The 45953-nt window shown below is 74.2% G+C and carries 47 protein-coding genes and 1 tRNA gene; 24 read left to right on the top strand and 24 right to left on the bottom strand.

What is annotated here, in order from left to right; all coding sequences use genetic code 11:
- The 5 genes from AB0K34_RS28685 to AB0K34_RS28705 all read left to right on the top strand — a co-directional run.
- The coding region (locus AB0K34_RS28685; RefSeq protein WP_364552024.1) for a glycerate kinase at nucleotides 1–554 on the top strand (554 nt) is incomplete at its 5' end.
- Between the two features lie 135 nt (nucleotides 555–689).
- Nucleotides 690–1499 (top strand): SAM-dependent methyltransferase, encoded by an 810-nt coding sequence (locus AB0K34_RS28690; RefSeq protein WP_138636016.1) that lies wholly within the window; start codon nucleotides 690–692, stop codon nucleotides 1497–1499.
- A gap of 143 nt (nucleotides 1500–1642) precedes the next feature.
- Nucleotides 1643–2758: an alanine dehydrogenase gene (ald, locus tag AB0K34_RS28695; protein ID WP_138636015.1), complete on the top strand. Its 1116-nt coding sequence runs from the start codon at nucleotides 1643–1645 to the stop codon at nucleotides 2756–2758.
- Between the two features lie 80 nt (nucleotides 2759–2838).
- Entirely contained in the window at nucleotides 2839–3429 is a 591-nt protein-coding gene (locus tag AB0K34_RS28700; protein ID WP_138636014.1) for a histidine phosphatase family protein, read from the top strand.
- Between the two features lie 87 nt (nucleotides 3430–3516).
- The gene (locus AB0K34_RS28705; RefSeq protein ID WP_138636013.1) at nucleotides 3517–3816 is read left to right on the top strand and encodes a metal-sensitive transcriptional regulator; all 300 of its coding nucleotides are present in this window, start codon (nucleotides 3517–3519) and stop codon (nucleotides 3814–3816) included.
- Here AB0K34_RS28705 and AB0K34_RS28710 read toward each other — a convergent pair whose 3' ends face one another.
- Nucleotides 3817–4359 (bottom strand): MarR family winged helix-turn-helix transcriptional regulator, encoded by a 543-nt coding sequence (locus tag AB0K34_RS28710; protein WP_240807444.1) that lies wholly within the window; start codon nucleotides 4357–4359, stop codon nucleotides 3817–3819.
- A 115-nt stretch (nucleotides 4360–4474) separates the two neighbouring features.
- On the opposite strand from AB0K34_RS28710, the gene AB0K34_RS28715 reads away from it, so the two are divergent.
- The gene (locus AB0K34_RS28715) at nucleotides 4475–6019 is read left to right on the top strand and encodes a DHA2 family efflux MFS transporter permease subunit (protein ID WP_138636012.1); all 1545 of its coding nucleotides are present in this window, start codon (nucleotides 4475–4477) and stop codon (nucleotides 6017–6019) included.
- A 35-nt stretch (nucleotides 6020–6054) separates the two neighbouring features.
- Here the strand turns inward: AB0K34_RS28715 and AB0K34_RS28720 are convergent, their stop codons facing one another.
- The 3 genes from AB0K34_RS28720 to ggt form a co-directional block, all read right to left on the bottom strand.
- Nucleotides 6055–6921: an oxygenase MpaB family protein gene (locus tag AB0K34_RS28720; protein ID WP_240807442.1), complete on the bottom strand. Its 867-nt coding sequence runs from the start codon at nucleotides 6919–6921 to the stop codon at nucleotides 6055–6057.
- Between the two features lie 99 nt (nucleotides 6922–7020).
- Nucleotides 7021–7383: a divalent-cation tolerance protein CutA gene (gene cutA, locus AB0K34_RS28725; protein ID WP_138636011.1), complete on the bottom strand. Its 363-nt coding sequence runs from the start codon at nucleotides 7381–7383 to the stop codon at nucleotides 7021–7023.
- A 58-nt stretch (nucleotides 7384–7441) separates the two neighbouring features.
- Nucleotides 7442–9310, bottom strand: a complete 1869-nt coding sequence (gene ggt / locus AB0K34_RS28730) for a gamma-glutamyltransferase (RefSeq protein WP_364552031.1) — start codon at nucleotides 9308–9310, stop codon at nucleotides 7442–7444.
- Between the two features lie 479 nt (nucleotides 9311–9789).
- Here ggt and AB0K34_RS28735 point away from each other — a divergent pair, with 479 nt between their 5' ends.
- From AB0K34_RS28735 to AB0K34_RS28765, 7 genes are all read left to right on the top strand, one after another.
- Nucleotides 9790–11754 (top strand): amino acid permease, encoded by a 1965-nt coding sequence (locus AB0K34_RS28735; protein WP_301173992.1) that lies wholly within the window; start codon nucleotides 9790–9792, stop codon nucleotides 11752–11754.
- Between the two features lie 180 nt (nucleotides 11755–11934).
- Nucleotides 11935–12768, top strand: coding sequence for an NUDIX domain-containing protein (locus AB0K34_RS28740; protein ID WP_301173991.1), 834 nt, complete (start codon nucleotides 11935–11937; stop codon nucleotides 12766–12768).
- On the top strand, nucleotides 12765–13790 hold the full coding sequence (locus tag AB0K34_RS28745; protein WP_301173990.1) for a molecular chaperone DnaJ: 1026 nt from the start codon (nucleotides 12765–12767) through the stop codon (nucleotides 13788–13790). Before AB0K34_RS28740 ends, AB0K34_RS28745 begins: the two co-directional genes overlap by 4 nt.
- A 14-nt stretch (nucleotides 13791–13804) precedes the next feature.
- Complete coding sequence (locus tag AB0K34_RS28750; protein ID WP_138636008.1) at nucleotides 13805–14776, top strand: hypothetical protein; 972 nt, start codon at nucleotides 13805–13807, stop codon at nucleotides 14774–14776.
- Entirely contained in the window at nucleotides 14773–16059 is a 1287-nt protein-coding gene (locus AB0K34_RS28755; protein WP_301173996.1) for an adenylosuccinate synthetase, read from the top strand. The genes AB0K34_RS28750 and AB0K34_RS28755 overlap by 4 nt, the downstream gene beginning before the upstream one ends.
- Before the next feature lie 36 nt (nucleotides 16060–16095).
- Entirely contained in the window at nucleotides 16096–18066 is a 1971-nt protein-coding gene (locus AB0K34_RS28760; protein ID WP_364552036.1) for a hypothetical protein, read from the top strand.
- Between the two features lie 23 nt (nucleotides 18067–18089).
- On the top strand, nucleotides 18090–18794 hold the full coding sequence (locus AB0K34_RS28765; RefSeq protein WP_364552039.1) for a 3-keto-5-aminohexanoate cleavage protein: 705 nt from the start codon (nucleotides 18090–18092) through the stop codon (nucleotides 18792–18794).
- A gap of 20 nt (nucleotides 18795–18814) precedes the next feature.
- On the opposite strand, the gene AB0K34_RS28770 is transcribed toward AB0K34_RS28765, so the two are convergent.
- From AB0K34_RS28770 to AB0K34_RS28780, 3 genes are read right to left on the bottom strand one after another with little or no spacing between them, the layout of a single operon-like run.
- Nucleotides 18815–19426 carry a hypothetical protein gene (locus AB0K34_RS28770; protein WP_364552042.1) on the bottom strand — a complete coding sequence of 204 codons (612 nt, stop codon included), beginning with the start codon at nucleotides 19424–19426 and terminating at the stop codon, nucleotides 18815–18817.
- A gap of 50 nt (nucleotides 19427–19476) precedes the next feature.
- Entirely contained in the window at nucleotides 19477–21087 is a 1611-nt protein-coding gene (locus AB0K34_RS28775; protein ID WP_364552045.1) for an MFS transporter, read from the bottom strand.
- 11 nt (nucleotides 21088–21098) lie between these two features.
- Nucleotides 21099–21779: an LppX_LprAFG lipoprotein gene (locus tag AB0K34_RS28780; RefSeq protein WP_301173985.1), complete on the bottom strand. Its 681-nt coding sequence runs from the start codon at nucleotides 21777–21779 to the stop codon at nucleotides 21099–21101.
- 154 nt (nucleotides 21780–21933) lie between these two features.
- Between AB0K34_RS28780 and AB0K34_RS28785 the strand changes: the two genes are divergently transcribed.
- A tRNA-Ile gene (locus tag AB0K34_RS28785) sits at nucleotides 21934–22007 on the top strand.
- A gap of 249 nt (nucleotides 22008–22256) precedes the next feature.
- Here the strand turns inward: AB0K34_RS28785 and AB0K34_RS28790 are convergent.
- Complete coding sequence (locus AB0K34_RS28790) at nucleotides 22257–23030, bottom strand: enoyl-CoA hydratase-related protein (protein ID WP_364552049.1); 774 nt, start codon at nucleotides 23028–23030, stop codon at nucleotides 22257–22259.
- Between the two features lie 60 nt (nucleotides 23031–23090).
- On the opposite strand from AB0K34_RS28790, the gene AB0K34_RS28795 reads away from it, so the two are divergent.
- Entirely contained in the window at nucleotides 23091–23483 is a 393-nt protein-coding gene (locus tag AB0K34_RS28795; RefSeq protein ID WP_364552052.1) for a hypothetical protein, read from the top strand.
- Nucleotides 23484–23495: 12 nt separating this feature from the next.
- On the top strand, nucleotides 23496–23789 hold the full coding sequence (locus AB0K34_RS28800; RefSeq protein ID WP_138640961.1) for an MTH1187 family thiamine-binding protein: 294 nt from the start codon (nucleotides 23496–23498) through the stop codon (nucleotides 23787–23789).
- Here the strand turns inward: AB0K34_RS28800 and AB0K34_RS28805 are convergent.
- Together AB0K34_RS28805 and AB0K34_RS28810 are read right to left on the bottom strand one after the other, a co-directional pair.
- Entirely contained in the window at nucleotides 23779–24147 is a 369-nt protein-coding gene (locus AB0K34_RS28805) for an STAS domain-containing protein (protein WP_364552055.1), read from the bottom strand. The genes AB0K34_RS28800 and AB0K34_RS28805 overlap by 11 nt on opposite strands.
- 32 nt (nucleotides 24148–24179) lie before the next feature.
- A complete protein-coding gene (locus AB0K34_RS28810) occupies nucleotides 24180–24878 on the bottom strand; it encodes a neutral zinc metallopeptidase (RefSeq protein WP_364552058.1) in 699 nt (232 codons plus the stop codon).
- Nucleotides 24879–25039: 161 nt separating this feature from the next.
- On the opposite strand from AB0K34_RS28810, the gene AB0K34_RS28815 reads away from it, so the two are divergent.
- From AB0K34_RS28815 to AB0K34_RS28835, 5 genes are read left to right on the top strand one after another with little or no spacing between them, the layout of a single operon-like run.
- Nucleotides 25040–25846, top strand: a complete 807-nt coding sequence (locus tag AB0K34_RS28815) for an ABC transporter ATP-binding protein (RefSeq protein WP_138640964.1) — start codon at nucleotides 25040–25042, stop codon at nucleotides 25844–25846.
- Nucleotides 25843–26634 carry an ABC transporter ATP-binding protein gene (locus AB0K34_RS28820; RefSeq protein WP_138640965.1) on the top strand — a complete coding sequence of 264 codons (792 nt, stop codon included), beginning with the start codon at nucleotides 25843–25845 and terminating at the stop codon, nucleotides 26632–26634. The genes AB0K34_RS28815 and AB0K34_RS28820 overlap by 4 nt, the downstream gene beginning before the upstream one ends.
- The gene (locus AB0K34_RS28825) at nucleotides 26631–27521 is read left to right on the top strand and encodes a branched-chain amino acid ABC transporter permease (RefSeq protein WP_364552062.1); all 891 of its coding nucleotides are present in this window, start codon (nucleotides 26631–26633) and stop codon (nucleotides 27519–27521) included. Before AB0K34_RS28820 ends, AB0K34_RS28825 begins: the two co-directional genes overlap by 4 nt.
- Entirely contained in the window at nucleotides 27514–28614 is a 1101-nt protein-coding gene (locus tag AB0K34_RS28830) for a branched-chain amino acid ABC transporter permease (protein ID WP_364552065.1), read from the top strand. The genes AB0K34_RS28825 and AB0K34_RS28830 overlap by 8 nt, the downstream gene beginning before the upstream one ends.
- Nucleotides 28611–29879 carry an ABC transporter substrate-binding protein gene (locus AB0K34_RS28835; RefSeq protein ID WP_138640968.1) on the top strand — a complete coding sequence of 423 codons (1269 nt, stop codon included), beginning with the start codon at nucleotides 28611–28613 and terminating at the stop codon, nucleotides 29877–29879. Before AB0K34_RS28830 ends, AB0K34_RS28835 begins: the two co-directional genes overlap by 4 nt.
- An 18-nt stretch (nucleotides 29880–29897) precedes the next feature.
- On the opposite strand, the gene AB0K34_RS28840 is transcribed toward AB0K34_RS28835, so the two are convergent.
- From AB0K34_RS28840 to AB0K34_RS28860, 5 genes are all read right to left on the bottom strand, one after another.
- Nucleotides 29898–30419 carry a MarR family transcriptional regulator gene (locus AB0K34_RS28840; RefSeq protein ID WP_364552068.1) on the bottom strand — a complete coding sequence of 174 codons (522 nt, stop codon included), beginning with the start codon at nucleotides 30417–30419 and terminating at the stop codon, nucleotides 29898–29900.
- Complete coding sequence (locus AB0K34_RS28845) at nucleotides 30416–31882, bottom strand: MFS transporter (protein ID WP_364552070.1); 1467 nt, start codon at nucleotides 31880–31882, stop codon at nucleotides 30416–30418. Before AB0K34_RS28845 ends, AB0K34_RS28840 begins: the two co-directional genes overlap by 4 nt.
- Before the next feature lie 86 nt (nucleotides 31883–31968).
- Complete coding sequence (locus AB0K34_RS28850) at nucleotides 31969–32778, bottom strand: ABC transporter ATP-binding protein (RefSeq protein WP_364552072.1); 810 nt, start codon at nucleotides 32776–32778, stop codon at nucleotides 31969–31971.
- On the bottom strand, nucleotides 32779–33828 hold the full coding sequence (locus AB0K34_RS28855; protein ID WP_138639432.1) for an iron chelate uptake ABC transporter family permease subunit: 1050 nt from the start codon (nucleotides 33826–33828) through the stop codon (nucleotides 32779–32781).
- Nucleotides 33825–34892, bottom strand: coding sequence for an iron ABC transporter permease (locus AB0K34_RS28860; protein ID WP_240808277.1), 1068 nt, complete (start codon nucleotides 34890–34892; stop codon nucleotides 33825–33827). The genes AB0K34_RS28855 and AB0K34_RS28860 overlap by 4 nt, the downstream gene beginning before the upstream one ends.
- A 78-nt stretch (nucleotides 34893–34970) precedes the next feature.
- On the opposite strand from AB0K34_RS28860, the gene AB0K34_RS28865 reads away from it, so the two are divergent.
- Nucleotides 34971–35996 (top strand): ABC transporter substrate-binding protein, encoded by a 1026-nt coding sequence (locus AB0K34_RS28865; protein WP_364552074.1) that lies wholly within the window; start codon nucleotides 34971–34973, stop codon nucleotides 35994–35996.
- A gap of 11 nt (nucleotides 35997–36007) precedes the next feature.
- Nucleotides 36008–36838: a siderophore-interacting protein gene (locus AB0K34_RS28870; RefSeq protein ID WP_364552076.1), complete on the top strand. Its 831-nt coding sequence runs from the start codon at nucleotides 36008–36010 to the stop codon at nucleotides 36836–36838.
- 104 nt (nucleotides 36839–36942) lie between these two features.
- Here AB0K34_RS28870 and AB0K34_RS28875 read toward each other — a convergent pair whose 3' ends face one another.
- Both AB0K34_RS28875 and AB0K34_RS28880 read right to left on the bottom strand, forming a co-directional pair.
- On the bottom strand, nucleotides 36943–37557 hold the full coding sequence (locus AB0K34_RS28875) for a response regulator transcription factor (RefSeq protein ID WP_364552078.1): 615 nt from the start codon (nucleotides 37555–37557) through the stop codon (nucleotides 36943–36945).
- Entirely contained in the window at nucleotides 37545–38720 is a 1176-nt protein-coding gene (locus AB0K34_RS28880) for a sensor histidine kinase (RefSeq protein WP_364552080.1), read from the bottom strand. The genes AB0K34_RS28875 and AB0K34_RS28880 overlap by 13 nt, the downstream gene beginning before the upstream one ends.
- Before the next feature lie 47 nt (nucleotides 38721–38767).
- Here AB0K34_RS28880 and AB0K34_RS28885 point away from each other — a divergent pair, with 47 nt between their 5' ends.
- Entirely contained in the window at nucleotides 38768–38950 is a 183-nt protein-coding gene (locus AB0K34_RS28885; protein ID WP_138639437.1) for a hypothetical protein, read from the top strand.
- Between the two features lie 38 nt (nucleotides 38951–38988).
- Here AB0K34_RS28885 and mnhG read toward each other — a convergent pair whose 3' ends face one another.
- The 7 genes from mnhG to AB0K34_RS28920 form a co-directional block, all read right to left on the bottom strand.
- Nucleotides 38989–39312: a monovalent cation/H(+) antiporter subunit G gene (gene mnhG, locus AB0K34_RS28890; protein WP_138639438.1), complete on the bottom strand. Its 324-nt coding sequence runs from the start codon at nucleotides 39310–39312 to the stop codon at nucleotides 38989–38991.
- Nucleotides 39309–39593 (bottom strand): monovalent cation/H+ antiporter complex subunit F, encoded by a 285-nt coding sequence (locus AB0K34_RS28895; protein WP_138639439.1) that lies wholly within the window; start codon nucleotides 39591–39593, stop codon nucleotides 39309–39311. The genes mnhG and AB0K34_RS28895 overlap by 4 nt, the downstream gene beginning before the upstream one ends.
- Nucleotides 39590–40141: a Na+/H+ antiporter subunit E gene (locus AB0K34_RS28900; protein ID WP_364552083.1), complete on the bottom strand. Its 552-nt coding sequence runs from the start codon at nucleotides 40139–40141 to the stop codon at nucleotides 39590–39592. Before AB0K34_RS28900 ends, AB0K34_RS28895 begins: the two co-directional genes overlap by 4 nt.
- The gene (locus tag AB0K34_RS28905; RefSeq protein ID WP_364552085.1) at nucleotides 40138–41661 is read right to left on the bottom strand and encodes a Na+/H+ antiporter subunit D; all 1524 of its coding nucleotides are present in this window, start codon (nucleotides 41659–41661) and stop codon (nucleotides 40138–40140) included. Before AB0K34_RS28905 ends, AB0K34_RS28900 begins: the two co-directional genes overlap by 4 nt.
- Entirely contained in the window at nucleotides 41658–42086 is a 429-nt protein-coding gene (locus tag AB0K34_RS28910) for a Na(+)/H(+) antiporter subunit C (protein ID WP_138639442.1), read from the bottom strand. The genes AB0K34_RS28905 and AB0K34_RS28910 overlap by 4 nt, the downstream gene beginning before the upstream one ends.
- Nucleotides 42083–44872 carry a hydrogen gas-evolving membrane-bound hydrogenase subunit E gene (mbhE, locus tag AB0K34_RS28915; protein ID WP_364552087.1) on the bottom strand — a complete coding sequence of 930 codons (2790 nt, stop codon included), beginning with the start codon at nucleotides 44870–44872 and terminating at the stop codon, nucleotides 42083–42085. Before mbhE ends, AB0K34_RS28910 begins: the two co-directional genes overlap by 4 nt.
- A gap of 92 nt (nucleotides 44873–44964) precedes the next feature.
- Nucleotides 44965–45953, bottom strand: a 989-nt coding sequence (locus AB0K34_RS28920; RefSeq protein WP_364552089.1) for a WD40 repeat domain-containing protein, incomplete at its 5' end; no start/stop codon positions are given.

Genomic DNA, 45953 nt, shown 5'->3' on the forward strand with positions numbered 1-45953 from the left:
TCCAGGGACCCGGGGAGCGGGTCCACCTGCGGGGCGCGCCGGCGGATCGCCTCCACGCCGGCCGCGAGGAGGTGCGGGTGCTGGACGCGGGGCTGCGCCGCTGGGCCGACCTCGCGGAGGCGGCCGCCCGCCGGACGGCCCGCGACCTGCCCGGCGCCGGGACGTCCGGCGGCGTCGGGTTCGCCGCGCTCACCTTCCTCGGCGCGACAATCGAGCCGGGTCCGGCCCTGCTCCTCGACCTGCTGGGCTTCGCCGAGCGGGCCCGCGGCGCCCGGCTCGTCGTCACCGGCGAGGGCGTCCTGGACACCCGGTCGCTGCGCGGCTCCGCGCCGATCGGGGTGGCGCGGGCCGCCGCCCGCGCCGGCGCGCCGGTCATCGCGGTCGCCGGGCGGCGCGGGCTCACCGGCGAGCAGCTCCGCAAGGCGCGCATCCAGGCCGCGTACGCGCTGGCCGACATCGAGCCCGACGAGGAGCGCCGCGTCCGGAGGGCGGGGCCGCTGCTGGAGCAGCTGACGGTCGCGATCGCCGACGAGTGGCTCCCCGTCCGTCCGTGACCGCATCACTTCGGTGAACATTCACCGCTTTCGTGGCGGCGGAGGTGATCGGTCGCCTACGCTCCTGGCCAGCGGCGGACCCTCGGGTCTCACAGGCAGCGCGAGAACTCAACAGCGGCACGAGGCGGGCACGGCATGGCCGAAGATCAGTACGACTGGGCGTCCCTGGGGATCGACACCACCAAGCCGAGCATCGCTCGGACCTACGACGTGGTGCTGCGGGGCAAGGACAACTTCGAGGTCGACCGGGCCTTCGTGGCCGAGATCGTGAAGATCGTCCCGGAGATCTACGACGTCGCCGCCTACAACCGGGGCATCCTCGGCCGCGGCGTGCGGTACCTGGCCGAGGAGGCGGGCCTGCGGCAGTTCCTCGACCTCGGCTCCGGGCTGCCGACCGTGCAGAACACCCACCAGGTCGCGCAGGCGGTCGCGCCGGGCGCGCGGGTGGTCTACGTCGACAACGACCCGATCGTCCTCGCGCACGGGCGGGCGCTGCTGGCCGAGAACGCCGACACCACGGTGATCACCGCCGACGTCCGCGAGCCGGCGAAGATCCTCGCGCACGAGGACGTCCGGCGGCTGATCGACTTCGACCGGCCGGTCGGCGTCATGCTGGTCGGCATCCTGCACCACCTGCACGACGACGAGGACCCGCAGGGCGTGGTCGAGACGCTGATGGACGCGGTGCCGTCCGGCAGCCACCTGTTCGTCACGAGCTTCTGCGCGTCCAGCCAGGAGGCGGTCGACGCCGAGCAGCAGTACCAGGGGCTGCTCGGCACCGGGCGGTTCCGCACGCCCGAGGAGATCACCCGCTACTTCGACGGCCTGGAGCTGCTCGACCCGGGCGTCGTCCCGCTGCCGCTGTGGCGGCCCGACGGGGACGTCCCGGACGAGCTGACCGTCGGCCAGCGCCTGATGTACGGGGGCATCGCCCGCAAGCCGTGACCGGCCGGGCCGCCGCCAGGGCTGCTTTACAGAGTGTCACCGGAAGCGACGATGCCTTGACACACTGCTCGTAGCCGGAGGCGTCCTCCGGACCGCACGCTGGAGGCGCAGGTCCTGGTCAGCGTTGACGGAGGAGCCCCCCGGTGAAGATCGGTGTGCCGCGAGAGATCAAGAACCACGAGTACCGGGTGGCGAGCACCCCGGCGGGCGTGCACGAGCTGACCCGGCACGGCCACGAGGTGTTCGTCGAGCGGGGCGCCGGCCGCGGGTCGGCGATCCCGGACGAGGAGTACGCCGCCGCGGGCGCCAAGATCGTGGACGGCCCGGACGAGGTCTGGGCCGAGGGCGACCTGATCCTCAAGGTCAAGGAGCCGGTGGCGGCCGAGTACCCGCGGCTGCGCGCCGGCCAGGTGCTGTTCACCTACCTGCACCTGGCCGCGTCCCGCGAGTGCACCGACGCGCTGCTGGCGGCCGGCGTCACCGCGATCGCCTACGAGACCGTCCAGCTGCCCGACCGCTCGCTGCCGCTGCTCGCTCCGATGTCGGAGGTCGCCGGGCGGCTCGCGCCGCAGGTCGGCGCCTACAACCTGATGGCGTCCAACGGCGGGCGCGGCGTGCTGCCGGGCGGCGTGCCCGGCGTCGCCCCGGCCAGGGTCGTCGTCATCGGCGGCGGCGTGTCCGGCCTCAACGCCGCGCAGATCGCCGTCGGGATGGGCGCGGACGTGACGGTCCTGGACGTGAACGTCGACCGCCTCCGCCACATCGACGCCATCTACCAGGGTCGGCTGCGGACCCTCGTGTCCAGCGCCTACACGGTCGAGCGGGAGGCGCGCGCCGCCGACCTCGTGATCGGCGCCGTGCTGATCCCCGGCGCGCGGGCGCCGAAGCTGATCTCCAACGACCTCGTCGCGGGCATGAAGGCCGGGTCCGTGCTGGTGGACATCGCCATCGACCAGGGCGGCTGCTTCGAGGACTCCCGGCCCACCACGCACGCCGACCCGACCTACCGGGTGCACCAGTCGATCTTCTACTGCGTCGCGAACATGCCGGGCTCGGTTCCGAACACCTCCACCTACGCACTCACCGGCGTCACACTGCCCTACGCCGTCCAGATCGCCGACAAGGGCTGGCACCGCGCCCTGCGGGAGAACGGCGCCCTGGCCCGCGGCCTCAACGTGCACGCCGGCGAGCTGGTCTACGACCACGTCGCCGAGGCGCACGGGATGCCGTGGACGCCCCTCTCCTCCCTCCTCGACTGACCCGGCTCCCCACTCTCTCCCCCGCCCGTTCCCTCGGCCGGGGGTTCCGGGGCGCCGTCCCGCCGGGTAGACCGTTCCCCATGGGCGAACTGGTGCTGGTGCGGCACGGGGAGACGGAGTGGAGCCGGGCGCGGCGGCATACGGGGCTGACGGACGTGCCGCTGACCGCGCGGGGCGAGGAGCAGGCGCGGGCGCTGCGCGGGGCGCTGAAGGAGCGCCGGATCGCGCGGACGCTCGTCAGCCCGGCGCGGCGCGCGCGGCGGACGGCGGAGCTGGCCGGGCTCACGGCGGCCGAGACCGACCCCGACCTGTGGGAGTGGGACTACGGAGGCTACGAGGGGATTACCTCGGCCGAGATCCGCGAGGGCCGGCCCGGCTGGTTCCTGTGGGACGACGGGGTGGTCCCCGGCGACGCCGACCATCCGGGCGAGACCGTCGAGCAGGTCGGCGCACGCGCGGACGCGGTGCTGGCCGAGGCGGAGCCGTCGCTCGCGGACGGCGACGTGGTGCTCGTCGCGCACGGCCACTTCCTGCGGGTCCTGACGGCGCGGCGGCTCGGTCTGGAGTCCGCCCTCGGGCGGCTGTTCGCGCTCGGCACCGGGACGCTGTCGGCGCTCGGCACCGAGCACGGCCAGCCGGTCGTCAGCGCCTGGAACGTCCCGGCGCCGTAGTCCCCGCCAGCGCATAAGGTACCTGTTGGGGGATGTCCCCCAGGGGTACCCGGGCGTGCGCCCTCGGAAGGATTGCGGAGGACGGTAATGGCGACCAGCGAGACCCCCACCCGCGGGTACACCGCCACCAAGGACCAGCTGCAGACCCGGCTGGCCCGGATCGAGGGCCAGGTGCGCGGCATCGACCGGATGGTCGCGGACGACCGCTACTGCATCGACATCCTGACCCAGATCAGCGCCGTGCAGGCCGCGCTGGACAAGGTGGCGCTCGGGCTGCTGGACGGGCACGTCCGGCACTGCGTGGCCGAGGGCGCCGAGGAGGGCAAGGGCGACGCGATGTCCACCGAGCTGATGGCGGCCGTCGGGCGGCTCATGCGCCGCGGCTGATCACGGGCCCGGGCGGTGACCGCCCGGGCACCCGCAGGCCGTCTCGGCGGTCCCGGCCGCCGGGCCGTGCGCCTCCAGGTTCTCGACGAGGACGCGCCAGCCGTGCAGGAAGGCCGCCCGCTCGTCCGGGGCCAGCGCCTCCAGCGTCGCCCGCAGCGGGCTCAGCCGGCGCCGGGCGAACCGCTCGACCACCGCGCGGTGCGGCTCCCCCAGGCTGACGATCATGCGCCGGCGGTCGCGCTCGTCCGGGCGCCGCTCGACGAAGCCGCCGCGCTGCAGCTCCCCGACGAGCTGGCTGACCGTGGCGGGGCTGAGCGCCATGCGCCGGGCGAGGACGCCCACGGGCGCCGGGCCGTGCAGGACGAGGTGCATCAGCGCGGGCACGTGCCGGGGGCCGAGCCCGGCCTTCCGCACCCGCTCGATGAGGTCGTCGGCCCCGCCGTGCCCGCCCTTCATCCCGCGCACCATCCGGGTGACGAGCTGGACCATCGTCTCCAGGTCGGCGTCGATGGGCGCGTCGGTGGAGAAGCGATCCTCGGACATACCTTGAAGTTCAACACATTTCGTGATGCACTGCAAAATGTTGAACTTCAAGGTGTTTCACATCTTGCGTTCGGGGGACTCGGGGGTACCGGACCTTCAGGCAAGGGGGACGACCATGGCCGAAAGCCCGTCCACCAAGGTGGCCCCGCCGGGCAGCCCCGGCGGCGAACGGCTCGACCGGCAGACCATCGTGCTCGGCCTCGTGATCGTGGCCGGCACCGTGATGGCGATCCTGGACACCACGATCGTCAACGTGGCGCTGGAGACGCTCGGCCGCGACTTCGCCACCGACCTGTCCACCATCCAGTGGGTCATCACCGGCTACCTGCTGGCCATGGGCAGCGTCATCCCGCTCACCGGCTGGGCCGTCGACCGGTTCGGCGGGCGGCGCGTGTGGCTGACCTCGATCGTGCTGTTCGTGACCGGGTCGGTGCTGTCCGGCGCGGCGTGGGACATCGGGTCGCTGATCGTCTTCCGGGTGGTGCAGGGACTCGGCGGCGGCATGCTGATGCCGACCGGCATGGCCATCCTGACGATGGCGGCCGGCCCGCGCCGGCTCGGCCGGATCATGAGCATCGTCGGCGTCCCGATGCTGCTCGGCCCCGTCCTCGGCCCGGTGCTCGGCGGCTGGCTGGTCGAGGACGTCGACTGGCGCTGGATCTTCTTCGTCAACGTCCCGGTCGGCCTGCTGGCCTTCGCGCTGGCCTGGTGGAAGGTGCCGCACGGCCACGGCGGCGACGGCGAGTCGGCGCTCGACCTGCGCGGGCTGGCCCTGCTGCCGCCCGGGTTCGCGCTGCTGATCTACGGGCTGTCCACCGCGAGCAAGGAGGGCGGCTTCGGCAACGCCACCACGCTCGGCTGGCTCGCCGCCGGCGCCGTCCTGGTGGCGCTGTTCGTGCTGCACAGCCTGCGCCGCCGCGAGCGCTCGCTGATCGACGTGCGGCTGTTCGCCGACCGGACGTTCGCCACCGCGTCCGTCGCGGTCTTCCTCGTCGGCATCGCGCTGATGGGCTCGATGCTGCTGATCCCGCTCTTCTACCAGACCGCGCACGGCGAGGGCGCGTTCGCCGCCGGCCTGCTGCTGGCCCCGCAGGGCGTCGGCGCGGCGATCGCGATGCCGCTGGCCGGGGTGGTCACCGACCGGTTCGGGGCCGGGCGGATCGTCCCCGTCGGCATCGTGCTGCTGGTGCTCGGCACCATCCCGTTCGCCCTGGTGGACGCGGGCACGTCCTACTGGCTGCTCGGCGGCGCGCTCATCGTGCGCGGCCTCGGCCTCGGCTGCACGATGATGCCGACGATGTCGGCCGCGCTCACGACGCTCCGCCGCGAGGCGGTGTCGCGGGCCAGCAGCTCGCTGAACATCATCATGCAGCTCGGCGGATCGGTCGGGACCGCGCTGCTGGCCGTCATCCTGTCCCGCGAGATCAGCGACCGGATCCCGCAGGCGGGCGGCGGCGGTGGCGGCGTCGGCACGATCCCCGCGCAGGTCCGCGAGCGGCTCGCGCCGCAGCTCGCCGACGCGTTCGGCAGCACGTTCTGGGTCGCACTGATCCTCACCGCGCTGCTGATCGTCCCCGCGCTGCTGCTGCCGCGCCACGGCGCCCATGCCGAGGAGGACGCGGAGAAGGGCGGCGCGGGCGCGCCGCCGCCCATGGGCTGACGCCCCGGCGACCGGTCAGGGCGCGGCCGGAGCCGTCAGGACGCGATGGACCAGGTGGCCAGGCCCGCCTCGTGCTCGCGCGTGAGCTGCTTGGCACGCCGGGCGTCCGGCGAGTACCGGTACCGCTCCGGGACGACGTGCGAGGTGCGGTACAGGCCCTTCAGCGTCAGCGTCGCCGCCAGGTCGGACGTCGGCAGCCCGGGCAGCCCGTACATGCGGCGCGCCCAGCGCGGCAGCGTCGCGACGGTCAGCGTGCCGATCGCGGGCGCGGCGAGCTTCAGCGGCAGCAGGTTCCGCGGGACGGCCGGGCTGAACATCCGGCGCAGCCCCTCGCGGGCCTCCCGGCACGCCCAGATCCGGCGCCGCATCTCCTCGTAGTAGTCGCGCATCTCCGCGACCGTGCCGGGCACGTCCGCCGGGTCGAGCCCGACCACGGCGGCGGCGCGGCGCTGCTCGTCCACGAAGGTGTCGGCCTCCTCGGCGGTCAGCGGGACGCCGGCGCGGCGCGCCACGTCGAGGTAGGAGTCGACCTCGCCCAGGTGGACCCAGAGCAGGTTCTCCGGGTCGTCGATCGGGAACGTCTCGCCGGTGCGCATGTCGAGCCCGGTCAGCTTGGAGTGCAGCCGGCGGACGCGGCGGCCCACCCGCTCGACCTCCTCCTCCGTCCCGTAGGTGCGGACGCGGACGAACTCGACCGTCCGGGTCAGCCGCGCCCACGCGGCGGCGGGGTCCATCAGCTCGGAGTTCTGCGCGGTCCCCCACATGGAGCGCGGATGCAGGGCCTGCAGCAGCAGCGCCCGGATCCCGCCGACCAGCAGCACGGGCTCGCCCATGACACGCCAGGTCACCGAGCCCGGCCCGAACAGCCCGTGGTCGGTTCCCACCTCGCCCAGTTCGCGCACGTCGACCGCCTTTCCGTCCCGCCGCGGCCCGGGAGCACACCCGCGGCCAGGGTAAACAAGAACTTACCCTGCCATGGCGCAGGTCACACGGTCCAGCGGTCAGTCGTCGGCGGGGTCCTCGACGGCCTCGTCGCGCGCGCCGGGCTCGGTCTGCTCGGTGATCCAGGCGAGGTAGTCCATGCTGCCCGCCACCACCGGCGTCGCGATGATCTCCGGGGTGTCGTAGGAGTGGCCCTCGGTGATCAGCGACGCCAGCTCGTCGAAGCGGTCGGCGGAGGTCTTGAACAGCACCATCCACTCCTCCGCCGACTCGATCTCGCCCTCCCACCAGTAGGTGCTCGCGATCGGGCCGACCAGCTGGGCGCAGGCGGCGAGCCGCTCGGCGACCGCCGACCGGGCCAGCTCGGCGGCCTCGGCGCGGGAGTCGGTCGTGGTCGTCACCTGCACGTAAGAGTGCGCCATGGCACGACTCCTTCCCGCTCGCCGCCCGCGCACGCCCCGCGTTCCGGCCGCGCGGCGGTCACCGGGCCGGCCGGACGACCAGCGCGCTGCCGCCGCCCCGCCGCGCCGGCTCCGCCACCGCCTGCACGAGGCCGGGCCGCAGGAACTCCAGCCCGGTCGCGGCGCCGATCACGCCCGCCGGCGGGCCGGGGAACGGCTCCAGGCGGTGGCCCCGCGCGGCGAGGTCGCGGCCGTACCGGTCGATGAACGCGGGCTCGGCGTAGACGTAGGGGGTGTTGCGCTGCGTCGCGCGGGGCGCGGCCAGGGCGGTGGGCAGGTCCATGCCGAGGTCGATGCGGTTCACCAGGATCTGCAGCACGGTCGTGATGATCGTCGACCCGCCGGGCGTGCCGAGCGCGAGCCGCGGCCGGCCGTCCTCGAGCACGAGCGTCGGGGACATGCTGCTGCGCGGGCGCTTGCGCGGCCCCGGCAGGTTCGGGTCGGGCGCCCGGCCCGGCGCCGGCGGCTGGAAGGAGAAGTCGGTCAGCTCGTTGTTGAGCAGGAAGCCCCGGCCGGGGACGGTGATGCCGCTGCCGCCGAACTGCTCGATCGACACCGTGTAGGACGCGACGTTCCCCCACTTGTCGGCGGTGACGAGGTGGGTGGTCTGCGGGCCCTCGAACGCCAGCGCGCGGGTCTGGGTGCCGGGCGGGACGCACGGCGCGTAGCTCCCGTCCGGGGAGCCGGGCGCGACGGGCGCGGGCGCGGCCCGGTCCAGCGCGATCAGGCAGGCGCGCTCGCGGGCGAACCCGGTGGACAGCAGCTCGTCCAGCGGCACGTCCACCTTGTCGGCGTCGCCCACGTAGCGGCCGCGGTCGGCGTAGGCGAGCTTGGACGCCTCCAGGTAGTAGTGCAGGGCGGTGACGGGGTCGCGGGCGTCGAGGCGGAAGTTGCCCAGGATGTTGAGCGCCTCCCCCACCGTGGAGCCGCCGGACGACGACGGCGGCATGCCGTACACGTCCATCCCCCGGTAGGGGACGTGGGTGGGCCGGCGCGGCACCGCGCGGTAGGCGGCGAGGTCGGCGGGCTCCATCAGCCCGGGGCGCACGGTGCGGCTCGCCGCGGGGTCGACGGGCGGCCGCGCGACGGTCCGGGCGATCTCCTTGCCGAGCCCGCCCTCGTAGAACCAGCCGGTGCCGCGCTTCGCGAGCTGCCGGTAGGTGTCGGCGAGGTCGGGGTTGCGGAACACCGAGCCGACCTCGGGCACCTTCCCGCCGGGCAGGAACAGCTTCCGGGTGGGGACGATGTCGCGGAAGCGCGCCTCGTTGACCGCCGTCTGGTCGTGGAACTCCCGGTCGACGACGAAGCCGCGGTCGGCGAGCCTGATCGCCGGGCGCAGCAGGGCGCCGAGGTCGCGGCTGCCGAACCGGCGCAGCGCGAGGTCCCACTGGGCGAGGGTGCCGGGCACGCCGACGCCGAGCCCGCTGGTGACGGCCCGGTCGAACGGGAGCGGCTTGCCCGTCGCCGGGTCGATGAAGGAGTCCTCCTTCATCCGCGCGGGCGCGAACTCGCGGCCGTCGATGGCGTGGACGCTGCGTGTGCGCGCGTCGTAGTAGGTGATGTAGCCGCCGCCTCCGATCGCGGAGACGTACGGCTCGGTGACGCCGAGCGCGGCACCGGCGGCGACGGCCGCGTCCATCGCGTTGCCGCCGTGCTTGAGGACGTCCAGGGCCGCCTTGCTGGCGTCGAGGTCGACGGTCGACACGGCGCCGCCGTAGCCGGTGGCGACCGGCTGTTTGACCGGCTTCTGCGGCGGCCCGGCGTGCGGGCCCGGCGCGGGGACGGGCGCGGCGACGGCGGCGCCCGGCACGGTCAGCGCCGCGGCGGCGGTCAGCACGGCGGTGAGCGCGGCGGCGAGCGGCGTGCGGCGCCGGACGCGCACGCGCACCGGCCGCACGGGACCGGACGGCCGTACGGGGTCGGCGGGCTGGGCGGGATCGGACGGCTTCGAGGGCGATGGGGAGCGGAACACCGGACCTCCAGTCGAACGCGGCGTCCCTACGGTGCCACCGATCTTCGCGGGGCGCCACCGTCCGCACCGGCCGGGCCCGGACGCGGCGCGGAGAAAGATCGTAAGCGCTTTCCCCCTGAGAAATCAGGGCCTTTCGCCACGGAACGGTCCATTAGAAAGGGATTCGGGAATCGAGCGCCGAGCGTGCGGACACCGCCACGGCACGTCGCGGACCTGCGGTTTGGCAGGATGCGACAACGACGAGACGACAACCGACCCGACGAAAACGTTGCGATTATCCCCATACGTGGTGAATTCTTAGGGACTTCGACAAGCCATCACCTCGCGAACAGCGGCGCGGGTTCAGCACCCCCGGCCCGGCCCCCGGGCCGGCGGGACAACCTAGGACCTGGGACATGCGCATGCGCAACAACATGTTCCGCCGGCTGCCGGTGGAACAGGCCACCGGCCGGCTCTACGGCGGGCGGCACCGGCTCCGCGTGGTCTACCGGACCCGCGACCTCGTCGTGCTCGGCCTCGGCGTGATGATCGGCTCCGGCATCTTCAAGATCGCCGGAGAGCAGGCCAGCTCGACCGCCGGCCCCGGCGTGCTCGTCTCCTTCCTCATCGCGGGCGGCGTCTGCGTGCTGGCCGCGCTGGCGTTCGCCGAGCTGTCCTCGATCATCCCGGTGGCGGGCAGCGCCTACTCCTTCAGCTACGTCGCGTTCGGCGAGGTCTGGGCGTGGGTCGTCGGCTGGGCGCTGGTCATGGAGCTGCTGCTGGCCGCGTCGGTGCTCGCGCGGGTGTGGTCGCTCTACGCCACGCAGGCGCTGCACGACTTCGGGGTGCCGATACCCGGTGCGCTCGGCGACCTGATCGGCCAGGTGAAGGGGCCGGACGTGCTGGCCCTCGGTATCCTGCTGCTGGTCGTGCTGATGCTCGCCACCGGCAGCCGGCTGAGCCTGAAGACGCTGTGGTACATGGTGATGGCCAAGGTCATCGTCATCGGCCTCGTCATCGCCACCTGCCTGAAGTTCTTCGACGCCGGCAACCTCACCCCGTTCGTCCCGCCCGCCAAGCCCGCGCCGGAGGGCGACCAGACGGTGCTGGACGCCGTGCTCGGCGCGTTCGGCGGCGGCACCCCGCACGTGTTCGGCGTGTGGGGCCTGTTCGCGGCGGCGCCCGCCATCGCGTTCGCCTACATCGGGTTCGACCTGATCGCGACCGCCTCGGAGGAGACCGACGACGCGCCCCGCAAGGTGCCGCGCGGCATCCTCACCGCCCTGCTCACCGCGATCGTGCTGTACGCGGCGGTGGCGATCGCCCTGGTCGGCATGGTCGGGATGGACGGCTTCGCCAAGCTCGACCCCGACAAGCTGCTGCTCGCCGCCGCGTTCGACGGGGCCGGCGCGGGCGCGATGGGCAAGATCGTCGATGTCGGCGCGGTGCTCGCGCTGACCACCGTCATCCTGGTGGTGATGATCAGCCTGACCCGGGTGGTGTTCTCGATGGCCCGGGACGGGCTGCTGCCGCGCCCGCTCGCCGCGATGAGCCGCTACAAGGTGCCCTCCCGCGCCACGCTGCTCGCCGGCGGCGCGGCGGTCGTCATGTCGCAGACCATCGACGTGCTGACGCTGGAGCAGCTCGTCGTGATCGGCACGCTGTTCGCGTTCCTGTTCGTCGCCGCCGCGGTCCTCGCGCTGCGCCACTCCCAGCCCGACCTGCACCGGCCGTTCCGGATGCCGGCGGCGCCGCTGGTGGTGATCGTGACGATCCTCGCGGTCGGCTGGCTGATGCTGAACCTCAAGGTCCAGACCTGGGCGTACTTCGCCGTCTGGATGGCGGTCGGCCTCGTGCTGTACCTGCTCTACGGGCGCCGCAAGAGCCAGATGAAGCTGCTGCTGGACGCGCCGCCGCCGGACCGCTCGGTCGCCGCCGCGCTGGGCGCCGCGCCGCCGCCCGGGGCGCTGCCGCCGGGCGTGGTCCCGGCCGGGCTGGCCGAGCACGCTCCTTACGAGAGCGGCCCGTACGAGAGCGGCCCGTTCGGGGCGCCCCCGTACGAGCCCGGCGCGCGGCGGCCCGGGGCGCCGGAGAGCCCCTACCCGACGGGCCGGTACTCGACCGCGCGGCAGCCGGGCGGCCAGTTCTCCCGGGACCCGCACCCGGCCGGGGGCCGCCCGCCCGAGCGCTACGACCGGGACGACCTCGCGCGGCCGTCCGGGCCGCACCCCGCGGGGCCGTACGGTCCCGGGCAGCCGGGCGACCCGTTCGGGACCGGGCCGGACCCCTACACGTCCGGCCCCTACGGGTCCGGGCCGTATGGCCCCGCCGAGTACGGGGAGCACGACGAGGAGCCGCCCGGCGGCCGGCACCGCCGCTGACTTCGTCTTTGTGAAGTTCCGCCGAACGCAGCGGGCGCCGCCCCCCACCCGGGGGAGGCGCCCGCTCCGCGTCTCGGCACCCGCTCTGGACAACGGGCCCCGTCCGGGCTATGTTCTTCTCAATACGAGATGAACTCACTCTGAGACTTACTCACTCGGAAACCGACGGGAGGCCCGCGGATGACCCCGGAACCGAGGCGCGGCGAGGAAGCGTTCCTCGCCGACTACGACCCGCGCGACTACGACCCGGTCGCCGTGACGGTGGACGTGGTCGCGCTGACCATCCGGGACGGCGCCCTGCACGTCCTGCTGGTCCGGCGCGGGCACCCCCCGTACGCGGGCATGTGGGCGCTGCCGGGCGGGTTCGTCCAGGCGGGCGGGCCGCTGCAGGGCGCCGACGCCGAGGACCTGTCCGACGCGGCCGTCCGCGAGCTGGCCGAGGAGACCGGGCTCAGCGCCAAGGGCGGCGTCCTCGGCCGGGTGCACCTGGAGCAGCTCGGCACCTACGGCTCCCCCGGCCGCGACCCGCGGATGCGCGTCATCTCCGTCGCCCACCTGGCGTTCGCGCCGGAGCTGCCCGACCCGGAGGCCGACGGCGACGCGGCCGACGCGGCGTGGGTCCCGGTCGACGCGCTCGGCCTCACCGAGTCCGGCGACCAGCGCCCCGGCACCACCCGCAGGCTGGCGTTCGACCACGCGCGGATCCTCGCCGACGGCCTGGAGCGGGCGCGCGGGAAGCTGGAGTACACCCCGCTCGCGACGGCCTTCTGCGGCGGCGAGTTCACGATCCCGGAGCTGCGCTCGGTCTACGAGGCGGTGTGGGGCGAGGAGCTGCACGCCGGCAACTTCCACCGGAAGGTCCTGTCGGTGCCCGGCTTCGTGGAGGGCACCGGCGCCACCTCCGACCGCGGCGGCCGGCGCGGCGGGCCCCGCCCCCGGCTCTACCGGGCCGGCGACGCCCGCCTCCTGCACCCCGCCCTGCTGCGGCCCAGCCGGGAGGAGGAGATCAGATGACGCGGGCCCTGGACGACGCGCTGGCGCGGCTGGACCGGGCGCGCGTCCCGGCCGACCTGTTCGGCGCGGACGAGGCGGAGGCGGCGCGGCGCTACCGGGCGCTGGCGCGGCTCGTCCACCCGGACGCGACCGGCGGCCGCACCCGCGAGGCGTTCATCCGGCTGAACGACCTGTGGCGGGCCCGCCACAGCGCCGGCGGAACCCTGATCAGCACTCGCCGCCACGCATACCGGCTGCACGGCGACCCGATCGGCGGCGACCTCGCGGAGCTGTACCCGGCCCGCACCGGAACCGGCCGCGAGGTGCTGCTGAAGATGCCCCGCGACCCGCGCGACGGCGACCTGATCGAGCGCGAGGCGGTGGCGCTCCGCCAGCTCCCCAAGGACGGCGACGGCAAGTTCCTGCCCTACGTCCCGCGCCTGGTCGAGTCGTTCCGGCACCGGGACGCGGCCACCGGAGTCCAGCGGCAGGTCAACGTGATCGACGCGCTGGACGGGTTCCGCAGCCTGGCCGAGGTCCGGGCGGCGTTCCCGGACGGCGTTGACCCGCGCGCCGCCGCCTGGATGTGGCGGCGGCTGCTCGTCGGGCTCGGGTTCGCGCACCGCGCGGGCGTGCTGCACGGCGCGGTGCTCCCCGAGCACGTGCTGATCCACCCGGAGGAGCACGGCCTGGTCCTCGCCGGCTGGTGCCACTCGGTGCCCGGCTGCTACGCGCACGTCGACGGGTCGGGGCGCGTCCCCGCGATGGTCGGCCGGTACGCCGGCTGGTACCCGCCGGAGGTGCCGGGGCGGCGCCCGGCGAGCCCGGCCACCGACATCTTCATGGCCACCCGGTGCATGACGCACCTGATGGGCGACAAGGCGCCCCCGGCGATGCGCTCGTTCGCGCGCGGCTGCACGCTGCCCGCGCAGAACCGGCGCCCGTCCGACGCCTGGCGGCTGCTGGCCGAGCTGGACGAGCTGCTGGAGCGGCTCTACGGCCCGCGGCGCTTCCGCCCGTTCCACCTGCCCACCCCCCGCTGAAGGAGAAGACCGCCATGGGAAGCGGACACTGGTCCACCGACGTCTACGCCGCCCGAGCGAGCTACCGCGCGTCCACCGGCGCGAGCGCGTTCGCCTACTCCGACGGCGGCGCCACCGCCGTCCACCCCGACCTCGACCCGTCCGGCGTGACCGTCCGGGAGAGCCGGGACTCCGCCGACCACCCCGAGTCGCTCGCGATCGGCGTGCTGTTCGACGTGACCGGGTCGATGGGGACGGTCCCCCGGACGCTGCAGACCAAGCTCCCCGACCTGCTCGGGCTGCTGCTGCGCAAGGGCTACGTCGAGCACCCGCACATCCTGTTCGGCGCCGTCGGCGACGCCACCTGCGACCGGGCGCCGCTGCAGATCGGCCAGTTCGAGGCCGACAACCGGATGGACGACGACCTCGGCAAGATCCTGCTCGAAGGCGGGGGCGGCGGCCAGATGCGCGAGTCGTACGAGCTGGCGATGTACTTCATGGCCCGGCACACCGCGATCGACTGCTTCGACAAGCGCGGGAAGCGCGGCTACCTGTTCATGATCGGCGACGAGCTCGCCTACCCGAAGGCGAAGCGGCGCGAGATCGCCAAGGTCATCGGCGGGGAGCCGGACGAGGACGTCCCGGTCGCCGCGATCGTCCGGGAGCTGCAGCGCAGGTACGACGTGTACTTCATCATCCCCGAGGGCGCCTACCACTCCGGCAGCCGGGAGCTGACGGACTTCTGGCGGGAGCTCCTCGGCCAGAACGTCCTCTACCTGGACGACCTGGACGCGGTGTGCGAGACGATCGCACTGACCGTCGGGCTCGCCGAGGACGCCATCGACCTCGGCGAGGGCCTGGAGCACCTCGCCGAGGCCGGGTCGGACGCCGGCGCGTCGGTGTCGCGGGCCCTCGCCCCGCTGGAGGCGTCCCGCGCGCCGGTCGCCGTGTCGGCCGCACCGCCCGGACTGGACGCCTCCGGCCCGTCCGCGACGACCCGGCTCTGACCGTGGACCATGTGATCGTCGTCGACCTCGGCTTCGGGGACGCGGGCAAGGGGACGGTCGTCGACCACCTCTGCGCGACCCGCCCCGTGGACGTGGTCGTCCGGTTCAACGGCGGCGCGCAGGCGGCGCACAACGTCGTCGCCGGCGACGGGCGGCACCACACGTTCGCCCAGTTCGGCTCCGGGACGTTCACGCCGGGCGTGCGCACGCACCTGTCGCGGTTCATGCTGGTCGACCCGCTCGCCCTCGCCGCCGAGGCCGACCACCTGCGGTCCCTCGGCGTCGGCGACGCGCTCGACCGGCTCACCGTCGACCGGGACGCGCCGCTGACGACGCCGTACCACCGGGCCGCCAACCGCGCGCGGGAGACCGCGCGCGGCGCGGCCCGGCACGGGTCGTGCGGCATGGGCATCGGCGAGACGGCGTCCTACGCGCTCGCGCACGCCGACGCGCCCCGCGCGGGCGACTGCCTGGAGCCCGCGCGGCTGCGGCGCCGGCTGGCCGCCGTCCGCGACTGGTACCGCGACGCGTTCCCCGGCGGCCCCGGCGTCCCGGAGGTGGACGCCTGCGCCGCCGCCTTCGCCGCGTTCGGGGAGCGGGTCGCGATCGTCGGCGGCGATCACCTGCACGGCCCGCTGCGCGGCGGCACGGCGGTGTTCGAGGGGGCGCAGGGCGTCCTGCTGGACGAGTGGCACGGCTTCCACCCGTACACGACCTGGTCGACGACGACGTTCGCCAACGCCGAGACGCTGCTGGCGGAGGCGGGCGCGTCCGCGGCGCGGCTCGGGGTGCTGCGCGCGTACGCGACCCGGCACGGGCCGGGCCCGTTCGTCACCGAGGACCCGGCGCTGACCGCCGGCCTCCCCGACCGGCACAACGGCACGGGCCCGTGGCAGGGCGCGTTCCGGGTCGGCCATCTCGACGCCGTCGCGCTCCGGTACGCGCTGGACGCGGCGGGCGGCGCGGACGGCCTGGCGGTCACGCATCTGGACGTCGCGGGGGCGCGTCCCGATCTGCGTGTCGCGCGCGCGTACGAGATCGACGGCGCGCGGGTCGAGCGGCTGGAGACCGGGCCGCCCGACCTGGACCGCCAGGCCGCCCTCACCCGCCGCCTCCTGCGGGCCCGCCCCGTCTACGCGCCGCTCGGCGACGCCGTCGCGACGGTCGAGGACGCGCTCGGGACACCGGTCGTGCTGCGCTCGTACGGGCCGACCTCCGCCGCCAAACGGGCCGCGAAACGCGATGGCCACCTTCGGACGCCCCTTGACCTCGGCCTCCGGTGAGACCAAGATCCCGCTACACGCCGCGATCATCCGGAGGTGGACGTGCGTCTCCCCCAGCGCACCCTGGCGGCCCTCGCGGCGATCGCCGCGGCCCTCGCCCTGCTGACCGTCCCGCCGGCGCCGCCCGCCGCGGCCGGGACCGGCGACGGCTGCGACCCGATCGACCCCGCCGCCTGCCTGCTGCCGTTCCCGAGCGACTGGTACACGGTGCCGGACGGCGGCACCGCCACGGGCCGCCGCGTCCACCTGCAGACGACGATCAAGAACGCGCTGGGGCTGCCCGTGGCGCCCGCCGAGTGGAACCGCGCGGACGGCTTCTCCCCCGGTTCCCCGCTGCTCGCCCGGGTGCCCGGCGTCGACCTGGCCCGCACCGGGGCCGCACCGATCACCGACATCGGCGCGTCGCTGCGCGCGGACGCGCCGATCGTCATCGTGGACACCGCGACCGGCGAGCGCTGGCCGTACTGGGCGGAGCTGGACGCGAACGCGCCCGATGACCGGAAGGCGCTGATCGTCCGTCCGGCGAAGAACTTCCGCGAGGGCCACCACTACGCGGTCGCGCTGCGGAACCTGCGCGACGCGTCCGGGAACCCGATCGGGCCGAACGCGGCGTTCGCCAAGATCCTCGGGGCGGACCTGCCGTCCGGCGACCCGCTCGCGGCGCGGCAGCGGGCCGCGCGGAAGACCCTCGCCGCGCTCCAGGCGAACGGCGTGGGCCGCGACGGCCTCCACCTCGCCTGGGACTTCACCGTCGCGAGCCGGCAGAGCCTCGCCGGGCCCGTGCTGCACATGCGCGACGAGGCGCTCCGCAAGCTCGGCGACCGGTCCCCGTCGTTCCTCGTGACGCAGGTGACCGACGGCGTGGACGACAAGATCGCCCGCGAGGTGAAGGGGATCGTCTGGGCGCCGAGCTACCTCGACCAGTACGGCGGCCTGCCCGGCGCGTCCCTGCACCGGGGCCGGGACGGGCAGCCCTCGCAGCTGCCCGGCAACTCCCAGGCCGTCCCGTTCCAGTGCGAGATCCCGGCGTCGGCGCTCACCGCCCCGGCCCGGCCCGCCCTCTACGGGCACGGGCTCCTCGGCAGCGAGGGGGAGGTCGACGCGGGCAACGTCAAGGCGATGGTGGCCGAGCACGGGTTCGTGTTCTGCGCGACCAAGTGGATCGGCATGTCGGACGAGGACGTCCCCAACGTCGTCACCGCGCTCGCCGACCTCACCCGCTTCCGGACGGTCGCCGACCGCCTCCAGCAGAGCCTCCTGAACTTCACCTTCCTCGGCCGCGCCATGACCCGCGGGTTCGCCGGCCACAAGGCGTTCCAGAACGGCGCCGGCAAGCCGGTGATCGACACGGGGGCCGAGCTGACCTACGACGGCAACAGCCAGGGCGGGATCATGGGCGGCGCGCTCACCGCCGTGTCCCCCGACCTCCGCCGCGCCGTCCTCGGCGTCCCCGCGATGAACTACAGCACGCTGCTGAACCGCAGCGCCGACTTCCCGCAGTACGCGCAGGTCCTCGACCTGTTCTACCCGGACAGGCTCGACCAGCAGATCGGCCTCGCGCTGATCCAGATGCTGTGGGACCGCGGCGAGGCCAACGGCTACGCCCAGCACATGACCGACGACCCGCTGCCCGACACGCCGAAGCACCGGGTGCTGATGCACGTGGCGTTCGGCGACCACCAGGTGGCGCCCGTGGCCGCCGAGGTCGAGGCCCGCACGATCGGCGCCCGCGTGCACGCGCCGACCGTCCAGCCGGGCCGCAGCCCCGACAAGGTGCCGTACTGGGGCATCCCGGCGTTCGGCGCGTCCCACGACGGCTCCGCCATGGTCGTCTGGGACAGCGGCTCCCCCGTGCCGCCGCTGACGAACACCCCGCCCACCGAGGGCCGCGACCCGCACTCCGACCCGCGCAACAACGCCGACGCGCGGCGCCAGAAGGCGGAGTTCCTGAAGACCGGCACGGTCGTGGACGTGTGCGGAGGCGGACCCTGCGTCATCACCCCCTGACCCCCACCTGAGAAAATCGGAGCATGCTCCAGGTCTGCCCGAACGGACCCCGGACGGAGGGCGTTCCCGTCTCCGCGGCGGAGGTCGCCGCCGCGGTCCGCGCCGCCGTCGACGTGGGGGCCGACGACGCCCACGTGCACCCGAAGGACGACGCGGGAGCCGACACCCTGGACCCGTTCCACGTCGCCGAGACCGTCACCGCCGTCCGCGCGGCCACCCCGGCGGTGAAGGTCGGCGTCACCACCGGCGAGTGGACGGCCCCCGACCCGGCCGAGCGCGCCGCGCTGATCCGCGCGTGGACCGTCCTGCCCGACCACGCGTCGGTGAACTTCCACGAGGACGGGGCCGGCCTGGTCGCCGAGGCGCTGTTCGAGCGGGGCGTCGCCATCGAGGCGGGCGTGTTCTCCGGCACCGACGGCGCCGACCGGTTCCTGCGCTGGCCGCACGCCCACCACGTGCTGCGCGTCCTCGCCGAGGTCACCGACACCGACCCGGCGACCGCCCCCGACACGGCCAAGGCGCTCCTGCGCGCCCTCGGGACCCGGCACGCGCGGCCGATCCTGCTGCACGGCGAGGACGGCGGCGCCTGGCCGGTGCTGCGCCTCGCCGTCCGGCACAACCTTGACGTCCGGATCGGCCTGGAGGACACCCTCGCCCTCCCGGACGGCTCCCCCGCCGGTGACAACGCGGTGCTCGTGCAGACGGCCCGCACCCTCCTCGCGCCCTGACGATCAGGAGCGGGACCGGGTCACGATCGTGGGTTGTGGCCCGCGGAGTCGAGCCGGGCCCAGTCGGCCTCCCACATCGCGTCGCGGTGCCGGTCGCAGCGGCGCCGGACGAGGGCGTAGGCGCTCAGCACCGGGATCCCGCAGCCGAGGACGGCCGCGGCGCCCGCGTACACGGCGTCGGTCACCGTGCGGCTGTGCGGGCGCGGTCGCACCGTCGGCTCGGCGTTGCGGTCGACCCAGATCGTCCTCTGCGCGCCCACCTTGGCGTTCTTCCACGCCGGCAGCGTCCCGACATGGGGCTTGCCGTTCGCCCCCGGCCAGGTCGCCTGGACGGTCTCGTGGATGTAGCGGTCGCCGGACGAGCCGAGGCCGCCGGTCGAGGTGACGGTCGCGACCACCTGGTGCCGGTTCGCGCGCTCGGCGTGCTCGGCGTTCAGGCCGGAACCGTAGGACCACGACGCGGCCAGCGCCGCCACCGGCGGCGCGGTCCCGAGCAGCAGCAGGAGCAGCCCGAGCGCGACCAGCCGCTGCACGCGGTCCACCCGGCGGCGCAGCGCGTTGCGCTCCAGACCGAGCCGGCGGCGCAGCCTGACCACCGGCGTGCTCGCGCGGCGGATGCCTGACCCGCGCATCTGCGTTCACCTCCCCGGGGATCGCCCTCCCGGCAAGAGGCCCTCAGCCTTTAGCCTTCTATACCGAGGATATTCCCGAGTTCGTTGATCGGCACATCGCCGGTGGCCGAATCATTTCCCGTATCCCGCCCGATATGCCGCGTTGATGACCGATTTAGGCCACCCTCCGGACCGGTCGCCTCACGCGGCGGTCCGCCGCGCCCCGCCGACAGCGCCAGCAGCGCCCCGAGCACGCACATCCCGGCGGTGATCCAGAAGATCTCCTGGTACTCGGTGCGCAGCGCGTCCCGCAGCGCCGCGTTGTAGACCTCCATCTGCCGGGCGAACTCGTCCTTCGACATCAGGAACGGCAGCGGCGGCTTCAGATCGGCCGTCAGCGCGTGGAACCGGTAGAACCCCCAGCCCGACAGCGCCGACACCCCGAGCAGCATCCCCATCATCCGCGCGACCACCACCGCCGCCGACGCGACACCGTGCTGCGCCGCCGGGACGAACGCCAGCACCGCCGACGACACCGGCGCGATCACCAGGCCGAGGCCGAGGCCCGTCACCACCAGATCGACGTCCATCCGCGGCAGCGGCCCGTACGACGCGCTCGCCAGATCCGCAGGCCAGCCCGCGATCAGCAGGTAGCCCACCGCCGACACCGCCATGCCCGCCGCCATCGGCCAGCGCTCCCCCACCCGCCGCGCGAGCAGCCCCCCGGCCACCGCCGCGACCGGCAGCGCCACCAGGAACCGCGTCAGCAGCAGCGCGCCCTCGGTGGTGTCCTTGTGCAGGACGGTCTGCGCCACCAGCACCACGTCCACCAGCGTCACCATCAGCGCCGCGCCCGACAGCAGGCTCACGCCCAGCGTCGCCAGCAGCGGCCCGCGCCGCACCCCCGACAGGTCCAGCAGCCGCGTCCGCGACCTGACCTCCCACAGGACGAACACCGCCAGCACCACCGCGCCCGCCGCCAGCGCCGCGAGCCCCCACGACGGCAGCGCCGACTCCTGCGGCTCCGGGTTGTAGACCGCCGCCACCAGCAGCCCCAGCCCCAGCGCCAGCAGCAGGCCGCCGACCACGTCCACCCGCGGCCGCGGCCCCTCCCCGCGCCCGCCCGGCACCGCGACCTGCACCGCCACCATCGCCACGACCACCAGCGGCACGTTGATCCAGAAGATCGCCCGCCAGTCCAGGACGGCCGCGACCCCCGCCCCGTACAGCGGGCCCAGCACGCTCCCCAGCTCCTGCGCGGCCCCCACCGCGCCCAGCACCACCGGCCGCTGGCGCTCCTCCCACAGATCCCCGGCCAGCGCCATCGTCACCGGCAGCAGCGCACCCCCCGCGACGCCCTGCACCACCCGGCCCGCCGTCAGCACCGGCACATCCCCCGCCAGCGCCGTCACCACCGACCCCACCGCGAAGAACACCAGGCACGCCTGCAGCAGCGGCCGCCGCCCGAACCGGTCCGACAACTGCCCGAGCAGCGGCATCGCCGCCACATACCCCAGCAGGAACCCCGTCAGGACCGGCGTCACCCGCTCCAGCCGGTTGATCGGGACCCCGACGTCCTTGACCATCGGCACCAGGACCGTCGTCACCACATACGCGTCCAGCGCGGCCAGCAGCACCACCGCGCCGCCCGCCCCGATCGCGACCCGGCGCCGCACCCTCACCCCCGGCCGCCCTACTTCGGCGCGCTGATCTTGTACGGGGCGTCGAACTCGGTGAACGCGATCACCACCGCGCCGCCGTCCGGGAACGCCCCCCGCACCTTCACCAGCCGGTGATCGGCCTTACCCACCCACACCTGGCCGTCCATGTCCGCGGTGATCCCCGGGATCAGCCCCGCGATCTGCGCCTTCGGCAGCTTCGCGCCCACCCGGTACGCCTCCTCGCCGTCCACCTTCTCCACCGCCTGCGGCTCCGGCGACGCCGCCGACGACAACAGCATCGGGATCCCCCGCTGCGGATCCAGCACCGCAGACGGGTCGTACACGCTCGACGCCAGCGCCTTCGGCAACTTCCGCCACCCGCCCGTCCCCGCGTCCAAGAAGATGCTGTCCCCCGCCGCGACGACCTTCATCTCCACGTTCTGGCCCGACTGCTCGATCGTCAGCGTGCCCTCCGCGTCCCCGCTCCGCAGCAGCTTCATATCGCCGCCCTTCACGATGACCGGCGTCTTCCCCTCCGACTCCAGCGTGAACCCGACGCTCTTCAACGCCCCCATCGCCCGCGCCGCCTCCCGCAGCGTCCCCGCCGCGTCGAACTGCGCCTTCCTCGCCGGCTCATCCGACCCGCCATCGCACGCGCCGGCGAACACCAGCGCCAGCAGAACCGGAACAAGAGCGACCATGCGTCTCGACATACGCGGGACCCTACCGACCGGTCACCACGGCCGTCACTCGCCTCCAGGTATGACATCCGCCCGCCAAAAGGAGGACATCACACCGCCCGCCCGCACCCTCCACCGCTAAGATTGCACGCGGCAAAACCCCCACCGCCACCGGGGGAACGGCCACGGGGCGGTAGCTCAGCTGGTCAGAGCAGGAGACTCATAATCTCCCGGTCGCGGGTTCGAGTCCCGCCCGCCCTACAGAGGTGGGGGAGGTGTGTCCGCGGAGAGCGCGGACCTTGCCTCTTTCGCAATGCCTTCCCGGGGGGCGACCCCCGGACCCCCGATGTGGGGGCTCCGCCCCCACGCCCCCCTTGTGGCTTGGGCCCGCGCGTAGGTTTTGGGGCTCCGCCCCTTGCCCCCTTGTGGCTTGGGTCGGCGCGTGGGTTTTGGGGCTTCGGCTCTTGGCCCCTTGTGGCTTGGGTCCGTGTGTGGGTTTGGGGGTTCTGGTTAGGCGGGCCAGGTGGGGTGGCGTTTCTCCAGGAAGGCCGTCATGCCCTCTTGGGCCTCCGGGGTTTGGCTGGAGGCGGCCATTACCTCGATCGCGTAGGCGTAGGCGTCTTGTTCTGGGCGGTCCAGTTGGGCGTACATGGCCTGTTTGCCGAGGGCCTTGCTTCGGGGGCTGCCCTGGGTCGCTCGGGTGAGGAGCTCCCGGGTCACCTTGTCCAGGTCCTCGCCGGGGACGGCGTAGTTGATCAGGCCCCAGTCGGCTGCCGTGGCGGCGTCGACGATCTCGCCGGTGAGGGCCATTTCGGCGGCCCTCTTGCGGCCTATGTTGTGCGAGATCGCCACCAGGGGCGTGTGGCAGAACCAGCCGCCCTTGCCGCCGGGGGCGGCGAAGCCGGCGCTCTCCGCGGCCACGGCCAGGTCGCAGCTCGCCACCAGCTGGCAGCCGGCGGCGGTCGCCAGGCCGTGCACGCGCGCCACGACCACCTGCGGGACGGACTGGATCGTCCGCATCAGATCCGTGCAGACCTGGAGCAGGTCGCGGACGTCGGCGTGGGACGCGCCGGCCATGTCGGCGAAGTCGTGGCCCGCGGAGAAGACCGGGCCGTTCGCGGCCAGGATCACCCCGCGGGCGTCCGTAGCCCCGACGTGGTGGAACGCGTCGGTCAGGTCCTTGAGAAACGCCTTCGAGAGGGCGTTGCGGCGGCGGGGCCGGTTCATCGTGATCGTGGTGAACGGGCCGTCGCGCTGAACCAGGACGTCTTTGTCATCGCTCATGACATCGACGTTATGTCAGACCCGCCTCGTACGGTGGGCGGGTCCGAGGACCGAGGGGGTATGGCCTTGAAGCTGCTCACCGCCACCAACGCCGGCCAGGGATTGCGCGACAACGACTTCGACTGGTGCGTCGAAGGGGAACTGGTGCACATCGGGCTCGTGTGCGCCCGCGACCGGGGCGACCCCGACGGCGGCTGCGGCTGCGGCCGCTCGTTCGCCGGGCTCAACTCGCACCGCGCCACCACGACCGCGATGGTGCGGGACGTCCCCGGGTTCACCGAGGCCGACTACGTCATGGCCATCCGGTCCAGCCTTGAGCAGCAGGGCTGCGACCCCTCGTTCGCCGAGCACGAGGCGGCGCTGCTGCGGTGCCTCGTGCGCGACTGGCCGGTGGGGGTGATCGTCGAGCGGCGGCTGGATGAGATCGTGGTGAGGCAGGTCGTCCAGCCTTGACGGAGGTGCACGATGCTCGTCGCGTTCTCGGTGACGCCGCTCGGTGCGGGTGAGGAGGTCGGCGAACTCGTCGCCGAAGCGGTCCGGGTCGTGCGGGAGAGCGGCCTCCCGAACCGGACCGACGCCATGTTCACCACGATCGAAGGCGAATGGGACGAGGTCATGGACGTCGTGAAGCGCGCGACGGACGCCGTGGCGGCGCGTGCGCCGAGGGTCGGGCTCGTGGTCAAGGCCGACATCCGGCCGGGGGTCACGGGGGCCCTCGACGCCAAGGTCGCGTCGGTGGAGCGCCACCTCAGCCGTTGAGCCAGTCCTGGATGTCGTCGTCGGTCGGCGGCAGCAGGCACCACAGCGCCTCCTCCTCCGAGGCGCACAGGGGGACGCCCAGGCCGAAGAGGCGGAACAGCTTGGCCGTGAACGGGTTCGCGCCCACCAGGGCCAGGGCCGCCCCCGCCGCCTCGCAGACGCGGGCGCACTGGTGGACCATGCGCAACCCGTCCACGTCGATGAAGGTGAGCCCGGACAGGTCGAGGACGAGCGGGCGGTGGGCCAGTGCCCGCAGCCGCGGCCGGACGTCGGAGCACGATGCCCGATCCAGCTCTCCGGACAGGAGGGCCGTGGTGTGGCGGTCGCCCTCGATGACGACCAGATCGGCGACGCTCATGACGCCATGATGGTGCGCGCCGCGGTCTCCCGTCAGGTGAAGCAGGCGCTTACGCCGTTCTCACCTCCGCGGGAGAAGCTGCGCAGCCGCTGCACGGCCGTGCCGTGGTCGCCCGGCTTCGTCCACGGGGCCCCGTCGCCGATGACCTGGAACGCGTCCACGAGTTCCTGCTCGTCGCCGTCCTCGAACCGCAGCGTCCCGTCGTCGGACGAGCCGTACAGGACCGCGCCGGCCAGGCAGTCGGCCTGGAGTTCGGCGGCGGGCGACACCAGGCCGCGGCGGAGCCGCGCCTGGATCGCGTGGCCCCACTCGTGCGCGATCACCAGGTACACCCACGCGTCGCCGCGCGCGTAGCCCGAGCGCATGAGGTGCGCGTCCCACGCCACGTAGTCGCCGTCCGGGCAGTAGGCGGCGTTGTCGCTCGTCAGGCGTTCGTCGCCGCAGAGCGGGGCGGTGCCCTGGTCGCGGCCGTCGTAGAGGCCGACCACGCGCGGTGAGCCGTACGAGCCGGTGAACAGCTCGTCCCAGTGGCGGCGCCAGTAGTCGTCGGTCGTCTGCTCGGCGGTGCGCAGGTCCTCCTGGAAACCCGCCTCGTCGAACGCCCTCGGCACGGGCCGCGATTGGGCGGGTGCCACGGCGGCCGGGCCGGGCGGGCGGACCTGGAACTGGCACGCCGCCGTCAGCGCGAGCACCGCCGCGGCCGCCGCTCCCGCGCGCCTCGACTCCCTCATACCGGGACATACGCATGGGCGGGCGCGGAGGGTCGAACTGTGCTCGCCGCACAACCCGAACGACCTTCGGTTGGACTCCCGCCACGTCTTGCCCCGGGCCCGTAGACGCAGGTCGGCGGCCCGTGCTGGGCTGCCCGCCACACGAACTTCGGGAGGGGCGAATGGCGAACGGGACCCTCGTGGTCCGCGATCTGTCGGTGAGCTACGGGCGGGCCGTCCGGGCCCTGCGCGGCGTGTCGCTGGACGTCCCGGCGGGCGCGGTCACGGCCGTGCTCGGCGCGAACGGGGCCGGCAAGACCACGCTGCTGCGGGCCATCTCCGGCACGCTCCCGTTCCACCGGGGGGCGGTGGACACCGGCACGGTCCGGCTCGGCGACCGGTCCCTCATCGGGCTGCACCCGGCCACCGTCGTGGCGGCCGGGGTGGTGCAGGTCCCGGAGGGGCGGCGGGTGTTCGGCCGGCTCAGCGTGGAGGACAACCTGCGGGCGGGCGCGCTCGGGGCGCCCGGCCGCGCCGCCGCGGCCAAGGCGCACGGGCGGGTGCTGGAGCTGTTCCCGGTGCTCGCCGAGCGGGCCCGGCAGCGGGCCGGGCTGCTGTCCGGCGGCGAGCAGCAGATGCTCGCGATCGGGCGGGCGCTGATGGCGTGCCCGTCGGTGCTGCTGCTGGACGAGCCCACGCTCGGCCTCGCGCCGCTGATGGCCGAGCGGATCGCCGAGACCGTCCGGGAGATCAACCTCCAGGGCACGGCGATCCTGCTGATCGAGCAGAACGCGGCGCTGGCGCTGGAGCTGTCGTCGTCCGCGCACGTGCTGGAGGTCGGCGCGGTCGCGCTGCACGGGCCGTCGGCGGAACTCGCCGCGAGCGACGAGGTCCGGCGGCGCTACCTCGGCGTCGGCGGCGAGGACGACGGCGACGAGGGCGGGGACGAGTCCGTGCCGCCGCCGTCGCTGGAGCGGTGGGTCGGATGAGCGACCTGGTGGTGGAGGGGCTCACCGTGCGGTTCGCCGGGCTGACCGCGCTGGACGGGGTCGGGTTCACCGTCGCGGCCGGGAGCGTGCACGCGGTCATCGGGCCGAACGGCGCGGGCAAGTCGACGTGCTTCAACGTGCTGTCCGGGGTGTACCGGGCGAGCGGGGGCAGCGTCCGGTTCGGCGGCGCGGAGCTGACCGCGCTGCCGCCGCACCGGATCGCGGCGCTCGGCGTGGCCCGGACGTTCCAGAACATCGCGCTGTCGCGGCACCTGACCGTCGAGGACAACCTGATGCTCGGGCGGCACCGGCTCACCCGGGCCGGGTTCGTGTCGGCGGGGCTGCGGCTGCCGCGGGCGCGCCGCGAGGACGCCCGGCACCGGGCGCGGGTCCGCGACATCGCCCGGTTCGTCGGGGTCGCCGAGCATCTGGCGGCGCCGGTGGGGCTGCTGTCCTACGGCGTCCAGAAGCGGGTCGAGCTGGCGCGCGCGCTGGCGATGGAGCCCCGGCTGCTGCTCCTGGACGAGCCCGTCGCCGGGATGAACGGCGCCGAGCGGCGGCGGATGGCCGGCGTCATCGCCCGGGTCCGCGCCGACCTCGGCGTCTCCGTCCTGCTGGTCGAGCACGACATGGGGATGGTCATGCGGCTGGCCGACGAGGTCACCGTCCTGGACTTCGGCAAGCGCATCGCGGGCGGCGCGCCCGAGGCGGTGCAGCGGGACCCGGCCGTGGTCCGCGCCTACCTCGGCGCTGCGCACGTCCCCGCGGATTCGGAGGGAAACCCTTGAGCACGTTCATCGAGCTGGTGGTCAACGGGGTCTCGGCGGGGTCGGTGTACGCGCTGATCGCCCTCGGCTTCGTGATCATCTTCAAGGCCACCGAGGTGGTCAACTTCGCGCACGCGTCGCTGCTGCTCGTGGGCGGCTATGTCACGGCGGTCCTGCACGACGACATCGGCTTCCTGCCGGCGCTCGGCGCGGGCATCGCCGGGGCGGCGGTGGCGGGCGTGCTGGTGGAGCTGGTGGTGCTGCGCCGGGCCCGGGTGGAGGACCACGCGGTGCTCGCGATCGTGACGATCGGCGTCGACATCGTGCTGACGACGGCGCTGACGCGGGAGATCGGCACGCAGGTCCTGTCGATGGGCGACCCCTGGCAGAACAAGATCGTGGACGTGGCGGGCGTCGGCCTCGCACAGACCCGCATCGCCGCGTTCGCCGTCGCGTCCGTGCTGATCGCGGCGTTCCTGCTGGCGTTCCGCTACACCTCGTGGGGCGTGGCGATGCGGGCGGCGGCCGAGGACGGGGAGACGGCGGCGCTGATGGGCGTCAGGCTGTCGCGGGTCTCGCTGGCCGCGTGGGCGATCGCGGGCGCGCTCGCGGCGGTCGCGGCGCTGTTCCTCACCGTGTTCCCCACGCCGGGGCTGGACCGCGGCACCTCGTTCGCGGCGATGAAGGCGTTCCCGGCGGCGATCCTCGGCGGGCTCGACTCGACGACGGGCGCGCTCGCCGGCGGCCTCATCGTCGGGCTGACCGAGTCCCTGGCGACCGGCTACCAGGGCGACCTCGCGTTCATGGGCCGCGGCATCGGCGAGGTGGCGCCGTTCCTGGTGATGCTCGCCGTGCTGCTGATCCGGCCGGCGGGCCTGTTCGGGACGAGGGAGCTGTCGCGTGTCTGAGCGTCCGCTGCGCCTGGCGGCGGCGGCCGGGGGCCTCCTCGTGCTGCTCGCCCTGCCCTTCTACCTCGACGCGTTCTGGCTGCAGACGGGCCTGTTCGCGATGTCGGCGGCGATCGGCGCCATCGGCCTGAACCTGCTGACCGGCGCGACCGGGCAGCTGTCGATGGGGCACGCGTTCTTCCTCGCGGTCGGCGCCTACGGGTACGTGTACCTCGCGTCCGACTCGGGGCCGCACGGGGCGGGCCTCGGCCTGCCGACGCCGCTGGCGTTCGTCGGCGCGATCGTCCTCGCCGGGGTCGCGGGCGGGCTGTTCAGCCCGATCGCCGGCCGGCTGCGCGGCGTCTACCTCGGCATCGCGTCGCTGGCGCTGATCTTCATCGGGCAGCACGTGCTGTTCAACGCCGAGACCGTCACCGGCGGGTTCAACGGCCGGGACGTCCCGCCGCTGGAGATCGCCGGGTTCCGCTTCGACGACTCCCCGGAACTGGTGCTGTTCAACGTGCCGCTGGGCGCGCTGGAGCGGCTGTGGTTCCTCGCCGTCCTGCTGCTGTTCCCGGCGGCGTGGATCGCGCGCGGCATCCTGCGCGGCCGGCCGGGGCGGGCGATGAACACCATCCGCGACCACGAGACGGCGGCGGCCGTGATGGGCGTGCCCGTGGCGCGCTACCGGGCCGGGGTGTTCGTGCTGTCGTCGATGTACGCGGGGGCGGCCGGGGCGCTGCTCGCGCTGGCGTTCCGGCGGACCGTCCCGGACTACTTCGGCATGTTCCTGTCGCTGGACTACCTCGCCATGATCGTCATCGGCGGGCTCGGCACCGCCGCCGGGGCCGTCGCCGGGGCGGTGTTCGTGTCCGTCCTGCCGCAGCTCCTCACCCGCTTCGGCGACGACCTGCCGCTCGTCGCCGCGCCGGGCTCCGCCGGGGTCTCCCCCGCCGAGGCCGCCCGGATCCTGTACGGCGCCGCCGTCGTCGCCGTCGTGCTGTTCCTGCCCGGCGGCCTGGCCGGGACGTGGTCGCGGCTGCGCACCGCCGCGTCCCGGCGCCGGGCCGCCCGTCCCCTCACCCGACTCGACCAAGAGGAGCAATTCACATGAACCGAACGGCACGTCTCACGGCGGTCGCCGCGCTGGCGGTCGCGCTGCCGCTGGGCCTGGCGTCCGGCTGCAGCGGCAAGGCCACCGGCGGCTCCGGCGGCACCGGCGCGGACGGCGTCAAGACCGGCCCCGGCGTCACCGACGACACGATCCGCGTCGGCGCGGCGACCGACCTGACCGGCGTGTACGCGCCGCTCGGCAAGAGCCTCACCCAGGCGCAGCAGCTGTACTTCGAGCAGGTCAACGCCCAGGGCGGGATCTGCGGCCGCAAGGTCGAGCTGGTCGTCCGCGACCACGGCTACGACGTGCAGAAGGCCGTCGCGGGGTACAGCGAGATGCAGTCGAGCGTCATCGGCCTCGCGCAGTTCGTCGGGTCGCCGATGGTGACGGCGCTCAACCAGCGGATCACCTCCGACAAGATGTTCGTGATCCCGAACGCGTGGTCGACGACGCTGCTCGGCAACAAGTACATCCAGGTCACCGGCACCACGTACGACGTCGACATGATCAACGCCCTGGACTTCCTCACCAAGGAGAAGGGGATCAAGAAGGGCGACAAGATCGGGCACGTGTACTTCGAGGGCGACTACGGCGAGAGCGCGCTCGCCGGGTCCAAGTACGCGGCGGGCAAGCTCGGCCTCACCATCGTCGAGCAGAAGATCAAGGCGACCGACAACGACATGACCGCGCAGGTCTCGGCGCTGAAGGAGGCCGGCGTCGCGGCGATCCTGATGAGCGCCGGGCCGAAGCAGTCCGCGTCGCTCGCGGGCGTCGCGCGTGCCAAGGGCATCATGGCGCCGATCGTGGCGAGCAACTCCGGGTTCTCCCCGCAGCTGCTCCAGACCCCGGCCGCGCCCGCCCTGCTGAAGGGCTTCTACCTCGCCAGCGCGGGCGCGCCGATCTCCTCCGACCTGCCCCTGATCAAGCAGCTGGCGGACGACTACGGCAAGAAGTACCCGGGGCAGCCGCGCGACAGCGCGGTGGTCAACGGCTACACCGGCGCCGTGATCTTCGGGGACGCGCTCAAGAAGGCGTGCCAGTCCAAGGACCTCACCCGGGAGGGCGTGATCGCGGCGCACCGGTCGACGACCGCGCACGACGGCGGCTACGGCACCCCGATGGACTTCTCGAAGGTGGACGAGCCCGGCACCCGCAAGACCTACATCCTGCGGACGGACGCCAAGGCGCTCGGCGGCATGGTCGTCGAGCGGGAGGCGACGGAGTCGGAGGCCGCCGAGACCTACAAGGTCCCGTCCGGGGCCTAGGCCGCCGGTCGCCGGGGCTCAGTCCCCGGCGACCAGGCGGGCCGCGATCCGGTCGAGGGCGGCGAGGTCCTCGGCCGGGAGGGCGCGCAGCTCGGGCGGCGGGGTGCTGAGGATGCGCTCGGCCTCCGCCGCCGCGGCGCGCCCGGCCTCCGTCGCGGTGACGAGCTTGGAGCGGCGGTCGGCGGGGTTGGCGCTGCGCTCCACCAGGCCGCGGCCGACCAGGTCGTCCACCACGAGCGTGACGTAGGGGCGGTCGGTGAGCAGCAGCTCGGCGAGGTCGCGCAGCGGCAGCGGGGCGGGCGCGGCGGCGATGCGGCGCAGCGCCTTCACCCGGAAGAAGCTCATGCCGAGCGCCTCGGTGACCTCGCGGCGCCGGTCGCCCCGCTCGTGCAGCAGGACGCCGAGGTTCCGCCACGCCCGCGCGGCGGTCTCTGCGGTGGAGGGCTGGGCGGCGCCGGAGGGCTGGGCGGTGCCGGAGGGCTGGGCGGTGCCGGAGGGCTCGGTGCGCGCGGTCGGCTCGGCGGCGGGTTGGGTGCTCATCGGGCGCTCGCTCCCGTCACAGGGGATCCGTCCGGCACCGGATCGCCGGCGTCGAACAGGCCGGCGACGCGCGCGACGCTGCGGGCGGCCCGCCGGCCGGTGGTGGCCGTGCCGAGCACGAGGACGGCGGCGGCGCATCCGGTCAGGATCCAGTATGCCGGGCGGGCCGCGGCGGTGAAGGCGGCCGCGCCGGGCGCGCCGGCCGTCCCGGCGGCGAGCACCGCGCCGATCACCGCGACGCCGAGGGCCTGCCCGACCTGCCGGCTGGTGGAGGCGACCGCGGCGGCGACGCCGGCCTGGGCGCGCGGCATCCCGGACACGGCCGTGTTGGTGATCGGCGAGTTCACCATCCCGAACCCGATGCCGAACAGGACGTAGGACGCGAACAGGGTGGCGTCATGGGTCTCGGCGCCGAACGCGGCGAACAGCAGCGCGCTCGCCAGCATCGCCGCACCGGCGAGCTGCAGCGGCAGCCGAGGGCCGCGGCTCCCGACGAGCCGCCCCGACAGCGGGCCGCACACGGCGGTCATCGCGGCCATCGGCAGCAGGTACAGCCCGGCGTGCAGCGCCGACAGCCCCCGGATGTTCTGCAGGTACAGGGTGTTGAGGAACAGGAACCCGCCGAGCGCCGCGAACCCGCTGATGGCGATGAGCGTCGCGCCGGAGAACGGGACGCTGCGGAAGAAGCGCAGGTCGATCAGCGGTTCGGGGGCGCGCAGCGCGTGCACGGCGAACCCGGCGAGGGACGCGGCGGCCAGCAGCGCGGCGCCGAGGACGGCCGGGTCGTCCGGGCCGCGGCCCGGCGCCTCGATGATCGCGTAGGTGAGCGTCCCGAGCAGGACGATCAGGTACCCCTGGCCGAGCGGGTCGGCGCGGCGCGGCCGCGGGGCGCGCGACTCGGGGACGAACAGCGCGGTGAGCGCGAGCGCGGCGAGCCCGATCGGCACGTTCAGCCAGAAGATCGACCGCCAGCCGACGGAGTCGACGAGCAGCCCGCCGACGAGCGGGCCCATCGCCATGCTGAGCCCGACGACGCCGCCCCAGACGCCGATGGCGCGGGCCCGCTCGCGCGGCTCGGTGAACACGTTCGTGATGATCGACATGGCGACCGGGTTGAGCATCGACCCGCCGACCGCCTGCACGACGCGAGCGCCGACGAGCCAGCCGAGGGACGGCGCGAGGCTGCACAGCACCGACCCGGCGACGAACAGCGCGAGCCCGGTCTGGAAGACGCGCCGCCGCCCGATCCGGTCGGCGGTCGAGCCGGCCAGGATCAGCAGCGAGGCGAGGACGATCAGGTACGCGTCGATCGTCCACTGCAGGCCGGACAGGGAGCTGCCGAAGTCGTGCTGGAGCGTGGGCAGCGCGACGTTGAGGATGGTGTTGTCGAGGCTGACGATGAGCAGGCTCATGCAGCAGATGGCCAGCACGAGGAGCCTGCGGCGGTGGCTCAGCTCGGGCACCGGCACTCCACTCGTTGTAGGCATATAACGGTTATAAGCCTACAACGATCCTCGGCGTGCCGGTCCCGCGCCGGTTCAGTGCCGGTTCAGTGCAGGGCGGGCACCCGGGTGCGCGCGGCAGGGACGACGAGCGGCGTCCCGGTCTCCGGGCAGTCGATCACCCGGCACGGCAGCCGGAACACCTCCTCGACCAGCTCGGACGTGACGACCGCGGCGGGGGCGCCCTCGGCGACGATCCGGCCCTCCCGCATGGCGATCATGTGGGTGGCGTAGCGGGCGGCGTGGTTCAGGTCGTGCAGCACCGCGACCACCGTGCGGCCCTCCTCGTGCAGCCGCGCGCACAGGTCGAGGACCTCGATCTGGTGCGCGATGTCGAGGTAGGTCGTCGGCTCGTCCAGCAGCAGCAGCGGGGTCTGCTGGGCGAGCGCCATCGCGATCCAGACGCGCTGCCGCTGCCCGCCCGACAGCTCGTCCACGGGCCGGGCCGCGAGGTCCTGGACGCCGGTCGCGGCCATCGACTCGGCGACGACCCGCTCGTCCTCCCGGGACCACTGCCGCAGCAGGCTCTGGTGCGGGTACCGGCCGCGCGACACCAGGTCGGCGACCGTGATGCCCTCCGGCGCGATGGACGACTGCGGCAGCAGCCCGAGCGTGCGGGCGAGCTTCTTGGCGGGCCAGCCGGAGATCGGCCGGCCGTCCAGCACGACCGTCCCGGCGGCCGGCTTCAGGATCCGGGCGAGCGCCCGCAGCAGCGTCGACTTGCCGCACGCGTTCGGGCCGACGATGACGGTGAACGACCCGTCCGGCACGGCCACGTCGAGGTTCTCGGTGATGGTGCGCTTGTCGTAGGCGAGGGTGAGTCCCGTGCCGGTGAGCCGCGCGTTCGCGTCCTTCATTCAGATCCGTCCCGTCTTGCGTTCGGTCACCAGGAGCCAGACCAGGTACCCGCCGCCGAGGAGCCCGGTCACCACGCCGACCGGGAGCTGGTGTCCCGGGAAGGCGCGCTGCGCGACCCAGTCGGCGGCGACCAGCAGCGCCGCCCCCATGCACGTCGCGGGCAGCAGGTTGGGGCCGGTCGTGCGGGTGAGGCGCCGGGCGAGCTGCGGCGCGGTCAGCGCGACGAACGCGACCGGCCCGGCCGCCGCCGCGGCGAGCGAGATGAGCAGCACGGCCGCGGCCAGCATGATCAGCCGGACCCGCTCGATGGGGACGCCGAGGCCGTGCGCGGCGTCGTCGCCCATCTCCAGCATCCGCAGCGCCCGCCCGCAGCCGACGAGGACGAGCGGCCCGAGGACGGCGAGCCCCGCGATCGCCGGTGCGGCGTCCGCCCAGTCGCGGCCGTCCAGGCTGCCGGTCAGCCACAGCACGGCGCGCGCGGCCTCGGTGATGTCCGCCTCGGTGAGCAGGTAGCCGTTCACGCCGGTGAGGATCGCCGCGACGCCGATGCCGACGAGGATGAGCCGCTGGCCGTGCGCGCCGCGCCGGCCCGCCGCCGCCCACACGACCAGCCCGGTGAGCAGCCCGCCGCCGGCCGCGCCCGCCGCGACCGCGAGGGTGCCGCCGCCGGTCAGCACGATCACCGCGAGCACGCCGCTCGCCGCGCCCTGGGTGAAGCCGAGGATGTCGGGGCTGCCGAGCGGGTTGCGGGTCAGCGACTGGAAGATCGCGCCGCCCAGGCCGAGCGCGGCGCCGACGGCGAGCGCCGCCGCCACCCGCGGCAGCCGGATCTGGTTGACGATCAGCGAGTCGGCGGGGGTGCCCTGGCCGAACAGGGTCGCGACGACGTCGGCGGGGCTCATCGGGAAGTCGCCGCTGCCGATGAGCAGCACCCCGGCGCCGAGCGCCACGGCGAGGCAGAGCACCGCGACGGCGAACGCGCGCGGGTGGAACCGGAACGACACGCCGCCCGGCGTCCGGACGACCGCTGCGCGGGGTGCGCGGCTCACGACGCCACCGCCTTCCCGAACGGCCGCCTCACGAAGTAGAGGAAGACGGGCCCGCCCGCGACGACCATCACGATGCCGACCTGCAGCTCCGACGGCCGGACGACGACGCGGCCGAGGACGTCCGCCGCCAGCATCAGCGCGGGCGACAGGAGCGCGCAGAACGGCAGCAGCCGCCGCAGGTCCGGGCCGGTCAGCGAGCGGACGAGGTGCGGCACCATCAGCCCGACGAAGATGATCGGCCCGCAGGCGGCCGTCGCCGCGCCGCACAGCAGCGTGACGGCGACGATCGCGACGACGCGGGCGCGGCCGGGGTCGGCGCCGAGCGCGCGGGCCGCGTCCTCGCCCATCGCCATCGCGTTGAGCGGGCGGGCGAGCAGCAGCGCGAGCACCAGCCCGACCAGGACGAACGGGGCGACGCGGACGACCGTGTACTGCTGCGCGGCGGCGAGGGAGCCGACCGTCCAGAAGCGCATCCGGTCGAGGGACGCGGTGTCCAGCAGTTGCACGGCGTTGACGTAGGAGAACAGCGCGGCGTTCAGCGCGGACCCGGCGAGCGCGAGCCGGGCGGGCGTGGCGCCGCGCCCGCCGCCGACCGCGTAGAGCAGCACGGCGACCGCGCCGGCGCCCGCGAACGCGAACCACACGAAGCCGGTGAACGAGGTGATGCCGAGGAACGAGATGGCGGTGACGACGGCGGCGGACGCGCCCGCGTTGATGCCGAGGATGCCGGGGTCGGCGAGCGGGTTGCGGGTGAGCGCCTGCATCACCGCGCCGGCGAGCCCGAGCGCCGTCCCGGCGAGCAGGCCGAGCAGGGTGCGCGGGAGGCGCATGTCGTGGACGACCGTGTAGGCGGCCGAGCCGGGGTCGAACAGCCCGTCCCACGCCTCCGCGAGCGACAGCGGCTTGGCGCCGACCGCGAGGCTCAGCACGGCGGTCGTGAGCAGGAGCAGCACCGCGGCGAGGAGTCCGGCGGCCAGCCGCGAGCGGTGCGGCGGATCGGCCGGCCGCTCGGTGAGCAGCGGCGGCGGCGTGGTCGACAGCACCTGCGGGCCCCCTCTGGACAAGATCTTAGGTTAGGTTAACCTAAGTCTTGATCGGCCCACTATCCGATCACTGTAGTTGATTCTTGGAGATCGCCCGAAATGTCGAATACCGGTGCCCGCCACCTCACCCGCCGCGGCTTCCTCGGAGCCGGCGGCGCCGTCGCCCTCGGGGCCCTGATCAGCGCCTGCGGCGGCGACGACGGCGCGGGCGGCACCGCCTCCCCCGGCGGTGCCTGGACGTTCACCGACGACCGCGGCACGAAGGTGGACCTCAAGAACCGCCCGCAGCGCGTCGTCGGCTACGTCGCGACCGCCGCCGCCCTCTACGACTTCGGCATCGACAAGCAGCTCGTCGGCGTGTTCGGCCCGACGAAGCTCAAGGACGGCAAGCCCGACCCGCAGGCCGGGAACCTGCCCGTCGACCGGCTGGAGATCATCGGCAACGCGTACGGCGAGTTCAACATCGAGAAGTACGCCGCGCTCCGCCCCGAGCTGCTCGTCGACAACATGTTCATCCCGGGCGACCTCTTCTACGTCCCCGAGGAGAGCAAGGACAAGATCTACGCGCTGGCGCCGAGCGTCGCCGTCGCGGCCGGGTCCGTCCCGCTGCCGAAGCCGATCGAGCGGACCGCCGCCCTCGCCGCCGCGCTCGGCGCCGACCTGAAGGCCGCGAAGGTCACCGCCGCCAAGGCCCGGTTCGAGAAGGCCGCCGAGGCGGTGCGCGCGGCGGCCGAGGCCAAGCCCGGCCTGAAGGTGCTCGCCGCGTCCGCGAGCCCCGACCTGTTCTACGCCTCCAGCCCGAACAAGAACACCGACCTCATCTACTACAAGGAGCTCGGCGTCGACCTGATCCTCCCGGACAAGCTGGGCGCCGACGACTACTTCGAGAACCTGAGCTGGGAGAACGCCGACAAGTACAAGGCGGACCTCATCCTGCTCGACTCCCGGACGCAGGCGCTCCAGCCCAAGGACCTCGGCTCCAAGCCGTCCTGGCAGGAACTGCCCGCGGTGAAGGCCGGCCAGGTCATCCCGTGGCAGCCGGAGCCCCGCTTCTCCTACGAGGGCTGCGCGCCGCTCCTCGAAGCGGTCGCCGCGGCCCTGCAGTCCGCGAAGAAGCTCGGCTGAAAGGCGGCACGATGACGACTCCGGCCCACCCCTACGCCTTCTTCGACGTGCACGTGGTCCGGTCCGTGCGGCTCGGGCCGTCCATGGCGCGGATCACCTTCGGCGGCGCGTCCCTCGACGGCTTCGCGACCGGCGGCCGCGACCAGCGGTTCAAGGTGTTCCTGCCGCACCCGCACCAGGACGCCCCCGTCATGCCGGAGAACAGCGACGGCGCCACCTGGTTCGCCGACTGGCGGGCGCTGGACCCGGCCGAGCGCGGCATCATGCGCTCCTACACCGTCCGCGAGTACCGGCCCGGTGAGCTGGACGTCGACTTCGCGCTGCACATGGACGGCGCGTCCGGCCCCGCCGGCCGGTGGGCGGCGAAGGCCGCCCCGGGCGACCGCGTGACGATCCTCGGGCCGACCGGCCCCGACAACGGCGGCTTCGACTTCCGGCCGCCGCCGGGCGCGCCGGTCGTCATCGCGGGCGACCTGACCGCGCTGCCCGCCGTCGCGGGCAACCTCGCCTGGCTGCCCGCCGGGACGCCCGCCCAGGTCTGGGTCGACGTCCCGCACCCCGAGGACCGGCAGGACATGCCCACCGCCGCCGACGCGGAGGTCACCTGGGTCTCCCCCGGCGGCCTGCTGGACGCCGTCCGCGACGCGAAGATCCCGGACGGCGCCTACGCGTGGATCGCGGGCGAGTCCGCCGTGGTGAAGGCGCTGCGCCGGCACCTGGTGAACGAGCGCGGCATGGACCGCCGCGCCGTCACGTTCACCGGCTACTGGCGCCGCGGCGCCTCCGAGGAGGACCTCCTCGCCGAATACGAGGCCGGCGGCAGCCCCGCCACCGAGGAGTAGGCCGGCGCGGAAGCGGGACGCGGCGGGTCAGCGCAGGTCGAACCCGCCGCTCTTCGCCCGCCGCGCGAACGCGCGCCATTCCGCGGACGCGAAGACGAAATGAGTCAGGGGGCGGGGATGAGGCCGTGCTGGAGGGCGGTCATGACGGCGGCGGTGCGGTCGGAGACGCCGAGTTTGGTGAAGATGCGCAGCAAGTGGGTTTTCACCGTCGCCTGGCCGATGTAGAGGCGCTCACCGATCTGGGCGTTGGTGAGGCCCTCCGCGACGAGCGCGAGCACCTCCGCCTCGCGCGCCGACAGGACGGGCGGCGCGGGGGTCTGGTCCACCGCCGTGAGGCGTGCCGACACCTCGGGGGACAGGACGCGGCGGCCCGCCGCGGCGTCCCGCACGGCGGCGGCGAGGTCGGCGCGCGAGGCGTCCTTCAGCAGGTAGCCCGCCGCGCCCGCCTCGATCGCGCGGACGATGTCGGCGTCGTCCTGGAACGTCGTCAGCACCAGGATCCGGTGGCCGGGCAGCCGCTCGATCGCGCTCACGCCGTCGCCGGACGGCATCCGCAGGTCCATCAGCACGACGTCCGGCCGGACGCGGGGCACCAGCGCGACGGCCTCGTCCCCGGACGCGGCCTCCCCCGCCACCTCGATGTCCGGCTCGGCGGCGAGCATCCCGCGCAGCCCCTCCCGGACGATCGGGTGGTCGTCGACGATCATCACGCGGAGCACGGCACCGCCACCTCGATCCGGGTCCCGCCGGTGGTGGCGGCGACGGCGAACGTCCCGCCGGCGCGCTCGACCCGGGTCCGCATGCCGCGCAGCCCGAAGCCGCGCTCGACCTCGCCGGGCGCGAACCCGCGCCCGTCGTCGGCGACGGCCAGCCGCACCGGGTCGCCGTAGTCCAGTTCCACCCGCACCGCGCCGGCGGCGGCGTGCTTGCGGACGTTCGCGAGCGCCTCCTGCGTCACCCGCAGCAGCACGACCTCGACGGCGTCCAGCGGCCGGGGCTCGCCCGTCACGGCCAGGTCGACGGGCAGGTCGAAGTCGCGGGCCAGCCGGCGCAGCGCCTCCACCAGCGAGCCGCCGTCCAGCGCGGGCGGCGCCAGCGCGGCGACGAGGCCGCGCGTCTCGGCGAGGTTCTCGCGCGCGGTCCGCAGCGCCAGCTCCACGTGCCGGTTCGGCCCGACCTCGGCCTCCGCCGCCTGCAGCAGCATCGTGATCGAGGTGAAGCCCTGCGCGATCGTGTCGTGGATGTCGCGGGAGAGCCGCTCCCGCTCGGCGAGCATCCCCGCCTCGCGGGACACCTCCGCCAGCTCGCCGCGCGTCCGGTCGAGCTCCTCGATGAGCCGCAGCCGCTCGGCGTTCTGGTGGCCGAGGCGCCCGATGAACACCGCGAGCAGCAGGCTGCACGCGAGGCCCGCCGCCACGACCACCGCCGTCATCGCCGTGCTCGCCCCGGACTCCGCCAGCCCCAGCCCGACCGGGCCGGAGAACAGCACCAGCATCAGCGCGAAGCCGCGCGCCGCCCCGTACATCATGTAGACCTGCGGCGCCAGCGCCGCGAGGCCCGTCGCCGTCACCGGCGCCAGCAGCGTCGCGGGCACGAACATGCAGACCAGCGCGACGGCGTAGATTTTGCAGCCGGGCCGCGGCACCTCCTGCGACCGCAGCGCCGCCCTCCCGATCGCCGCGTACGCCACGCTCAGCAGGACGAGCAGCGCGATCGCCGCGGCCCGCCGCCCCGGCGGCAGCTCGTCGGCGGCGGTCGCGGCCACGGTCCCGACCAGCACCATCGCGAAGTAGGCGTCCCAGAGCGGGTAGGAGCGGCGCCAGACGTTCTCCGCCCGCGCCACGGGCTCCCCGGCCTCGTCCACCCGCACCCCTTTGTCCACCGACCGGTGGATACTACTGCTCTCCAGGTCACGGCAGGCTCGTGGCCATGAACAAGAACACCGTCCGGCGGGCCCTCTTCACCCTCACCGTCCTCTACGGCCTCGTGATCGCGCTGCTGTCCGCGCTGGACGTCCCGGCGGTCGGCGTCGTCGCGTCCCTGGGCGCCGTCCTGATCGGCCTCGGCTGGGGCTGCTCCGGCATGGTCGCCCGCCGCGACCCGCAGAGCTGAACCTTCACGGGACGCCCAGCGGGGGCGGGTGTCCCCGGTCAGGTCGCGCGGCCGGTCTCGTCCAGGGCGAGGGTCGCGGGGTCGATGACGCCGGCGCGGTAGGCCGCGCCGGCGATCGTCTGCGCGGTGACCGGGGCGGTGATCAGCTGGAAGACGGCGACGAGCAGCAGCGGCGCGGCGGCCGTGACCGAGTCGGCCCGCGGCGCGACACCGGCGAGCACGAGCAGCAGCCCGATCGTCTGCGGCTTCGTCGCGGCGTGCAGCCGGGTGAGCAGGTCGGGGAAGCGGAGCATGCCGAGCGCGCCGACCGCGCAGAACGCCGCGCCGGCGAGCAGCAGGACGGCGGAGACGGCGGTGGTCATGCCCGCTCCCCCCGCTCCCGGCGCTCCGCCCGCGCCGCCGCGAGATGGGCGGCGCTGACCGACCCCACGAACCCCATCAGCGCGATCACCACGAGGATCGTGGCGTTCGCGGATTCCTTGTGCACCGCGGTGTGCACGGCGATGCCGCTCACCAGCAGCACGGCCAGGACGTCCAGCGCCATGATGCGGTCGAACGTGGACGGGCCCCGGACGAGCCGCACGGCCGTCAGCAGGAACGCGGCGCCCAGCAGCGCCAGCGCCGCGTCGTAGACGATGCTCATCGGTCCTCCCTGGTGGAGACGTCTTCTTCGGCCGCGTCCTCGGACGTCCTGAGGGCGCGCATGAGCCGGTGCTCGGTGCGGAGCACGCCCTTCCGCGCGGCGTCCGCCTCCTTCCGCGAGCCGGCGGGCATGGCGTGGATCCGCAGCAGGTGCCGGTCCCAGTCGAGGTCGACCAGCAGCGTGCCGGGGCGCAGCGAGATGCTCGTCGTGACGGCCAGCAGGATGAGCTCGGAGCGCGTCCGGGCGTTCACCTCGACGATGGCGCCCCGCACGGCGCGCGGCCGGTAGAGGGCGTGGCGGGCGATGACCAGGCTGGAGACGAGCAGGTCCCAGGCGAACTCCGCGAGCGCCACGGCGAGCCACAGCGGCCGGATCCGCTTGATGGTGGGCACGGCCGGCAGCCGGCTCACCAGGTAGACGGCGATGACGACGACGGCGCCGCCGACCACGATGAGCGGGTCGGCCCGCCCCCACAGCAGCAGCCACACCGCGAACAGCCATCCGGCCATGCCCAGCCGGGAGACGAGGCGGCGCGCGCGCGTGCTCACGGCCGGCCCCCGTCCAGGACGGCGTGCCGGTAAGCGCTGGTGTCGACGAGGTCGCCGGCGGCGTGCCGGCTCCAGGCGGCGAGCGGGCCCGCGAACACCGCGATGAGGAGCCCCGCGACGACCAGGACGGCGGTCACCGACTTCATGAGCCGCGCACCGCCCTTCGTGTAGGACGCGTCGGGCGGCGGCGGTTCGTCCGCCTCGTCCGGGCGGGGGCGCCAGAACCCGAGCGTCCAGATCCGGCTCATCGCCATGAGGGTGAGGACGCTGCCCAGCACGGCCACGCCCGTGACGGCGTACGCCAGGAGGCTCCCGGAGCCGACACCGGCCTGGAACAGCGCGAGCTTCGCGACGAACCCGGAGGTCGGCGGGACGCCGCTGACGCTCATCGCGGGGATGAAGAACAGCACGGCGATGAACGCGGACAGGCCCGCGAGCCCGCCGAGCCTGTGCAGCGACGTCTCTCCCGTATGCCCTTGGATGAGGTCGCTCACCAGGAACAGCGTCGCCTGCACGACGATGTGGTGGACGAGGTACAGGATCGCGCCGGTGAGGCCCGCGACGTCGAACAGGGCGAGCCCGAACAGCATGTAGCCGATGTGCCCGACGAGGACGAACGAGAACACCCGGTGGATGTCGTCGTGCGTCAGCGCACCGAGGGTGCCGACGAGGATCGTCGCGGCGGCGAGGACGAGCATCGGCCAGGACGCCCGCTCGCGGGGGAACACCAGCGTCTCCACGCGGATGAGCGCGTACACGGCGGCCTTCGTCAGCAGCGCCGCGAACACCGCGGTCACCTTGGTGAGCGCCACCGGGTAGCTGTCGGGCAGCCACAGGTGCATCGGCACGATCGCGCCCTTGATGCCGAACACCACCAGGAACAGCAGCGCGAGCGCGGTGCGGGTGGCGCCGGGCAGGTCCGGGGTCCGCGTCGCCAGGTCGGCGAGGTTCACCGTGCCGGTCGCCGCGTACGTGAGGCCGAGCGCGGTGAGGAAGAGGATCGAGGACGTGAGGCTGACGACCGTGTAGGTCATCCCGGCCCGCACCCGCTCCCCGGTCGGGGTCAGCGTTATCAGGACATAGCTCGACGCCAGCATGACCTCGAACCCGACGAAGAGGTTGAACAGGTCCCCGGCGAGGAAGACGAGGCTGACCCCGGCGGTCAGCGTGAGGTAGGCGGGGTAGAACACGCCGGGCTCGTCCCCGCCGAGCCCGCCGGCGCCCTCCCCCACGGCGTGCAGCATGATCGCCAGCAGCACGGTCGCGGACACCGCGAGCAGCAGCGCCGACAGCCGGTCGGCGACGAGAGTGATGCCGAGCGGCGCCGCCCACCCGCCCAGCTGGACGGCGAGGATCCCGTCCCGCGCCACGGCCGCGACCAGCCCGGCGCAGGCGGCGACGCCGCCGGCGGCGAACAGCGGGGCGAGGATCCGCAGCCAGGTGCTCCGGCGGCGGGCCAGCACCGCCAGTGCCGCGCCGAGCAGCGGCAGCGCGAACGGCAGCGGGACGAGGACGTTCACGCGCCGTCCTCCGGTCCCGGGTTCTCCTGCTCCAGCGGGGTGCCGCCGGGGGCCTCGCCGCGGCGGCGCCGCTCGGTGCAGATCCGGCGGTCCTCGACGTCGTCGGGGACCTCGTCGCCGCCGCGCAGCTGCCGGCTCCGGTAGGCCATGGCCAGCAGGAACGCGGTGACGCCGAAGGTGATGACGATCGCGGTCAGCGCCATCGCCTGCGGGAGCGGGTCGGCGGGACCGTCCGGGCCCTTCGCGCCGAGCAGCGGCGGCGTCCCCGCGGGTCCGCCGGCGAGCAGCAGCAGGAGGTTGGCGCCGTGGCCGAGCAGGCTGAAGCCGATCACGATCCGGATGAGGGACCGCTGCATCAGCAGGTCGAACCCGGTCGCGAACAGCACCGCGACGACCACCACGAGCAGGATGCCGGGCCCGGTCACGACGGCTCCCCCTCCGGCTCTTGGTTCAGCTCCTCGTCCGGATCCTCCAGGCTCGCCCCGAGCGTGCTGAGGATCGTCAGCACCAGCCCGAGCACCAGCAGGTAGACGCCCGCGTCGAAGAACAGGCTGGTGGGGAGCTCGACGTGCCCGAGCACCGGCACCGTCCCCCCGAGGTGCACCGACCGCAGGAACTCCCCGCCGGACGCCCAGCCGCCCGCGCCCGCCGCGACCGCGATGCCGAGCCCGCCGCCGAGCAGCAGGGCGGGGCGGACGGGCAGCGCGGCGGCGAGCTCGCGCCGCCCGCCCGGCAGGTAGCGCAGCACGAACGCCATGCCCGCCACCAGGCCGCCAACGAACCCGCCGCCCGGACGGCCGTGCCCGGCGAAGAACAGGTACACCGAGAACACCAGGACCGTCGGGGCCAGCAGCCGCGCCGCCGCCTCCAGCACCACCGAGGACCCGCCGAGCGGGGGCCGGCCGGGCGTCGCGAGCCAGCGGCTCCGCTGCTCCCGCGCCGGACCGGGCGGCCGCGCGCCCGGCCCGGTCAGCACCAGGCTCGCGACGCCCATCCCGGTCGCGGCCAGCACGGCGATCTCGCCCAGCGTGTCGAGCGCGCGCAGGTCGACCAGGATCAGGTTCACCACGTTCTTCACGTGCTCCTGCACCGCGAGCCGCGTGTAGCCGGGGCCGACCGGCGGCGCGCTCCGGCTCAGCGACGCCGCCACCAGGAACAGCGCGACGAACCCGCCCATGCAGAGGCTGATGACGCCGGTCGCGAGGCGCGCGGACCGCTTGCGCAGGTAGGGCGGGAACCGCTCCGGGAGGCGCCGCAGCACCAGCACGAGCATGAGCAGCGTCAACGTCTCCACAACCACGAGGGTGAGCGCGAGGTCGGGCGCGCCGTGCAGGACGAACAGCCCCGCCATGCCGTACCCCACGCCCGACAGCAGCACCACGGCCGACAGCCGGCCGCGCGCCCACCGCGCCGCGATGGCGCACGCGATCACGACCACCGCCAGCACGAGTTGCGCCGGGTCGGCCCAGGCCCGCGGCCAGCCCGCCGGCGGGTCCGGACCGGTGCCGCGGACGAGCCCGGCCACGAGCACCGAGCCCGGCACGAGCAGCACCATCACCGCGATCACGCCGAGGTACGCCGGGAGCGACCCGGTCTGCAGCCGCCGCGTCACCGCGTGCGCGCCGCTCATGGTCCCCCCGATGACGGCGTCGTAGGCGCGCTGGGCGTCGGGGTGCCACCACCGCGTGGCCCTGCCGGGGAACGTCCGTCCGAACGCCGCGTACAGGCCGGCGCCCACCACCAGCGCGACCGCCGACATCGCGATCGGCACCCCGAGCCCGTGCCACAGCGACAGCTCGTAGCCGGGTCCCGGCAGCGTCTCGGCGTACGGCCCGATCAGCGCCTGCATCGTTCCCGGGACGAGCCCGGCGGCGAACCCCGCCGCGGCCAGCAGCACGACCGGCACGACCAGGCCCCAGGGATCGGCCGGCTCCTCCTCCGTCCCGCCGGAGAAGGCGCCGTGCAGGAACCGAACCCCGTAGGCCACGGTCAGCGCCGACCCCGCGACCACGCCCGCGAGGACGGCGAGGTCCAGGCCGCCGTGCGCGAACGCCTTGAAGGCCACCTCCTTCGCCACGAAGCCGAGGAACGGCGGGATCCCGATCATGGACGCGATCGCCGCCGTCGCCGCGACCGCCAGCACCGGCAGCCGCCGCCCGGCGCCCGACAGGTGGTCCGCGCGCCGCGTCCCGGTGCGGTGCTCGACGGCGCCGACCGCCAGGAACAGCGGCGCCTTGAACAGCCCGTGGGCGAGCAGCAGCGCCGCACCGGCGAGGGCCGCCGTCCGCGACCCGTCGCCGAGCAGCACCATGAGGAAGCCGAGCTGGCTGATCGTCCCGTACGCGAGGAGCCGCTTGAGATCGTCCTGCCGTAGCGCGACGACGCCGCCGACCAGCAGGCTCAGCAGCCCCACGGCCAGCACCAGCGGCCGCCACGGGTCGACCCCGGCGAAGCCCGGCGCGAGCCGCGCCACCAGGTAGACGCCCGCCTTCACCATCGCCGCCGCGTGCAGGTAGGCGCTCACCGGCGTCGGCGCGACCATCGCGGCCGGCAGCCAGGCGTGCAGCGGTACCTGCGCGGACTTGGCGAACGCGCCGAGCAGCACCAGCACCGCGCCCACCTGCGCGGGGGTCCCGCCCGGCGGGTCCGCGACCAGCGCCGAGATCCGGTAGGTGCCCGCGGCCTGCCCCAGCACCACGAACCCGACGAGCATGACCAGCCCGAACGCCGTGGTGGTCAGCAGCGCCTGGGTGGCGGCCCGCCGGTCGGCGGTCCGGTCCGGCCGCGTGTGCCCGATGAGGATGAACGAGCTGACGGTGGTGAGCTCCCAGAACACGTACAGGACGAGCAGGTTGTCGGCGAGCACCAGCCCCGTCATCGCCCCCGCGAACGCCACCAGCGTCCCGGTCATCAGCCGCTCGGACCGCTCGAAGTACCACCCCGAGTAGCACAGGACGACGGCCCCGACCCCGCCCACCAGCAGCAGCATCACGGCGGCCAGGGCGTCCAGCCGGAAGTCGAACTCCAGGCCGAGGTCGGCGGCCCAGACGACCCGGGTCGTCAGCTCCCCCTGCCCGGCCCGGGCCGCCGCCCAGACGGCCGTGGCGGCGGGCGGCAGCGCGGCGGCGCACGCCATCGTCCGCCGGTGGCGCCCCAGTGCCCAGGGGACGGCGACGGCCGCGACGGCATAGATTCCGACCAGCGCCAGCATGCCGCCCGCAGCCCCCTCCCCCAAGGCACGTCTGCAGGCGATCTACCCGACCAGCGTTCCCGAAACGAAGGACCGGACGCGTCAGGGGGCCGTCAGGGGGCCTTCCAGAGCCGCACCTTGTGGTCGTAGCGGTGCGCGCTGGCCACCGTCCCGCCGTCCGGGCTGAACGCGACGGACATCACCGCCGCCACGCGGACCTTGAAGGCGGTGGCCTTGTTGGTGGCCAGGTCCCACACCCATGTCGTGCCGTCGGCGTCACCGGCGGCGAGGTACTTCCCGTCGCGGCTGTAGGCGAGCGACTGGACCCAGTTGCCGGCGTCGGTGAACGTACCGGTCACGCGCTTGGTGGCCGTGCTCCACTGGTTCACCTTGCCGTCCTGCCCGCCGACGGCGAGGGTCTTGCCATCCCCGCTGAACGCGACCGCCAGGGCGGTGGAATTGTCGAAGCTGCTGATGAGGCGTTTGGTCCGCACGTTCCACAGCATCGTCGGAGAGGAGTTGCCGGTCGCGGCGAGCATCGTCCCGTCCGGGCTGAACACCACCGAGTCGCCGTTCCACGCGCTGTTCCCGTACTGGGCGACCACGCGCCGGCCGGACACGTTCCACAGCTTCACGGTCGCGCCGCCGTCGCCCGCGACGGCGAGGGTCTTGCCGTCCGGGCTGAACGCCAGGTCACCGATGTGGACGCCGTCGTTGTCGAGGGCGGCGACGGCGCGCCTGGTGCCCAGGTCCCACAGCTGCACCTTGCCGCCGGAGCCCCCGGCCGCGAGGAGCCGGCCGTCCGGGCTGAACGCCACCGCGTAGACCTTGTCCTGGTAGTCGTCGAAGACGGCGACGGGACGTTCGCCGGCCACGTCCCACAGCCGCACCGTGTGGTCCTCGCCGCCCGACGCCAGCGTCTTGCCGTCCGGGCTGAACGCCACCGCCTGCACGTCCTCGGTGTGGCCGCTCAGGGCGTTGGCGGGCGCCTTGTCGTCGAGGTAGCCCTTCACCAGCACGACGGCCTCGTCCTTGGGGATGCCGTCGCAGCCGACCGCGACGATCGCGATGTCGTCGGCGGGGGTGTGCGCGGCGAGGGCGG

Origin of the sequence: Actinomadura sp. NPDC049382, from assembly GCF_040677125.1 — a bacterium.
Taxonomy (GTDB): domain Bacteria; phylum Actinomycetota; class Actinomycetes; order Streptosporangiales; family Streptosporangiaceae; genus Spirillospora; species Spirillospora geliboluensis.

Excerpts from the sequence above, each read along its gene's own strand:
- AB0K34_RS28690 (WP_138636016.1), top strand. The coding sequence starts at position 690 with ATGGCCGAAGATCAGTACGACTGGGCGTCCCTGGGGATCGACACCACC.
- AB0K34_RS28700 (WP_138636014.1), top strand. The coding sequence starts at position 2,839 with ATGGGCGAACTGGTGCTGGTGCGGCACGGGGAGACGGAGTGGAGCCGG.
- AB0K34_RS28705 (WP_138636013.1), top strand. The coding sequence starts at position 3,517 with ATGGCGACCAGCGAGACCCCCACCCGCGGGTACACCGCCACCAAGGAC.
- AB0K34_RS28710 (WP_240807444.1), bottom strand. The coding sequence starts at position 4,359 with ATGTCCGAGGATCGCTTCTCCACCGACGCGCCCATCGACGCCGACCTG.
- AB0K34_RS28715 (WP_138636012.1), top strand. The coding sequence starts at position 4,475 with ATGGCCGAAAGCCCGTCCACCAAGGTGGCCCCGCCGGGCAGCCCCGGC.
- cutA (WP_138636011.1), bottom strand. The coding sequence starts at position 7,383 with ATGGCGCACTCTTACGTGCAGGTGACGACCACGACCGACTCCCGCGCC.
- AB0K34_RS28735 (WP_301173992.1), top strand. The coding sequence starts at position 9,790 with ATGCGCATGCGCAACAACATGTTCCGCCGGCTGCCGGTGGAACAGGCC.
- AB0K34_RS28740 (WP_301173991.1), top strand. The coding sequence starts at position 11,935 with ATGACCCCGGAACCGAGGCGCGGCGAGGAAGCGTTCCTCGCCGACTAC.
- AB0K34_RS28745 (WP_301173990.1), top strand. The coding sequence starts at position 12,765 with ATGACGCGGGCCCTGGACGACGCGCTGGCGCGGCTGGACCGGGCGCGC.
- AB0K34_RS28750 (WP_138636008.1), top strand. The coding sequence starts at position 13,805 with ATGGGAAGCGGACACTGGTCCACCGACGTCTACGCCGCCCGAGCGAGC.
- AB0K34_RS28765 (WP_364552039.1), top strand. The coding sequence starts at position 18,090 with ATGCTCCAGGTCTGCCCGAACGGACCCCGGACGGAGGGCGTTCCCGTC.
- AB0K34_RS28770 (WP_364552042.1), bottom strand. The coding sequence starts at position 19,426 with ATGCGCGGGTCAGGCATCCGCCGCGCGAGCACGCCGGTGGTCAGGCTG.
- AB0K34_RS28780 (WP_301173985.1), bottom strand. The coding sequence starts at position 21,779 with ATGTCGAGACGCATGGTCGCTCTTGTTCCGGTTCTGCTGGCGCTGGTG.
- AB0K34_RS28790 (WP_364552049.1), bottom strand. The coding sequence starts at position 23,030 with ATGAGCGATGACAAAGACGTCCTGGTTCAGCGCGACGGCCCGTTCACC.
- AB0K34_RS28795 (WP_364552052.1), top strand. The coding sequence starts at position 23,091 with ATGGCCTTGAAGCTGCTCACCGCCACCAACGCCGGCCAGGGATTGCGC.
- AB0K34_RS28800 (WP_138640961.1), top strand. The coding sequence starts at position 23,496 with ATGCTCGTCGCGTTCTCGGTGACGCCGCTCGGTGCGGGTGAGGAGGTC.
- AB0K34_RS28805 (WP_364552055.1), bottom strand. The coding sequence starts at position 24,147 with ATGAGCGTCGCCGATCTGGTCGTCATCGAGGGCGACCGCCACACCACG.
- AB0K34_RS28810 (WP_364552058.1), bottom strand. The coding sequence starts at position 24,878 with ATGAGGGAGTCGAGGCGCGCGGGAGCGGCGGCCGCGGCGGTGCTCGCG.
- AB0K34_RS28815 (WP_138640964.1), top strand. The coding sequence starts at position 25,040 with ATGGCGAACGGGACCCTCGTGGTCCGCGATCTGTCGGTGAGCTACGGG.
- AB0K34_RS28820 (WP_138640965.1), top strand. The coding sequence starts at position 25,843 with ATGAGCGACCTGGTGGTGGAGGGGCTCACCGTGCGGTTCGCCGGGCTG.
- AB0K34_RS28835 (WP_138640968.1), top strand. The coding sequence starts at position 28,611 with ATGAACCGAACGGCACGTCTCACGGCGGTCGCCGCGCTGGCGGTCGCG.
- AB0K34_RS28840 (WP_364552068.1), bottom strand. The coding sequence starts at position 30,419 with ATGAGCACCCAACCCGCCGCCGAGCCGACCGCGCGCACCGAGCCCTCC.
- AB0K34_RS28850 (WP_364552072.1), bottom strand. The coding sequence starts at position 32,778 with ATGAAGGACGCGAACGCGCGGCTCACCGGCACGGGACTCACCCTCGCC.
- AB0K34_RS28865 (WP_364552074.1), top strand. The coding sequence starts at position 34,971 with ATGTCGAATACCGGTGCCCGCCACCTCACCCGCCGCGGCTTCCTCGGA.
- AB0K34_RS28870 (WP_364552076.1), top strand. The coding sequence starts at position 36,008 with ATGACGACTCCGGCCCACCCCTACGCCTTCTTCGACGTGCACGTGGTC.
- AB0K34_RS28885 (WP_138639437.1), top strand. The coding sequence starts at position 38,768 with ATGAACAAGAACACCGTCCGGCGGGCCCTCTTCACCCTCACCGTCCTC.
- mnhG (WP_138639438.1), bottom strand. The coding sequence starts at position 39,312 with ATGACCACCGCCGTCTCCGCCGTCCTGCTGCTCGCCGGCGCGGCGTTC.
- AB0K34_RS28895 (WP_138639439.1), bottom strand. The coding sequence starts at position 39,593 with ATGAGCATCGTCTACGACGCGGCGCTGGCGCTGCTGGGCGCCGCGTTC.
- mbhE (WP_364552087.1), bottom strand. The coding sequence starts at position 44,872 with ATGCTGGCGCTGGTCGGAATCTATGCCGTCGCGGCCGTCGCCGTCCCC.